The following is a 57671-nucleotide window of genomic DNA, read 5'->3' on the forward strand; positions in this document are numbered from 1 at the left end:
AGAGGATGGACTTCAGTTCTTGTGGATTCATTATTCGAACACCCTGGCAGCAAAAACGTATGTGTGTGTATGAAAACGTCAGCCGTCGCTGAAGTTGTAGGTCATCGTACAACTTAAAATACAACCGTCAACTGCATTTCATCGTGGGTTGGGTGACTTTGGTCGTAGAGGGTCGGTGTGAGGTAGATGGATTAAGGGTTTGCGCGGGTTTTCCGGAGGGATGAAAGGGGGGGATTTTTTGCTTGCGGGGGATTTTTTGGCGGGGCTTGACGAGCATTGAGCGAATGGAGTCGTCGTAAGACTTGGGGGAATTTAGTGGGGCCACTGGCCTCTTCGCGGGCAAGCCCGCTCCCACAGGGACCGGGTTGGTTCGGCAGAATGCGATCCGCTGTGCGGCCAACTTGCGTCCTCGCAGGTGACAGGATTTTCCAGCCGACTGCGATACCTGTGGGAGCGAGCCTGCTCGCGAAGGCGGCCTGACGGTCAACGCAGGCTAGGTGCCAAACGCTTAACCGCGCTGCGCCTCAGCCTCTTCATGCGCCTGACGCAACCGCTCGCGGCTGTTGGTCAGGTGCAGGCGCATGGCCGCGCGGGCGGCATCGGCATCCTGGCGGGCGATGGCGTCGTAGATTTCTTCGTGCTCGCGGCTCAGGCGGCTCATGTAGTGCTGCTGATCATCGTGGGCCAGGCGCGCCGAGTTAAGCCGGGTGCGGGGAATGATGCTGGTGCCCAGGTGCGTCATGATGTCGGTGAAATAGCGGTTGCCGGTGGACAGGGCAATCTGCAGGTGAAACTGGAAATCCGACGCCACCGCATCCGTGGCATGCGCCGCACTTTCGTTCAGCGCATCCAGCGCCGCGCGCATCAACGCCAGTTCTTCCGCGCTGCGGCGTTGCGCGGCGAGGCCGGCTGATTCCACCTCCAGGCTGATGCGCAATTCCAGAACCGCCAGCACATCGCGCAAGGTGACCACGGTGGCCGGGTCGATGCGAAAACCGCTGGGGCTCGGCGTGTCCAGCACGAAGGTGCCGATGCCGTGCCGGGTTTCCACCTGCCCCGCCGCCTGCAACCGCGAGATCGCCTCGCGCACCACGGTGCGGCTCACGCCATGGGCATCCATAATCGCCGACTCGGTGGGCAACTTGTCGCCACGCTTGAGCAACCCGTCGCGGATCTGCTCGGACAGCACCGTCACCAACTCCTGGGCGAGGCTGCGGCGCTTGCGAGGCAGACGAGGTACGGCGATCGGGTTTTCCATGATGAGCATCGGTCTCGATAGGTAAGGCTGAATCCGCATCATAGCTCAAGCGGGTTGTACGATCACCGTGGCAGATTAACGCCCCTCAGGATTGCCCTGTGGTGACGAGCGTTTGTGGCGAGGGGCTTGCCCCGAAGGTCTGCGTAGCAGTCCCAGCTTTTGGGGCCGCTTCGCGACCCAACGGGGGCAAGCCCCCTCACCACAACAGCCAAAGCGACAGCCACAGCCACAGCACCAACACCAACACCAACACCAACACCAACACCAACACCAACACCAGCGACAACCAAATCTCCACCGCCACAAAAGCTGTTACAAAACTTATCGACCTCTACGCCAATACCGTCTGATCCACCAGATGCCCGCCCTCGATGCGCACATGCCTTGGATGGAAACGCTTAAGGCTGCTGCGATGGCCGACGCTGACGATGCTCAACCCTGGCAGCTCATCGATCAACGCCTGATACAAGGTCGCCTCGTCTTCTTCATCCATCGCCGAAGTAGCTTCGTCCATGTACAGCCATTGCGGCGCGAACAGCAGCGCGCGGGCGAAGGCCAGTCGTTGCTGTTCACCGGGCGAAAGCATGCGCTGCCAGTGATCGGCTTCATCAAGACGCGCCACCAGGTGCGGCAGGCGACAAGTTTCCAGCACTTGCGCATAGCGCTCGTCCGGGTAGGTGTCGCCGGTCTGTGGATAACTCAAGGCATCACGCAGGGTGCCAATCGGCAGATAAGGTTTTTGCGGCAGGAACAGATAACGCGCCGCCGGCAACCGGATATTGCCATGCCCCCTCGGCCACAAATGCCCCATCGCCCGCAGCAGTGTCGACTTGCCGCTGCCGGAACGGCCGCTGAGCATCACCCGCTCACCTGGCTCGACCGTCATGTTGGCGTTGGCCAGCAAATGCCGACCACCCGCCAGGTCGAGGCCGAGGTTGTGTACGTTCAATTCATTGCCCTGGTTCTGCACGTCGATCGCCGCCGGCCGTTGCTCGTTGTCGTCCATGGCCTGGCGGAAACTCAGCAGACGATCACAGGTGGCGCGCCACGCCGCGAGGTCGGAATACGCCGTGATAAACCAGCTGAAATTCTCCTGCACGTTGCCGAACGCCGAGTTGATTTGCATCAGCTCGCCCAGTTCGATCTTGCCGGTGAAGTAGCGCGGCGCGGCGACGATGAACGGGAAGATGATCGCGATCTGGCCGTAGCCGGAGGTGAAGAACGTCAGGCGCTTGGACACCCGCATGATGTCCCAGAAGTTGTGCCACACCAGTCCGAAGCGGTTGCTCAAGCGGCGGTTTTCGTTGGGTTCGCCGTTGTACAGCGCGATGCTCTCGGCGTTTTCCCGCACCCGCACCATGGAAAAACGCAGGTCCGCTTCGAAGCGTTGCTGGTTGTTGTTAAGGCCGATCAAGCGGCGACCGATCAAGTGCGTCAGCCAACTGCCGACCGCCGCGTACACCAGTGCACACCAGAACATATAGCCAGGGATGGTGAAGCCGAACACTTCGATACTGCCGGACACGCCCCACAGAATGATCGAGAACGACACCAGGCTGACCACGTTGCGGATCAGCCCAAGGCCCAGACCCAAGGTATTGCTGGTGAAAGTGTTGAGGTCTTCGGAAATCCGTTGGTCCGGGTTATCGGTGTAGCCGCCCTGCTCCAACTGGTAGTAATTTTTGTTGCCCAGCCAACGGGCGAAATGCTGCTCGGTCAGCCAGGCTCGCCAGCGGATGGTCAGCATCTGTGTCAGGTACAAGCGGTACACCGCGCCGAGAATCGCCACCGTGGCGATGCCGCCGAAATACAGGATCAACTGCCAGAACGCCGCCTCGTCTTTCTTCTGCAAGGCGTTGTAAAAATCCTTGTACCAACTGTTGATCCACACCGAAATCGCCACGCTGAACAGCGACAGCGCAATCACGGCGATCAGCAACGTCCAGGCCTTGCCCTTTTCTTCGCTGCGCCAGTAAGGCGTGGTCATCGCCCAGACCTTGCGGAAAAACTGCCCGTGCACGGTATCGTTGACCGCGGAATATTCAGCGTTCTGATTCATGGATAAGGCTCATTGGAGAAGGAACACACGGGCCGATCATAGAGGATCGGCCTGGGTTGTCGCGAGGGCTACGGCCATCCGTTCAGCGCAGGTTCAGCGACGGACGGGACGCTTCTGCAGTTTGCGCTGCAGTGTGCGGCGGTGCATGCCCAGGGCGCGGGCCGTGGCGGAGATATTGCCTTCGTGCTCGGTGAGCACGCGCTGAATGTGCTCCCATTGCAGGCGATCGACCGACATCGGGTTTTCCGGCACCAGCGTATCGAGGTCGGCGTGCTCTGAAAGCAGCGCGGCCAAGACGTCGTCGGCATCCGCCGGCTTGCACAGGTAATTGCAGGCACCGCGCTTGATCGCCTCGACGGCAGTGGCAATGCTCGAGTAACCGGTGAGGATCACCACGCGCATTTCCGGGTCCAGCTCCAGCAACTTGGGCAGCAGCACCAAGCCGGAGTCACCGTCCATTTTCAGGTCGAGAGCCGCGTAGTCAGGAATATCCGCCTGGGCGATGCTCAAGCCTTCTTCGGCAGAGCCAGCGGTGCTGACGCGAAAGCCACGGCGCGACATGGCGCGGGCCATCACGCGGGTGAAGGTGGCGTCGTCGTCCACCAGCAACAGGTGCGGCAGGTCTTCGCCTTCAACTGGGGTTTCGTCACTCATGCTCGTCTCCTCGGGCGACACGGGGCAGGCGCAGCTCGGTGAGCGTGCCGCCTTCCTCATGACTGTAGAGTTTCACTGAGCCGCCGGCGCGTGTCACGCTGGCCTTGCTCAAAAACAGGCCCAGGCCGAAGCCTTTGCCCTTGGTGGTAAAGAATGGCTTGCCGATTTGCTCGGCAATCGCCAGCGGCACGCCGGCGCCGTGGTCGCGAATGCTGATGGTCAGGTACTCGAAGTCCCAGTCCAGCGTCACTTGCAAGCCTTCGGGGCAGGCATCGGCGGCATTGTTCAGCAAATTCAGCAACGCTTGCGTCAGGTCCGGCGGCGGCGCCATGCGCGGCACCGTGCCCTGGCCGAGGCGCTGGAAGCGGTAACTGGCCTCCGGGCGCATCAGGTGCCAACGGTTCAGCGCTTCGTCCAGCCAGTCGGTCACGTCCTGCATTTCCACCGCCAGACGCCGATTGGCCTCCGCGGCGCGCACCAGTTGTTGCAAAGTTTCTTTGCAGAGTTTGACCTGATCCTGCAGCACCTTCAGGTCGTCCTGGAGCATCGGGTCCGGGTGGTCTTGCTGCATCTCTTTGAGCAGCACGCTCATGGTCGCCAATGGCGTGCCCAGCTCATGCGCCGCGCCAGCGGCTTGGGTGGCCACGGCCAGCAATTGCTGATCGCGCAGGCCTTCTTCGCGGCGAATGGCGCGCAACTCTTCCTGACGCCGCAACTCCTCGGCCATGCGCGCGGCGAAGAACGTAATCACCGCCGCAGCCAGGGCAAAACTCAGCCACATGCCGTACACCTGCAAGCTCTCCCGGGCGATCGGGTAGGTCTGCAGCGGATAGAATCGCGCCAGCAGCAGGGTATACATGGCCAGGGCGATGCCCGACAAAATCACCGAAAAACGCCACGGCAAGGTCACCGCGGCAATGGTCAGCGGCACCAGGTAATACGAAACGAACGGGTTGGTGGAGCCCCCGGAGAAAAACAGCAAGGCACTGTGGATAAACAGGTCGCAAGCCAATTGCACAGCGTATTCGAGCTCGGTCACCGGCCACGACGTGCGCAAGCGAATCGCCGTAAACGCGCACAGCAGCATCGAACAGGCAAGGGTCGCCGCCAGTTGAAACCACGGCAGCGGCAGCAGATCGAGCCAGTAGGCCAACCCCACCGAACCGGCCTGGGCGGCCAGCACCAAAGTGCGGATGAACGTCAGCCGCCAGAGGTTCTGGCGCGTGGCGGAAGTGATTTGAACGGCGGCGAGCATGAGCTCTCCTGATGAGCGCTCCAGGCGGATCGCACGGAGTATAACCAAGCGTGGGGCCTGGCAGGCAAACGTGCGGCAAACAGCCACAGCTCGGCGGCGAGTGATTTTTTGGGTTGTGCTCTTGGTGACTTTGCTCTTGCGACTTTGCTCTTGTGGCTTTTCGCTCTTGTGGCGAGGGAGCTTGCTCCCGCTGGGCTGCGCAGCGGCCCCAAGACTTTGTGAGCGCTACGCACTCAAGCGGGAGCAAGCTCCCTCGCCACAAAAAGCTGCGCCGCATCACATCATTCGTATTGAAGTTGTAACTGGGCGAACCGGATCATAAAAGCTAGAGTCTGATGGTTTCACGCAGGCACGGACCACCACCCTGCGCATCGTCCAAGGAGCTTTCATGCACACATTCCGCCGTAGCGCCGCCCTCCTCGCCCTCAGCGTTGGCACTGTCGCCAGCCTGCCGGCCCTGGCCGCCGACGAGCTGCACTACAACCAGATCTCTCTGCGCGCCGAAGTCAGCCAGGAAGTGCCGCGCGACCTAATGATCGTCACGCTGTACACCGAATCGCAAAACACCGACCCGGCCAAACTCGCCGCCGACGTCAGCACCACCATGAACAAGGCGCTGGCCGACGCAAAGAAAGTCGACGCGGTGAAACTGCGCCAGGGCAGCCGCAACAGCTACCCGATCTACGACGTCAAGGGCCAGAAAATCACTGGCTGGCGTGAACGCGCCGAACTGCGACTGGAAAGCGCCGACTTCGCCGTCCTGTCGAAACTCACCGGCGAACTGCTGACCGACCTGAAAATGGGCGGCATGGACTTCGCCATCGCCGAGCCGACCCGCAAGGCCAGCGAAGACGCAATGCTCAAAGACGCCGTCGCCGCCTTCAAGGCCCGCGCCCAGTTGGCCACCGACGCCCTCGGCGGCAAGGGCTATAAAATCGTCAACCTGAACTTCAACACCAACGGCTACCCGCAACCGTTCATGCGTGCACCGATGATGATGAAAACCGCCAGCGCCGACGGCGCCCCGGTCAGCCCGGACGTCGAAGCCGGCACCAGCCAGGTCAGCCTGACGGCAGATGGCTCGATTGAAGTGTTGATGCCTTGATGTAAATGTTCGTTCCCACGCCCTCGCGTGGGAACGATCAGTGACAGGTCTTTCACCGCTCTACGCCGGATCGATGTTATCCAGCGCGCGATTCACCGCCAGCTCCACCAGCGACACCATCTGCTGAATCGCCAGCGCCGAACTGCGCTGTGCACTCTCCAGCTCAAACGCCAGATTACTCGCCATCACATTCAACGACGCCAGCGTTTCACAGGCATGCACCAATAACGACTCGTTATCCACGTCCGGCGCGATGACAAACATCGTGCTGGATTTTTTCGGCTTGGATTCGGCGGGTGGAGCCAGGTAATAGTCGAGGGCACGCTGCGCGGCGGCCTGGTCCGTGAGGAGGTCTTCGACTATGGAAGATTCGGAGAACGGGTTGATGGTGTTGAAGGGTGGGTCGGGGATTAACTTATCCAATTTACTTTCCTTTTGAGTTGGAGCCATCCATTTCTCCGATCTCACTCGGCGAAGAGGTGGCAGCTATGTACGGTGTGAGATTACCGGCAAAAGGAACCCGGCCAAGCCGAAGCCTGCCCGCACACAGCCGCCATAAAAACTTGCAGGCAGCGGATAAGCTGGCGGCAATTATGGGGGGACTGGCGCTGTATTCCAATTGCTGAAGCCGGGGATCTCACTCCCGATCGCTGATGTGCAGCGACAACCCAAAGGTTATTGACCGGGCGTCTGACCGGCAACCTGAAAGAGGTGTGGGAAAGTTCGGCTGGCTTGGCATGGCTTTAAACATCACTGTTTGTGGTGACGCCTTCGCGAGCAAGCCCGCTCCCACATTTGGATTAGTGTGCATCAGGCAGTGATTGGTCGTCTGTCAGGACGCCTTCGCGAGCAAGCCCGCTCCCACAGGTTTGATGTGGGCACATCCGCCGGTGATGGATCGGCTGTCAGGCCGCCATCGCTGGCAAGTCGAATCGTCGCACCGCAGCTCCCACAGTTACCCGGTGCGTTCATAGAGACCGGGTACATCCATCAGGTCGAGTGTCAGCTCGCCGCGCTTGTGATTTTGATCCACCCGCCCCGTTGGGAGGCTGAGTGGAGGCGTTTATCCGGGGATTAGCGCGCAGCGCCGCATGACGCAGTCATGCCCATCGCATGTAGGTGCCAGCGAAGCCAACCGGAGGGCGATGCCCCCGGATGAATGCCGGAGCGAAGGGACCGCGAGCCTCAGCGAGTGGCCGTACATTGGGGCGAGCCTTTTGGGTTACCTTTTTGGCGTTTGAAAAAGGTGACTCGCCGTAAGGGCGAAACCTTAAGTAGCCGTTACCGCAAGAATGGATATGTACACCTGCAAAATCTCCAGCGCCAGCCAAATAGCCTTCGCGAGCAAGCCCGCTCCCACAGGTTTAAATCGTGTACATCCGCCCGTGATTGGTCGGCTATAAGGCCGCCATCGCTGGCAAGCCAGCTCCCACAGGAACCGAGTTCATCCGCCACGCCACCAAACCTACAAAATATAAACAGACCCAAGGCGCCACCCAACAAAACCGAGCGGTTGCACCCAGTACCACCTCTCCTCGAAAAAACGCCCCGCCAAAGCACTCATCCACCCTTGGACTACAGCCCCCAACGCAGGAAAAATCCGCCAGCCCATTCCCGCTGAAACCCACCGCCCGCAAGGGTATAAATAAGTAACACCCCCGCGCCAACCAAGTGCGACCCCCACTTTGAACGCACCAAAATAGTGCGATGCGTGCACCTAAATAAACACGCGCAAACGGTCAAATGCGTCAGAATTTATACATATGCGACATTAAGGTACGTGCGTGCCACCGTTTAACGCCTGCACGTCGAGTTCATCTTGCAATGGGTATGGGCCCTGCATAAGTATCCGCAGGAACGGCTCACGAGGTCGTCCTCAAATTCCAAAAATGACAACAAATCATGAGGCCAACATGCTTAAACACGCGGTCATTCCGTTTTTAGTCGGCGCAAGCTTGTTAGCTAGCGCACCTTTCGCCCAAGCGGCGACTAACCTGGTGTTTTGCTCCGAAGGGAGCCCGGCCGGTTTCGATCCTGGTCAGTACACCACCGGAACCGACTTCGACGCCTCTGCAGAAACCATGTTCAACCGTCTGACCCAGTTCGAGCGCGGCGGCACCGCCGTGATTCCTGGTCTGGCGACCAAGTGGGACATCTCCGATGATGGCCTGACTTACACCTTCCACCTGCGTGAAGGCGTCAAGTTCCACACCACGCCTTACTTCAAGCCGACCCGCGAATTCAACGCCGACGACGTGCTCTTCACTTTTAATCGCATGATTAACAAGGATGACCCGTTCCGCAAAGCGTACCCGACCGAGTTCCCGTACTTCACCGACATGGGGATGGACACCAACATCACCAAGATCGATAAAGTCGACGACCACACCGTCAAGTTCACCCTTAAAGAAGTCGACGCCGCGTTCATCCAGAACATGGCCATGAGCTTCGCTTCGGTGCAGTCCGCTGAGTATGCCGCGCAGCTGTTGAAGGAAGGCAAAGCCGCCGACATCAACCAGAAGCCGGTCGGTACGGGTCCATTCGTGTTCAAGAGCTACCAGAAAGACTCGAACATTCGTTACACCGGCAACAAGGACTACTGGAACGATGACGTCAAGATCGACAACCTGATCTTCGCCATCACCACCGACCCGTCGGTACGTATCCAGAAGCTGAAGAAAGGCGAGTGCCAGATCACCCTGTTCCCACGTCCGGCCGACCTGAAAGCGCTGAAAGAAGACAAAGCGCTGAAGATGCCTGACCAGGCGGGTTTCAACCTGGGCTACATCGCCTATAACGTGATGGACAAGGTCAAGGGCAGCGACAAGCCGAACCCGTTGGCCAACCTGAAAGTGCGCCAGGCACTGGACATGGCGGTCAACAAGCCGCAGATCATCGACTCGGTTTACCAGGGTGCCGGTCAACTGGCGGTCAACGCCATGCCACCGACCCAGTGGTCCTACGACACCACCATCAAGGACACCCCGTACAACCCTGAGAAAGCCAAAGAGCTGCTCAAGGAAGCCGGCGTCAAGGAAGGTACCGAGATCGTGCTGTGGGCGATGCCGGTACAGCGTCCGTACAACCCGAACGCCAAGCTGATGGCTGAAATGTTGCAGTCCGACTGGAAGAAGATCGGCCTCGACGTGAAGATCCAGAGCTACGAATGGGGCGAGTACATCAAGCGTTCCAAAGGCGGCGAGAACCAGGCCATGATCATTGGCTGGAGCGGCGACAATGGTGATCCGGACAACTGGCTCAACGTGCTGTTCGGTTGCGATTCGCTGAGCGGTAACAACTTCTCGAAATGGTGCGACAAGAAGTTCGACGGCATCGTGAAAGAAGCCAAGCGCACCACTGACCAGGGCAAGCGCACCGAGCTGTACAAACAGGCGCAACACGTCCTCAAGGATGCTGTGCCGATGACACCTATCGCTCACTCGACGGTGTATCAACCTATGCGCAACGAAGTACAAGACTTCAAGATCAGCCCGTTTGGCTTGAATTCCTTCTACGGCGTCAGCGTCAGCAAATAAGGTCCTGCAACGGCGACGTTTTATAACGTCGCCGTTGCTTTACCGGCCGAGATCACAGGAAGTCGCTCCTCCCCTGCAACCCCTGCACACCGTTGCATCGGCTACAGATCGCGTCGCTTTTTCCTACGTATCTTCAGGGCTTTTCGTATGGACTGCCGGACCTACGGTTTCTTACCGTCGGGCTTCGACCAGCTTCAGCGTGGGCCATCGGCACGTTTGCTGTATGAAAGGTCAGGGCTCAGTGCAGTTGGATAACACGACTCGCTGTTTACACCACGAATGAGAGTAAGGAAGCGTCATGCGCCATACCTTGGTTTTTTCCGCATTGCTGGGCGCCGGCCTGCTGGCCGCCACCTCCATGAGCCACGCCGCCAACAACAGCCTGGTGTTTTGCTCTGAAGGCAGCCCCGCTGGTTTTGACACCGCGCAATACACCACGTCGACCGATAACGACGCCGCCGAGCCGTTGTACAACCGCCTGGCCGAATTCGAAAAAGGCGCGACCAATGTCGTACCGGGCCTGGCGACGAGCTGGGATGTGTCCGCCGACGGCCTGACCTACACCTTCCACTTGCGTGAAGGGGTGAAGTTCCACAGCACGCCGTACTTCAAGCCGACCCGTGACTTCAACGCCGATGACGTGCTGTTTACCTTCAACCGCATGCTCAACACCGATCATCCGTTCCGCAAGGCGTATCCCACCGAGTTCCCGTACTTCAACGGGATGAGCCTGAACAAGAACATCGCCAAGGTCGAGAAGACCGGGCCGCTGACCGTGGTCATGACGCTCAACAGCGTCGACGCCGCGTTCATCCAGAACATCGCCATGAGCTTCGCCGCCATTCTGTCCGCCGAATACGCCGACAAGCTGCTGGCCGAAGGCAAACCGAGCGACATCAACCAGAAGCCGATCGGCACTGGCCCGTTCGTGTTCAAGAGCTACCAGAAAGACTCCAACATCCGTTTCAGCGGCAACAAGCACTACTGGGACCCGAGCCGGGTCAAGCTCGACAACCTGATTTTCGCGATCAACACCGACGCCTCGGTGCGTGTGCAAAAGCTCAAGGCTGACGAGTGCCAAGTCACTGTGAGCCCGCGCCCGGCCGACGTTGAAGCGCTGAAAAAAGACGACAAGCTGCAACTGATCTCCAAGCCTGGGTTCAACCTCGGCTACATCGCCTACAACGTGCGCCACAAGCCGTTCGATCAGCTTGAAGTGCGCCAGGCGCTGGACATGGCGGTGAATAAGCCGAGCATTTTGAAGGCCGTTTACCAGGGTTCCGGGCAACTGGCGGTGAACTCCATGCCACCGACCCAGTGGTCCTACGACGACACCGTCAAGGACGCCGAATACAACCCGGAAAAAGCCAAGGAAATGCTCAAGGCGGCCGGCGTCAAGGAAGGCACCGAAATTACCCTGTGGGCCATGCCCGTGCAGCGTCCGTACAACCCGAACGCCAAACTGATGGCCGAAATGCTCCAGTCCGACTGGGCGAAAATCGGCCTGAAGGTGAAGATCGTCAGCTACGAATGGGGCGAGTACATCAAGCGCACCAAGGCCGGTGAGCATGATGTCAGCCTGATCGGCTGGACCGGCGACAATGGTGACCCGGACAACTGGCTGGGCACGCTGTACAGCTGCGACGCGATCGGCGGCAACAACTACTCGCAGTGGTGTGATCCGCAATACGACAAGCTGATCAAGCAAGCCAAGGTCGTTACCGACCGCGAGCAGCGCACCGTGCTGTACAAACAGGCGCAGCAATTGCTCAAGCAGCAAGTGCCGATCACGCCAGTCGCCCACTCGACGGTCAACCAACCGTTGAGCGCCAAAGTCGAGGGGTTCAAGGTCAGCCCGTTCGGCCGTAACGTCTTCTCGGGCGTCAGCATCGATTAAACAAACCGTGTAGCCAAAACGCTGGGGGCGAATAACCGCCCCTACGCAGGTGCTTTGCCTGGATTCGGCCCCAAGGCCCTCGGCAAACGTTTGCGATGACGTGAATGAGTTCTAAACCAATAGCCGGCTCCTCCCAAAAAGGCCGGCATAAAAAAAAGAAAGTAAGGAGCTTCACCCATGAAACTGAGCAGCACCGCATTACTGGCGTTGGCCATCAGCAGCGTCACTGCAACCGCTTACGCGGAAACCCAGAGCCAGGCGTTCACGCCGGTTACCGTTAAAGAAAAAAGCGCTCAGAGCGAAGCCACTGGCTTCCTCGAAGGTCAATCGCTGACCGGCACTACCCGTAACTGGTATGCCAACGAGCAGTTCCAGCGCGGCGCCAAGCTGAACTATCGCAAGGATGGCGAAACCCGCCAGACCGACCGCCGTATCAACTGGCTGCAAGGCACCATCCTTAAGTACAACTCGGGCTTCACTGAAGGCACTGTTGGCTTCAGCACCGAAGTGGCGCTGTACAACGCCATCGCTCTGGACCGCGACCGCAAGGACCTGGCGTCCAACAACGGCGGCGCGCCGACCACCCGTCCTGGCGCCGGTAACAACCGTACCCTGACCAGAGAAGGCGGCGACGCCGTTGGCCAGTGGAGCAAACTGGGCCTGGCCAACGTCAAGGCCCGTGTCTCCAACACCACCCTGACCGCCGGCCGCCAGAACTTCAGCAGCCCGATGGTCGACGTGATCGGTAACCGTGCCCTGCCTTCGAGCTTCGAAGGTGTGAGCCTGCACAGCGAAGAACTGGAAAACCTGGCCTTCGACATCGGCACCTTCGACCGCAACTCGCCGCGTACCGAGCAAAGCCAGCGCAAGTTCCGCTCCGAATACGGCGACACCAGCGCCGAATCGGATCACGTCAACACCGCGGGTATCACTTACCAGCCGTTCGCCAGCCTGACCACCAGCCTCTGGGGCACGCAAGCCGAAGACCTGTGGAACCAATACTACTTCGGCGCCAGCCATGTATTGGGTGACAGCTCGGTCCTGAGCCTGACCACCGGCCTGAACTACTACAAAACCGTAGACGAAGGCAAAAAACTGCTGGGCGACATCGACAACGACACCTACTCCCTGTCGTTCGGCCTGACCCACCAGGCCCACAGCCTGACCTTCTCGTACCAGGAAGTGAACGGTAACGAGTACTTCGACTACCTGCACGAAACCAACGGTATCTACCTGGCCAACTCCCTGTTGTCCGACTTCAACGGCCCGAACGAAAAATCGTTCCAGGTCGCTTACGGCATCAACATGGCCGAATACGGCGTGCCAGGCCTGAAGTTCAACATCTACAGCGCCCGTGGCTGGGGTATCGACGGTACTCACTACAACGGCAACGGCGGCGTGGCTGGCAAAGGCTACGACGGCGTCCAGGCCATGGACGGCGAGAAGCATCAGGAATACGGGATCGGCGCGGCCTACGCAGTACAGAGCGGCCCGCTCAAGGCCACCACTGTTCGCGCGACCTACACCACCCACCGCGCCAGTGAAAACCAGGCTGACGGCAGCTTGAACGAGTTCCGTCTGGTCACCACCATTCCGTTCAAAATCTTGTAATGCAACCGCCAAACGGCTGGCTCAGCGATGAGCCGGCCGTTTGGCTTTTGTCTTTCAAACGATTGCAGAGGGTTCTTGATGAAAATGCTTCCCCTACGTGCGGCCATCGCTGCCGCATTGCTGAGTGTCGCCATGGGCGCCGCGGCCAAACCGCTGGTGGTCTGCACCGAGGCCAGCCCCGAAGGCTTCGACATGGTTCAGTACACGACTGCAGTCACAGCCGACGCGGTGGCTGAAACCATTTTCAATCGCCTGGCCGATTTCAAACCGGGCACCACGGAAGTGATTCCGGCCCTGGCCGACTCCTGGGACATCAGCGACGATGGCCTGAGCTACACCTTTCACCTGCGCAAAGGCGTCAAGTTCCACACCACCGAATACTTCAAGCCAACGCGCGACATGAACGCCGACGATGTGGTCTGGAGCTTCCAGCGCCAACTGGACCCGAATCACCCGTGGCACAAATTGTCGAGCGTGGGTTTCCCCTACTTTGAAAGCATGGGCTTCAAAGAGCTGCTCAAGAGCGTAGAGAAAGTCGACGACAATACGGTCAAGTTCACCCTGACCCGCCGCGAAGCGCCGTTCCTGGCCGACATCGCCATGGCGTTCTCGTCGATCTACTCCGCCGAGTACGCCGACCAGTTGCTCAAGTCCGGTAAGACCGCCGAGCTGAACAACAAACCGGTCGGTACTGGCCCGTTCATTTTCCAGCGCTACAACAAGGACGCCCAGGTTCGCTTCAAGGCCAACCCGGAATACTTCCGTGGCAAGCCGCCGGCTGAAGCGCTGATCCTGGCGATCGCCACGGACAACAACGTGCGCCTGCAAAAACTCAAGGCCAACGAATGCCAGATCGCGCTGTATCCGAAACCGGATGACGTGCCGAGCATCAAGAAAGACTCGAACCTGAAAATAGATGAACTGAACGCGATGACCGTGGCCTACATCGCCATGAATACTTCGCACAAATACCTGAGCGACGTGCGCGTGCGCAAAGCCATCGACATTGCCTTCGACAAGGAAGCGGCGGTTAACGCGCTGTTCGGCAAAGGCAACGCCACCGCCGCGGTCAACCCGTACCCGGAAACCCTGCTGGGCTACAACAAAGAGTTGAAGAACCCGGCCCGCGACCTCGACAAGGCGCGCGCCCTGCTCAAGGAAGCCGGCGTACCAGAAGGCACCACCTTCACCCTGTTCACCCGCAACGGCGGCGGTCCGACCAACCCCAACCCGATGCTCGGCGCGCAGATGATGCAGTCCGACCTGGCCAAGGTCGGGATCAAGATCGACATCCGCGTGATGGAATGGGGCGAGATGCTCAAGCGCGCGAAAAACGGCGAGCACGACCTGGTTTCCGCCGGTTGGGCCGGCGACAACGGTGACCCGGACAACTTCCTAACACCAATGCTTAGTTGCGAAGCGGCGAAGAACGGCGAAAACTACGCGCGCTGGTGCAATGAGAAGTTCCAGGCACTGATCGACCAGGCCCGCGAAAAGGTCGACCCGGCCGAGCGTGCCGCGCTCTACGAGCAAGCCCAGGTGATTTTTAACCAGGATCAACCATGGATTGCCATCGCACACACTAGAATGTTCACCGCTATGCGCAACAACGTAGAGGGCTATCACATTAGTCCTCTCACCACTAATAACTTCGCCACCACCCAGGTGAAGTAGATAAGAAAGCGCTTGGTGTCCCTGACCCCAGGGACACCCGGCACGCCTAACCGGCTGATGAGGTACACCACAAGATGTTTAGTTTTATTGCCCGCCGACTGGGGTTACTGATCCCCACGTTCTTCGGCATCACCTTGCTGACTTTCGCGTTGATTCGCATGATTCCTGGCGACCCCGTGGAAGTGATGATGGGCGAACGACGGGTCGACCCCGAAATGCACGCCCAGGCCATGGAGCGCCTGGGTCTGAATAAACCCCTTTATGCGCAATACATCGATTACATCGGCAAACTGGCCCATGGCGATCTCGGCGAGTCCCTGCGGACCCGTGAAAGCGTGTGGAGCGAGTTCAGCTCTCTATTCCCCGCGACCCTGGAATTGTCCCTGGCCGCGCTGTTGTTCGCCGGCATCCTGGGCCTGCTGGCCGGGGTGATCGCGGCACTCAAGCGAGGATCGCTGTTCGACCACGGGGTGATGGGCGTCTCCCTGGCGGGATACTCGATGCCGATCTTCTGGTGGGGCCTGATCCTGATCATGTTCTTCTCCGTGAGCCTGGGCTGGACCCCGGTGTCCGGGCGGATCGACCTGCTCTACGACATCGAGCCGCGCACTGGCTTCATGTTGATCGACACGCTGCTGGCCGACGACGTTGGCGCTTTCCTCGATGCATTGCACCACTTGATCCTGCCGGCCATCGTGCTGGGCACCATCCCGCTGGCGGTGATCGCGCGGATGACCCGTTCGTCGATGCTCGAAGTGCTGCGTGAGGACTACATCCGTACCGCTCGCGCCAAAGGCCTGTCGCCGTCGCGCGTCGTGTTTGTCCACGGCTTGCGCAACGCGCTGATCCCGGTGCTGACCGTGGTCGGCCTGCAAGTCGGCACCCTGTTGGCCGGTGCGGTCCTGACCGAAACCATCTTCTCGTGGCCGGGCATCGGCAAATGGCTGATCGAAGCCATTGGCGCGCGGGACTATCCCGTGGTGCAAAACGGCATCCTGCTAATCGCCTGCCTGGTGATTCTGGTCAACTTCGTAGTGGATATCCTCTACGGCTTTGCCAACCCACGCATCCGTCACCAGCGCTGAGATCATGACCATGACCACTCCAACTCCAGCGGTAGCAGTCGATCAAAGCCTGCTGTACCCGTCGCCGTACAAAGAATTCTGGCAAGCCTTCTCCAAGAACAAAGGCGCCGTCGCCGGCCTGATGTTCATGACCCTGATCGTGTTCTGCGCGATCTTCGCCCCGTGGGTCGCGCCGCATAACCCGAGCGAGCAATACCGGGACTTCCTGCTGACCCCGCCGTCGTGGCTGGAAGGCGGGCAGATCCAGTTCCTGCTGGGCACCGATGAACTGGGCCGCGATTTGCTCTCGCGCCTGATCCAGGGCTCGCGCCTGTCGCTGCTGATCGGCTTGTCCTCGGTCGTCATGTCGCTGATCCCGGGCATCCTGCTGGGCCTGTTCGCCGGGTTCTTCCCACGTATCCTCGGGCCATCGATCATGCGCCTGATGGACATCATGCTGGCCCTGCCGTCGCTGCTGCTGGCCGTGGCGATCGTCGCCATCCTCGGCCCTGGCCTGATCAACACCGTGATCGCCATTGCCGTGGTCTCCCTGCCGTCCTACGTGCGTCTGACCCGCGCCGCGGTGATGGGCGAACTGAACCGCGACTACGTGACCGCCGCGCGCCTGGCCGGTGCCGGCCTGCCTCGCCTGATGTTCATCACCGTGCTGCCGAACTGCATGGCACCGTTGATCGTGCAAGCGACCCTGAGTTTCTCCTCGGCGATTCTCGATGCCGCGGCCCTGGGCTTCCTTGGCCTTGGCGTGCAACCGCCAACCCCTGAGTGGGGCACCATGCTGGCTTCGGCCCGTGACTACATCGAACGCGCCTGGTGGGTGGTGAGCCTGCCGGGTCTGACAATTTTGCTCAGCGTGCTGGCAATCAACTTGATGGGTGACGGCCTGCGCGACGCGCTGGACCCGAAACTCAAGAACGCCGCCTGAGGAGATTCCAATGTCCCTGCTAGAAATCAAGAATCTCAATGTTCGCTTTGGCGACAAAACCGCCGTGCCCGTGGTCGACGGCCTCGACCTGAAAGTGGACAAGGGCGAAGTCCTGGCCATCGTGGGCGAATCGGGGTCCGGCAAGTCCGTGACCATGATGGCGCTGATGGGCCTGATCGAGCACCCCGGCATTGTCACCGCCGACTCGCTGACCTTCGACGGCAAAGACATGCTCAAGCTGAGCAGCCGTCAGCGTCGGCAGATCGTCGGTAAAGACCTGGCCATGGTGTTCCAGGACCCGATGACCGCGCTGAACCCCAGCTACACCGTCGGTTTCCAGATCGAAGAAGTGCTGCGCCTGCACCTGAAAATGTCCGGCAAGCAAGCCCGCAAGCGCGCCATCGAACTGCTGCAAAAAGTCGAGATCCCAGGCGCCGCCAGCCGTATGGACGCCTACCCGCACCAACTGTCCGGCGGCATGAGCCAGCGTGTGGCAATTGCCATGGCGATTGCCGGCGAGCCGAAACTGCTGATCGCCGACGAACCGACCACCGCGCTGGACGTGACCATCCAGGCGCAAATCATGGATCTGCTGCTGGCGTTGCAGAAAGAGCAGAACATGGGCCTGGTGTTGATTACTCACGACCTCGCAGTCGTGGCCGAAACCGCCCAGCGCGTGTGCGTGATGTACGCCGGCCAAGCGGTGGAAGTCGGGCAAGTGCCGCAACTGTTCGACATCCCGGCGCACCCGTACAGCGAAGCGCTGCTCAAGGCGATTCCGGAGCACAGCCTCGGCGCCTCTCGCCTGTCGACTCTGCCGGGCATCGTGCCCGGTCGCTATGACCGTCCGCAGGGCTGCCTGCTGTCCCCGCGTTGCCCGTACGTGCAGGACAACTGCCGCACCCAGCGCCCGGCGCTCGATCCGAAAAGCAACAGCCTCGCCCGCTGCTTCTACCCGCTGAACCAGGAGGTGGCGTAATGGCCGTCGTACTTACCGCCCGCGACCTGACCCGTCACTACGAAGTGTCCCGTGGCCTGTTCAAGGGTCATGCGACCGTGCGCGCCCTCAACGGGGTGTCGTTCGAACTCGAAGCCGGCAAGACCCTCGCCGTCGTCGGTGAATCGGGTTGCGGCAAATCCACCCTGGCCCGCGCCCTCACGTTGATCGAAGAACCGTCGTCGGGCTCGCTGAAAATCGCCGGCCAGGAAGTCGCCGGCGCTGACAAGACCCAGCGCAAGCAATTGCGCAAAGACGTGCAGATGGTGTTCCAGAGCCCGTACGCGTCGTTGAACCCACGGCAGAAAGTCGGTGACCAGCTCGGCGAGCCGCTGCTGATCAACACCAACCTGTCGGCGGCCGAACGTCGCGAGAAGGTCCAGGCGATGATGAAGCAGGTGGGCTTGCGTCCCGAACATTACCAGCGTTATCCGCACATGTTCTCCGGCGGCCAGCGCCAGCGGATCGCCCTCGCCCGGGCGATGATGCTGCAACCGAAAGTACTGGTGGCGGACGAACCGACCTCGGCACTCGACGTATCGATCCAGGCCCAGGTGCTGAACCTGTTCATGGATCTGCAGCAAGAGTTCAACACCGCTTATGTGTTCATCTCGCACAACCTCGCGGTCGTGCAGCACGTGGCCGATGATGTGATGGTGATGTACCTCGGCCGCCCGGTGGAAATGGGCCCGAAGAACGACATCTACGAGCGTCCGCTGCACCCGTACACCCAGGCGCTGCTGTCGGCGACCCCGACCATTCACCCGGACCCGAACAAGCCGAAGATCAAAATCGTCGGCGAGTTGCCCAACCCGCTGAACCCGCCTTCGGGCTGCGCCTTCCACAAGCGCTGCCCGTACGCTACCGAGCGTTGCAGCACCGAAGAGCCGGCCCTGCGCCCGCTCGACAATCGCCAGGTCGCTTGCCACTACGCCGAGCAGTTCCTGCACGGCGCGGCGTAAAAATGTGCGAGCGAGCCTGCTCGCGAATAGGGCGTGTCAGTCAGTGATGTTGTCGACTGATCCGGCGCTTTCGCGAGCAGGCTCGCTCCCACAGATGGTTTGACTGCTTAAACCAAACCCCTCCCTCAGGATTGCGCATCAGTCCGGGGGGAGGGGTTTTCTCATAACTGTTATCATCATCGGCTTTTCTTAGAGCGACGCTGACGCATCAAACCCGCCGACTCGATTTTGACCGCGCCCTTCCGGCTTCTAGTTTTTTGATAATCTCATTTTCATTTTCATTTGCGCCTTTGCTCCCGTCCACGTAAATATTTGTAGCCCTCGCATGAAATCGAAAACTTCTATGGTCGCCCGCTATTGGAACAGTGCAATAAGCTACCATTTCAAGAATTTTATTAACCTTGTCGAGTTCTATGACGTTCACACATCCGCTGTCAGCCTCTCTATAGTCTCCGTCCAGAAAAATATCCATGTACAATTCGGGGCCTAAAACAAACGCATCACCGCTCTTTACATCCCCACGATAGATTTGGATGTATATGGGTAGTTCAGGTTCTGTGTCGAGGACCACCGTAGCATGAACGGGCCTACCTACTATAGCTCCCCTGACAATTGTCGACGACTCTGACAACATCTCGGAATTTAGCTCGTACACTTTGGCACTACTAGCATCTCTCACTGAACTTGGCTTGCTCATCATCTTCTCCTTTGATCACTATCCCAATGAATAGAGACATCATTGTTAACCTTCTAAACAAGCCGTCGCTACTGTCGAACTTGACAGTTAATCGTTTCAGCTATTTATTATTTTTTGGAATAACATTTATCAATAAAAGGCCTGACCTGGTATTAAATACCGAAACGACTGCAGCCGTTAATGCTTCGATGCTGAAAATAAACGAAGGCCCCGAACTCGAATGAAAATGCAACAGCATGAGCGGCTCACAGCTCTAATAAAACTCCTCCCCAAGACTGCCCATCAGTCTTGGAGAGGAGTTTCTTTTGCCCAGGATTCAGGTCGATGACGAATCGTCGTCATCATCGGGGTCAGGGTCGTTAACGACAGGCAGGAAATGCCATCGCCGGGGAGACTGGTTTGGAATAAAGCCTATTACCAAGATCTAAGACGCCCCATAACCGTGGGAGCGAGCCCGCTCGCGAAAGCTGTACGTCAGTCGACATCGCTGCCGAATGAAAAAACCGCATTCGCGAGCAAGCCCGCTCCCACACTGGATTTTCCGAGCATCTGAGGTCCATGACCAAACATAGATTTTTGTGAAAGCAGGCTCGGTCGTCATCAAACCAAACAGTTCATAACATTGAATGGTTCGTTTTTAAGACGGCGAGACGTTAGGACGAGTTATTCCTTTAAAGTGACCACCGCCGACGGCTTGAAAGTCTTCGATACTGCCATTAGGCTGATGCCCAGAAAACTTGAATGAAAACACAGCAACACCTTCGACAACACTCAGACTGTAAAAAGTAATTGACCCGTTCGCGGGCTCCCAAAATCCATTCTCATCGATGTAATAACAGCGCACACCACCCTCGCCACTGTAGGACAAGGGCAACTCGCGATTAAGTTCTAACTCGTCATTAGGCAATGAAAATCTGAGCTCTGAACGTTCATCCCCCAAACCTATCAAATCGATGACACCAGAATCACGCACGGTAAAAAACAGAAACCGCGCATCAAACCCCCGGTATTTATCCGCTTTAAAATAGAGTTGCTGACTGGCCAGCAGCTTTTTATCTGCGATCGAGCTCATGACAAGACCCTCTTTTCATGTTGATAAAAGACCCCTACGCGAATTATCTTCAGCTCGAAAAATTACACTGTCTACTGTCAGACCTGACAGTAGACAGCTACACGATAATATGGCAATTGAGCTCAGCGACGGTTTTACTTGAACCACCTTCACATTCAACGAAATTCCAGAGCGCACCTCTTCTGTCACTTAAGCTGAATCGTTTCACTGTAAACATTGACAGTAGATCATTCGCCTCTAATGGGGTACACCGACTTCGTGCAGTACCGATCAACGCTCTTCGAATCAACTCAGGGACTAATATCATGACTAGCAATGCTTTATAAGAAGGCAATTTTTTTCCAGCAAGAATTCAGGCACAGCGCATAAGGCCTTTTATGCCAGTGTCGAAAAGTACGACGAACATAACCTCATCAACGGAAATAAGCAGCCAGTACATCACTGTGTGGCCTTTGCCTGACAGTTGCACAATGCAGTGACAAGTACATGAACACACTAAAAACCCCGCAGCTCTCGCAACGGGGTTTTCAGTATTCAGCTCAACTCAACTCAGCCCTTAGTGATGCTCACGCGTCGCGCGGAAGTTGATGTCGGGCCAGCGCTCTTCCATCAGGGCCAGGTTCACCCTTGTCGGCGCCAGGTACGTCAGGTGGCCGCCGCCGTCGACAGCGAGGTTTTCCACGGCTTTGTTGCGCAGTTCTTCGAGTTTCTTTTTGTCGTCGCTGTCGATCCAGCGCGCGGAGTACACGGTGATTGGCTCGTAGGAGCACTCGACCTTGTATTCCTCTTTCAAGCGGCTGGCGACGACGTCGAACTGCAGCACGCCGACGGCGCCGAGGATGATGTCGTTGCTGCGTTCCGGGAAGAACACCTGGGTGGCGCCCTCTTCGGCCAGTTGCTGCAAGCCCTGGCGCAGTTGCTTGGACTTGAGTGGGTCTTTCAGGCGCACGCGGCGGAACAGTTCCGGGGCGAAGTGCGGGATGCCGGTGAAGCCCAGGGCCTCACCTTCGGTGAAGGTGTCGCCGATCTGGATGGTGCCGTGGTTGTGCAGGCCGATGATGTCGCCGGCGAAGGCTTCTTCCAGTTGCTCACGCTCGGAGGAGAAGAAGGTCAGGGCGTCGCCGATGCGCACGTCCTTACCGGTGCGCACGTGGCGCATCTTCATGCCTTTTTCGTACTTGCCGGAACAGATGCGCATGAAGGCGATGCGGTCGCGGTGTTTCGGGTCCATGTTCGCCTGGATCTTGAACACGAAACCGGCGAATTTCTCTTCCACCGGTTCCACGGTGCGCTCGTTGGCCACGCGGGCCAGGGGTTTCGGGGCCCAGTCGACCACGGCGTCGAGCACGTGATCGACGCCGAAGTTGCCCAGCGCGGTGCCGAAGAACACCGGGGTCAGTTGGCCGTCGAGGAATTCCTGCTGGTTGAATTCGTGGCAGGCGCCCTGCACCAGCTCAAGCTGTTCGACGAAACGGTCGTACTCATCGCCCAAGTGCGCGCGGGCTTCGTCGGAGTCGAGCTTCTCGATGATTTTTACGTCGGTGCGCTCGTGGCCGTGGCCGGCGGTGTAGACGATGATGTAGTCGTCGGCGAGGTGGTAGACGCCTTTGAAGTCGCGGTAGCAACCGATCGGCCAGGTGATCGGCGCGGCCTTGATCTTGAGCACGGCTTCGATCTCGTCGAGCAGTTCGATCGGGTCGCGGATGTCGCGGTCGAGCTTGTTGATGAAGCTGACGATCGGCGTGTCGCGCAAGCGGCAAACGTCCATCAGGGCGATGGTCCGTGGCTCGACGCCCTTACCGCCGTCGAGCACCATCAGCGCCGAGTCGACTGCCGTCAGGGTGCGGTAGGTGTCTTCGGAGAAGTCTTCGTGGCCGGGGGTGTCGAGCAGGTTGATCATGTGTTCGCGATACGGGAACTGCATGACCGACGTGGTAATGGAAATACCCCGCTGCTTTTCCATCTCCATCCAGTCGGAGGTGGCATGGCGGTCGGATTTTCGGGATTTCACCGTGCCGGCCACTGCGATCGCCTTGCCCATCAGCAAGAGCTTTTCGGTGATGGTGGTTTTACCGGCATCGGGGTGGGAAATAATGGCGAAAGTGCGGCGTTTCGCGACTTCGGCGGCCTGTTTGGTCATGGGAAATCGCCTGGCAGGTGATTCAAAAAAGGGCGGCGATTATAGCCCAAACTGAAGGGCAAACCGTACCGTTGAGTACATCAAGGGTGGCCAAATGCTGCCGCCGATGGGAACCTTTTGAAGCGTGGAGACGTCCACTCCCCCGTTACGACTTGTTACGACCTGTCGTCAGGGGCTGAAAAATCAGCAAGTTAGCCTGACGTGGCTGCGCTTATGGCTCGTTCTCATGCGGCAACAACGGCATGAACAGCTGCTTCTCGCGAACACTTGTCCCGGCAGCCAGGAATGGCCTGCCACACGGGACGGTGTGCGCCGACTGAAAAAAAGGAGTCTGCCTGTGGCTATTCGCTATGGCAAAGGGCTGATAGGAGGTGCGGTGGTAGTCGCGCTCCTGGCCCTGCTGGTCCACTGGATCGGCATCAACACGATCGACCACTACCGCGATGATTTACTGTTTTACCTGCAAGCCCATTTGATTCTCGTCCTCGCGTCCATGCTGGCCGCCCTTGTCGTGGGCATCCCCGCCGGCATCTTCCTCAGCCGCCCCAGCATGGTCGGCCGCGCCGAACGCTTCATGCAGGTCTTCAACATCGGCAACACCGTGCCGCCCCTCGCCGTGCTGGCGATTGCCCTGGGCATCCTCGGCATCGGCAGTGGCCCGGCGATCTTCGCCCTGTTCCTCGCCTCCCTGCTGCCCATCGTGCGCAACACCTATGAAGGCCTGAAAAACGTCCAGGGCTCGCTCAAAGAGGCTGCCGTCGGCATCGGCATGACCCCGAGCCAAGTGCTGTGGCGGGTCGAGTTGCCCAACGCCGTGCCAATTATCATCGGTGGCGTGCGGGTGGCCCTGGCGATCAACGTCGGCACCGCGCCGCTGGCCTTCCTGATCGGCGCCAACAGCCTGGGCAGCCTGATTTTTCCCGGCATCGCCCTGAACAACCAGCCGCAACTGATCCTCGGCGCCGCGTGCACCGCACTGCTGGCGTTGTTGCTCGATGGCCTGGTGACCCTGGCCAGTCGTATCTGGCTGGAACGTGGCCTGAGCCGTTGATTGAAGGAATTCGCATGAAAATCTCGTCCTTGATCCTGGGTTGCGTGCTGCTGTGTGCAGGCGTCGCCCAGGCTGCTGAAAAACCCGTGCTGCGCATTGGCGCCCGGGTGTTTACCGAGCAAACCCTGCTGGCGGAAATCACCGCGCAATACCTGCGCACTCAAGGCTATGAAGTGCAGGTCACCGGTGGCCTGGGCAGCAACCTGGCCCGTAGCGCCCACGAAAGCGGGCAACTGGACATGCTTTGGGAATACACCGGCGTGTCGCTGGTGGCCTACAACCATGTCACCGAAAAACTCGACAGCGCGCAGTCCTACGCCCGGGTGAAAGAACTCGACGCGAAGAAAGGCCTGGTCTGGCTGACGCCGTCGAAATTCAGCAACACCTACGCCCTGGCGTTGCCGAAAAACGTGGCTGACGAATACCCGCAGATCACCAACATCAGTGAGTTGAACAGCGTGTTGCAGGCCGAAGCCAAGACCAACCACCTGGTGGCGCTCGACACCGAGTTCGCCAACCGTTCCGACGGTCTGGAAGGCATGGTCAAGCTGTACGGCATGAACCTGACGCGCAACAACATCCGGCAGATGGACGCCGGCCTGGTCTACACCGCGCTGCGCAATGGACAAGTGTTCGCCGGCCTGGTCTACACCACCGACGGCCGCTTGAACGCCTTCAAGTTGAAGCTGCTGGAAGATGACTTGCACTACTTCCCGGACTACACCGCCGCGCCGGTGGTGCGTCAGGCATTTCTCGAGGCCAATCCGAAACTGGCCGAGCAGTTGAAGCCATTGGCCGAGCTGTTCGACGACGAAACCATGCGCCAGCTCAACGCGCGGGTCGATGTCGATCACGAGAGCCCGTCCAGCGTTGCCGCCGATTTCCTGCGTCAGCATCCACTGCAATCTGTTCATTAAGGCAGAAGGAGAAAAAACCATGGAATTTCTCAACGCCTTTTCCCATCTCGACTGGCCGCAGGTGATGCACCTGACGTGGCAGCACATCACCCTGGTCGGCATCGCCGTGACCCTGGCGATTGTCGTCGGCGTGCCGCTCGGCGTGTTGATGACCCGTTTCCCGGCGCTGGCCGGCCCGCTGCAAGCCAGCGCCACGGTGCTGCTGACCGTGCCGTCAATTGCGCTGTTCGGCTTGCTGCTGCCGTTCTACTCCAAATTCGGCCAGGGCCTGGGCCCGATGCCGGCGATCACTGCGGTGTTCCTCTATTCGCTGCTGCCGATCATGCGCAACACCTACCTGGCGCTGACCGGCGTCGAACCGGGCATTCGTGAAGCCGCGCGCGGCATCGGCATGACCTTCGGCCAGCGCTTGCGCATGGTCGAGTTGCCGATTGCGGTGCCGGTGATCCTCGCCGGCGTGCGCACCGCGGTGGTGATGAACATCGGCGTGATGACCATCGCCGCCACCATCGGTGCCGGTGGCCTCGGTGTGCTTATTCTTGCTTCCATCAGCCGCAGCGACATGTCGATGCTGATTGTCGGCGCCGTGCTGGTCAGTGTCCTGGCCATCTTCGCCGACCTGCTTCTGCAATGGCTGCAACGCTCGCTGACTCCAAAAGGATTACTCAAATGATCGAACTTCAAAACCTCAGCAAGACCTTCCAAAGCAACGGCAAAGATGTGAAAGCCGTGGACTCGGTGAGCCTGACCGTCAATGAAGGCGAGATCTGCGTGTTCCTCGGGCCATCGGGTTGCGGCAAGAGCACCACGCTGAAGATGATCAACCGCCTGATCAAGCCGACCTCGGGCAAGATCCTGATCAACGGCGAAGACACCACCGACCTCGACGAAGTGACGCTGCGCCGCAATATCGGTTATGTGATCCAGCAGATCGGTCTGTTCCCGAACATGACCATCGAAGAAAACATCGTGGTGGTACCGAAGCTGCTGGGTTGGGACAAACAGAAATGCCACGACCGCGCCCGCGAGTTGATGAGCATGATCAAGCTGGAGCCCAAGCAGTATTTGCATCGCTATCCGCGTGAGTTGTCCGGTGGTCAACAACAGCGCATCGGCGTGATCCGTGCGCTGGCGGCGGATGCGCCGTTGTTGCTGATGGACGAACCGTTCGGCGCGGTCGACCCGATCAACCGCGAGATGATCCAGAACGAATTCTTCGAGATGCAGCGTGCGCTGAACAAGACCGTGATCATGGTCAGCCACGACATTGATGAAGCGATCAAGCTCGGCGACAAGATCGCGATTTTCCGCGCCGGCAAGCTATTGCAGATCGACCACCCCGACACCCTGCTCGCGCACCCGGCGGACGAGTTCGTCAGCAGCTTCGTCGGCCAGGACAGCACCTTGAAACGCCTGTTGCTGGTGAAGGCCGAAGACGCGGCGGACAACGCGCCGTCGGTCAGCCCGGAAACTCCGGTGGCCGAGGCGCTGGAATTGATGGACGAGCACGACCGCCGTTATGTGGTCGTGACCGACGCTGAGAACAAGGCACTGGGTTACGTGCGCCGTCGCGACCTGCACCGTCAGACCGGGACCTGCGCGCAATACCTGCGTGAGTTCAACGCCACGGCGGCCTACGACGAGCACTTGCGCATCCTGTTGTCGCGGATGTACGAGTTCAACCGTTCGTGGCTGCCGGTGATGGATGCCGAACGGGTGTTCCTCGGTGAAGTGACGCAGGAATCGATTGCCGAGTATCTAAGCTCGGGTAAATCCCGGGGTGGCAAGACCAGCATTGTTTCGCCCGCCGAAATCGCCGTTGCTTGACCTAACTCTGTGGCGAGGGAGCAAACTCCCTCGTCACGAAGGCGGCATGTATCCCTTCCATATCCCTGTTCCGGGGAACATCACACTGTCATGCCGGTCGGTTACATAAGTAGTGGCCAGGACCGCACGACGGAAGCGTGCAAAAACGCGACATTTTTAGTTGATCTCAAGCCCCTCACGCCCTAAAGTTCGCGCCGAACGTCCATGCTGGAAACGATCCATCCGGCTCAAGTACTGACGACGAGACAGCAAGGTCCCCCGAGGCGCAGCGCCAGGGAAACCTTTTTGCTTTCGGCGGCAATGCCTTGGGAAGTAGGCGAACCAAAGTGGGGATACGGAGGACGTTCATTTGCACCCATTGTATTTACCCGTTTGCCATTAGGAGTTCCAGCATGTCGATCAACGTCGAAGACTATTTCGCGCGCGATACCTTTCAGAAAATGAAGGCGTTCGCCGACCAGCAAGAAACCCCGTTCGTGGTGATCGACACCGCGATGATCAGCAAGGCCTATGACGACCTGCGCGCCGGTTTCGAATTCGCCAAGGTCTACTACGCGGTCAAGGCCAACCCGGCCGTCGAGATCATCGACCTGCTCAAGGAAAAAGGCTCGAACTTCGACATCGCCTCGATCTACGAGCTGGACAAGGTGATGAACCAGGGCGTCAGCCCGGATCGCATCAGCTACGGCAACACCATCAAGAAATCCAAGGACATCCGGTACTTCTACGATAAGGGCGTGCGTCTGTACGCAACCGACTCCGAAGCGGACCTGCGCAACATCGCCAAAGCCGCACCGGGCTCGAAAGTCTACGTGCGCATCCTCACCGAAGGCTCGACCACCGCTGACTGGCCGTTGTCGCGCAAATTCGGTTGCCAGACCGACATGGCCATGGACCTGCTGATCCTCGCCCGCGACCTCGGCCTGGTGCCTTACGGCCTGTCGTTCCACGTGGGTTCGCAACAGCGCGACATCAGCGTCTGGGACGCCGCGATTGCCAAGGTCAAAGTGATCTTCGAGCGCTTGAAGGAAGAAGACGGCATTGAGCTGAAGCTGATCAACATGGGTGGTGGCTTCCCGGCCAACTACATCACCCGCACCAACAGCCTTGAAACCTACGCCGAAGAAATCATCCGCTTCCTCAAGGAAGACTTCGGTGACGACTTGCCGGAAATCATCCTGGAGCCGGGCCGTTCGTTGATCGCCAACGCCGGCATCCTGGTCAGCGAAGTGGTGCTGGTGGCGCGTAAATCCCGTACTGCCGTCGAGCGGTGGGTGTACACGGATGTGGGCAAGTTCTCCGGCCTGATCGAAACCATGGACGAAGCCATCAAGTTCCCGATCTGGACCGAGAAAAAAGGTGAAGTGGAAGAAGTGGTGATCGCCGGCCCAACCTGCGACAGCGCCGACATCATGTACGAGAACTACAAATATGGCCTGCCACTGAACCTGGCCATCGGCGACCGTTTGTACTGGCTCTCGACCGGCGCCTACACCACCAGCTACAGCGCGGTGGAATTCAATGGCTTCCCGCCGCTGAAATCGTTCTACCTGTAAACGCTCACGCTGCACGCGAAAAGCCCATGACGTCTCATGGGCTTTTTTTATGTGTTGAGTGTGCGCGCCATGCTCGTCAGTTGCGTGGACATGTCGCGGACCTCGGTCAACGAATAATCCATCAGGCGCATCGACAACTTGGCGCGCGGCAGCGTCTGCGAATGATGGTGCGATAACAGTTCGCGGCGGGCATCGTTGATGAAGCGCAGGAGCCTGTAACAGAAATCCCCCAGGTTGTTGGTGGCGCCCGTGCAGTGCCAGTGCAGCGCTTCAAGACGCGCGATGTGTTGCCTGGCCAGTTCGCGGCGCTGCTGTTCCGAGTAACGGTCGTTCGGGTTGTACTGCATGCCCGGCAAGCCCAACCGCCCGAGGGTGTAATACGCCTCGATCTTGGAAACCGGGCCATCGCAACTGCACAGGCGCAGTTTCAGCGACTCGATGAATCGCACGACGATACTGTGGGTGTCTTCGGTCAGGGTGCGCACATTGGCTTTGAGAAGCTCGACCGTCCGCTCGCACATGCCCAGCCGGAACACGAACATGTGCATGATATCCAGCACATCGATCGGCGGCTGATCGGTCCAGCTCTCCGACCTGACGACACTGAACCGCTGCGGATCGATTCGGCTAATGGCGGTGCGCCGATCCCAGCCTTCATCGTTGATGGCTTCGAACTCGCGTAAAAAACCGTTGAGGTCGCGCAACACCCATGCAATCCCATGACCCAGCGCGTCGATCGAGGCCTTGATGCCCTGCCATGAAGCCATGGAAGCCATCGCGGCGAAACCCAGTGCGCGCGCATCGGGCGGGACCAGCAATTGATGTCCCTGTCGCGCGATCGAATCGGAGAACGATTGTATGTGCGCCAGGGTGGGGCCGAGGTCGTTGAGAAAGTCCTTGTACGTCCTGATCGAGACGAAGTTATTTTCCGCCAGTAAATAATCAAACATCGCGTTTCCTCCGGCGACGCCTGGCCGTCTCGCCAGGCGTCGTCCTTGCAACCTTAAGGCCGCGCTACCGGCCCGAGGAACTCGAGGAATTGCCGGGCTTGCTGGGTGAAGCCCAGACTGCGCGCGGCGCTGTCGGCGAATTGCTCCGCGTCCATGGCCCTGACGAAATGCTCGAAAGCGGTCGCAGCCTTGGCGTACTCCGACGCATACACGTGGCGCTGCTCTTCGATCGCGTGGATCGCATGGATGTATTTGGCCTTGCCGGTCGAGGTGCTGATGATCGAACTTTCCAGGTCGATCTGCCTGGACAGGGCCTCGATTTTTTCCTGCAACTTGTCGCTCTCGCGAACCATGTCGAGGAAACGGATGCCATTGCCAATGTCTTCCGTGGTTTTTTTCAGTTGTTCGATGGCGAACATCACCAACTGAATTTCCGGCGGCGCCAGGCCCAGCTCCTTGAGTTTTTCGATGGTCAGGACGATGCCTTTACCGAGTTCATCAAGACCGGATTTCTCGATCGCCTTGACCGCATCGATCACCACTTTGCGTTCATCCTGTACGGCCACCAACTTCGCGCGCAGTACGTCGATTTCCGCAGCGGCTTCACGGGCTTCACGTTCGAAATCCACCAGATAGGCACGGGTGAGGCGCTGATCAAAAGCGTCGGAGATGTCTTTGAGGCAATCACGAACCGTGTTGCCAGGCTCGCGTACCGATTGCACGGCGTCGTCCAGCAACTGAGTGCGCTCACGCTCCAGCTCGGTAATGAGCTCCAGGTCGTTATCGCCGTTGAGCTCATCGCGCAGGTCCGCTTCGAGACGCGCCAGTCGACCGATGTTCAGGTCCAGGGTGTACTGGTTGTCTTGCGCCGCTTCCTGCAACTTCATGCCGGCGGTGCCAACGTTCAGCACCAACCGGTTGAAACGGTCGTACAGGTGCGGCAGGTAATTGAGCTTGGTGCACCAGACGCCGGCATCGGTCCGGTCGTCGCGCATCTGTTGATTGCTGCTGGCCAGCAACGCTTTGTCGATGGACGGATATGCCGCACCGGCCTGAACGCCAATGGCCATGTTGCGCATGGTGACGGTGCGAGAGCGGATGTTGATCGGGGTGACATTCATCGGGCGGGTACTCGAGGTGTAATTACGGTCGTATTCTTCGTCGGCGTCCTTGAATACCTGGAGCAACTTGTCCGAGTTCTTTTCGATATCGCCCCACGGCGCAACGATTTCCCGGAACTGACGCATGAAAATCGCCAGGCCCAGGGCGTTGTTGATACGGCTGATGGACTGGAAGGAGGTGCGCACCGACAGGAACAGCGAGTTCCAGACGTGCATCAGGTTCTGCGTGGCGACATCGGCGTCGATGGACACGATCATCAAGCTCTGCAGATCATGTTTGACCCGCGCCAGCGAACCCAGGGTCTGGTTCATCGCGTTGAGGGTTTGAATGTCCTGTTCCTGCTCGGCATACAGACGATTGCGTTGAGCACGAATGTTTTCCGCCTCGACGCCCATGTAGATGGCCATCGCAAGACCAACGATGTTCATGCCCGCCGCCGCCTTCAGCGCTTCTTGCACGGCCGCTTTGTATTCGGTGTTCTTGATATCGATTTCCAGTGCGCGTTGGTCAATGATCTCTTTGATGCGTTTGATATCGGCCGACAACGTACTGCCATCAATCATGCCGACCCGTAGCTTGATGCCGGGTAATACATGTTCGCGCAAGTCATAGCCGAAAGTGTCCAGTTCTTTCTTGATCGCGGTCACGATCTCGAGGTTAGTTTCGATTTTTTCGAAAATACGATCCAGGTAATAACCCAGGTTACTCAGCGTATCTTCTTCCAGCTCAATACCAGGGAACTTGTCACCGAGTTCCAGTTCAAGTTCGCGCAGTTGTTCCATGGTCTTGATGTTGTAGCGCTCGAGCAAACCACTGGCTTTGACTTCGGCGGCTACTTCTTCCATGCCTTCGCCGTAATTGAGCATGCTGCGGGCGAAGGTTTTCAGATCGCTGCCGGTCATCATGATTTTTTCCCGCAGCGGCGACCAGCGGCGGGCGTGGTTGCGGGTGTTCTGGAAGGTTGTCAAAAAGTCTTCCGGGCGCAGGCCTGCGCCGCCATCCTGGCCGGCACCGAAGCGCAGGTAGTCGATCACGTCTTTGAGGGTATACGGCAGTGCCAGGCCGGCGGCTTCGTATTTGCGCAGGTCGATGACCTGCTTTTTGGTCAGCAACAAACCGGTGTCTCGAATGACGTTGTCGTCACCGGCGACAGACACACCTGTCAGCAACTTTGGCACTTGAGCGGCGAAATCATTCAGTTGTTCAGGGGTGGCGCCTCTTAGTGCGTCGTCCCATAAATCATGGCTAGTCATAATTAATCCGTTAATTAAACTTGGTTAAGAATCAAAAGAGACGAGACATTCATTTGCCTCGTATTTATTCCGATATAAAACCGGAACTGCAATCAGACTAAGCAAAAGACAAGGCGGACGTCAAAATCAGAGATGTATTTAAAAACTACAATCTGATGACGCCCCGCAAAACCGAGGAAGTACAACTAACGAAGAAACAACTTCTATAGATTAACGGTTAAAACGCGCACTCAACTGACTGATGCAGCCGTGAGTAGCTGGTGCTTTTCGCCGTACTCGTTCGCCAGTGCCTGTAGACACTCATCGGGGGCCAGCGACAAAGCACGGGCGGCGCCTTTCAGGAAAGTCGAATGGCCGAGGTGCATTGCCTTGCGCAACCAGATCAAGCCTTCTTCGGTCCGGCCTTGGGTGACCAGCACACTGCCATGGCTGAACTGCCCGCGAAAATCCCCGCCCTCGGCCGAGCGGCGATACCACTCGAATGCCGCCTGGGGATTGGCCGGGCAATGCTGCCCCTCCTCCAGATAACGCCCCAGCAAATTCATTGATTTGGCATGGCCAAGTTCGGCAGCACGGCGATAAAGCCGCAGCGCTTCAGCCTGGTTGGCCCTTACGCCACGGCCGGTGGCGAGGAGGTTGGCGTAGTTGTACATCGCCCAATCCAGCCCGGCGTCCGCGGCGATCCGGTAATGCCGCGACGCCAGCCCGGCATCGCCGACACAGCCCCAGCCATGCTCATGACAGCGCCCGAGCATGTTGCGCGCCATGCCGTGGCCACGCCGGGCGGCGATCTCGAACCAGCGCAGCGCCAGCGGCTGATCCTGTTCGATGCCCTGCCCGTCCAGGAGGATCTGCCCGAGCAGGGCCTGGGCCTCGAGCACACCTTCGCGGGCAGCGAGCAAAATCGCCTGGGCGGCACGAGCGGGACTCTCGTTAAGCATGGCTTTGAGGCGATCACCGTCGAGCACTTCCTCGCGGCGCAGGTGAAAGCTCATACCTCGACCCAACGGCGCAGCAGGTTGTGATAGGTGCCAGTGAGGCGAATCAATGACGGGTGATCGGGCACGTCGCGAGTCAGTTGCTGGATCGCGCCGTCCATCTCGAACAGCAACGCACGCTGGCTGTCTTCACGCACCAGGCTCTGGGTCCAGAAGAACGCCGCGTAGCGCGCGCCACGGGTTACGGCATTGACCTTGTGCAGGCTGGTGCCGGGGTACAGCACCATGTCGCCGGCGGGCAGTTTCACCCGTTGGGTGCCGAAGGTGTCCTGGATGTCCAGTTCGCCGCCGTCGTAATCCTCGGGGTCGCTGAAGAACAGAGTCGCCGACAGGTCGGTGCGCACCCGCTCGACGCTGCCCTTGGGCTGGCGCACGGCGTTGTCGATGTGGAAATCGAAACTCCCGCCGGCGGTGTAGCAATTGAGCAGCGGCGGGAAGACTTTGTGCGGTAACGCCGCCGACATGAACAACGGGTTTTTCCACAAACGCTCGAGCATCGCCGCGCCGATTTCCTGGGCCAGTGGATGGCCTTCAGGCAATTGCAGGTTGTGCTTGGCCTTGGCCGACTGGAACCCGGCGGTGATTTTGCCATCGGCCCAATCCGCCTGTTCCAGCGCTTCGCGGATGCGCTGCACTTCCTCGCGGGCGAACAAATCTGGGATGTGCAGCAGCATGGCGCGGTACCTGTGAGCAAAGAGCCGCGATGGTAGTGATTCTTATTGACGCTGTAAAACTCGGGCGACGAGCGAAACTGTAAAAACCGTAAGGACAAAATGTAAAGAATGTAAATTCAATGCAAATGCCAATATTTCGCAATTGATACGAATACCTGTTTACCCTATATTCCGCCGCCTCAAAACCTCGGGGAGGGGAATTCACATGTCGCGTCCACAACCACAATTACCGGTCAGTTCACCACGTTTGCTTGCTTCGGCAATCGGTGTAGCGATTACCGCCGGTTCCGCCGGCCATATGGTATTCGCCGCCGAAAAAACCGACGGCAAAGCGTCAAACAACGCGATTTCCCTGGACGCCACCAGCATCACCGGCGAAGCGCGGGATGCCGGTTCCTATCAGGTCGAGAAAGCCCAGTCGCCGAAGTACACCGCGCCGCTGGTAGATACTCCCCGCTCGATCACCGTGATTCCGCAACAAGTGCTCAAAGACACCGGCGCCCTGACCATGCAGGACGCGCTGCGCACCGTGCCCGGCATCACCTTCGGCGCCGGTGAAGGCGGCAACCCCCAAGGCGACCGGCCGTTCATTCGCGGCTTTGACGCCCAGGGCGACACCTACCTCGACGGCGTGCGCGACACCGGTTCGCAGAGCCGCGAAATCTTCGCCGTGGAATCCATCGAAGTCAGCAAAGGCCCGAACTCGGCCATTGGCGGTCGCGGCGCCGCCGGCGGCAGCATCAACCTGGTGAGCAAGAAAGCGCACTTGGGCGACTCGTTCGACGGCGGCTTCACCTGGGGTTCGGACCAGACCCAGCGCTACACCCTCGACGGCAACTATCAATTCAGCGACAGCGCCGCGGGCCGCTTGAACCTGATGAGCCACGAAAGCAACGTTGCCGGCCGCGACAGCGTCGACTTCGATCGCTGGGGCATCGCGCCGTCACTGGCGTTCGGCCTGGGCACCGACACCCGGGTCAACCTCGATTACTACCACCTCGAAAGCAACGACACCCCGGACTCGGGCATTCCTTATCAACTGTCCAGCCCGCGCACCAAGTCCAACCCGGACAAGCCGTATTCGGGCGGTGACCACAGCAACTTCTATGGCTTGACCGACCGCGACTTCCGCAAGGCGCGTACCGACACCGCGACCTTCGCCATCGAACACGACCTCAACGATTCGCTGACTATCAAGAACACCCTGCGCCACGGCACCAGCATGCAGGACTACATCCTGACCCAGCCAGACGACAGCAAGGGCAACGTCAACAATGGCAGCGTCTGGCGCCGGGCCAACACTCGGGTCAGCAACACCGAGACCACCACCAACCAGACCGATCTGTTCGGTGACGTCTACATCGCCGGCTTCAAGAACAGCTTCGCCACCGGGGTTGAGTACAGCCGCGAGGAAAGCCAGAAATCCTCGTATAACGTCAACACCGACACCACGCCGCGCACCGCTGCCGCCACCACCAACTGCACCCCGGCATTGATCGGTGCCGGCAGCGGTTACAACTGCACCTCGTTGTCCAACCCAAGCCCGAACGACCCGTGGACCGGTGCCATCTCGCGCAACTACGCCGGCACCGACACCCAGGCCGACACTTACGCGCTGTACGTATTCGACACCCTGGAGCTGTCGTCGCAATGGCTGGTGAACATGGGCCTGCGCTACGACCACTTCGACACCGACTACAAAACCTACAACAACGCCGGCACCACTACCGCCAAGGGCAGTGACATCAGCGAGTTCGTCACCGGCCAGTTCGGCATCGTCTACAAGCCGACCGAAAACGGCAGCCTCTACGCGTCCTACGCCACCTCGGCGACGCCACCGGGCGCGACGCTGGGCGAAGGTCAGGAAGGCAACCCGTTGAACGGCAGCACCGACCGCAGCGGTAACTTGCTGAGCAGTGATTTCGAGCCGGAAACCACCAAGAATTACGAGCTGGGCACCAAGTGGGACTTGATGAACGATCGTCTGTCCCTGACCGCCGCACTGTTCCGCACGGAGAAGGAAAACGCGCGGGTGCAGGTCAATACCACGTCCTATGAGAACGCCGGCAAGACTCGCGTGCAGGGTGTCGAGTTGTCCGCCAGCGGCAAGGTCACCGATAGATGGCAAGTGTTCGCCGGTTACGCCTACATGGACAGCGAGCAAGTCGACGGCGGCCCGCTGAACCGCGCCACCGACGGCAACCAGTTGCCCAACACGCCGAAAAACAGCGCCAGCCTGTGGACCACTTATGCGGTCACGCCGAAGCTGACCCTGGGCGGCGGCGCGTTCTACGTCGACGATGTGTTCGGCAACGTGGCCAACACCACCATGGTCGATTCCTACGTTCGCTACGACGCGATGGCCAGCTACAAGCTGACCAAGAACGTCGACCTGCAACTCAACCTGCAGAACCTGACCGACGAAACTTACTACGACAAAGCCTTCTCGACCCACTTCGCCAATCAGGCACCGGGCCGAACTGCGCTGCTGAGCACTAACTTCCACTTCTGATTGCAGTCTGAAGTCAGGCCCCGTTCATTCACGTGAGCGGGGCTTTTATGCGTAATAACGAATGCTTCTCGACAAGCCACGGCATAATGCGCGCCGTGGTGATTATTTATTAGCAAGGCGGTCGACGTGTTGAAGAAAACCCTGTTCCAGTTGCACTGGTTTTTCGGCATCAGCGCCGGGCTGGTGCTGGTCTTGATGGGCATCACCGGTGCGACGGTGTCGTTCGAGGATGAGATCCTGCGGGCGCTCAACCCTTCGGTGTTGCAGGTCGAGCCGCAAGTGGCCGGCGTATTGCCGCCCGCTGAACTGGTGGAACACATCGAAGCCGCGTCGGGCAAGAAAGTCGCGATGCTCTGGGTCGACACCCACAGCGACAACGCCGCGAAGGTAATCTTCACCCCGCCACCCGGTGAGCGTCGCGGCGAGATGCGTTACTTCGACCCCTACACCGGCGAGTTCATGGGCGACGCGGTGGGCGAGGACTTCTTCGGCCTGATGCTGCGACTGCACCGCTTTCTCGCGGTGGGCGACACCGGCCGGCAAATCACCGGCGCCTGCACCTTGATCCTGGTGTTCTTCTGCCTCTCCGGCCTGTACCTGCGCTGGCCGCGGCAGTGGCGCCAATGGCGCGCCTGGCTGACCCTCGACTGGAAGAAAAAGGGCCGCAGCTTCAACTGGGATCTGCACTCGGTGGCCGGCACCTGGTGCATGATCTTTTACCTGCTGTCGGCACTGACCGGGTTGTTCTGGTCGTACGAGTGGTACAGCAAGGGCCTGACGCAATGGCTTTCCGATGCGCCGCAAAACGAGCGTGTGCGCGGCGGTCGCGGCCCGGCCCCGCAAGGCCCGGCGCCGAGCGCCGACTATGCAGCGATCTGGAGCAGTATCTACAGCGCCGCCGGGCCGGACCTCTCGGCCTACAACATCCGCATGCCCCCGGTGGCCGGCCAACCGGCGACCGTTTATTACCTGCTCAACAGCTCGCCCCACGACCGTGCGCTCAACCAGATCAACCTCGACCCAGCCACCGGCATAATCAAAAGCCACGAACGCTACGCCGACAAGAGCCTTAAGGCGCAGTTGCTGACCAGCATCTATGCGCTGCACACCGGCAGTTATTTCGGCCTGGTCGGGCGAGTCATTCTGACCTTGACGGCGCTGACCATGCCGCTGTTTTTCGTCACTGGTTGGCTGCTGTACCTGGATCGCCGACGCAAGAAAACGCACATCAAGGATGCCCGCAAAGGCCTGGTCGAATCGGGCGGCACCGGTCCGGCGTGGCTGATCGGCTTCGCCAGCCAGAGCGGTTTTGCCGAGCAACTGGCCTGGCAAACCGCCGGCCAATTGCAGGCGGCCGGCTACCCGGTCAACGTGCGACCGCTGGCCAGCGTCAGCGAGCAGGACCTGTGCGATTCAAACAACGCCTTGTTTGTCGTCAGTACGTTCGGCGACGGCGAAGCGCCGGACAGCGCGCGTGGCTTCGAACGCAAAGTGCTCGGCCGGGCCCTCAGCCTGGACAGCCTGAACTACGCGGTACTAGGCCTCGGCGACCGGCAATACGCGCATTTCTGCGGCTTCGCCCGCCGCCTGCACACCTGGCTCGGCGAACACGGCGGCAAAACCCTGTTCGCCCCGGTGGAAGTCGACAGCGGCGACCCTTACGCCTTGCGCCACTGGCAGCAGCAACTCGGCCAACTGACCGGGCAAGCACCGGTCGACAGCTGGACAGCGCCTAGCTACGACCAGTGGACGTTGGCCCAACGCACCTTGATCAACGAAGGCAGCCTTGGCTCGCCGGTTTACCTGTTGGGCCTGCGCGCGCCGAACACCAGCAGTTGGCTGGCCGGTGACTTGGTGGAAGTGCTGCCGCGCAACTGCCCGTGGGCGGTGGAGCATTTTCTCGAAGGCCTGGGCATCGACGGCCGCGCTAACGTGCTGCTCGATGGGCTGTCGCAACCCCTGGAAAACGCCCTCACCCGCCGACAGCTGCCGGAGAACCGGACACACTTGGTAGGTCTCCACGCCCAGGCGCTGGTGGATGCGCTGATACCACTGGCGATGCGCGAATACTCCATCGCCTCGATTGCCGCCGACGGCGTGCTCGAACTGATCGTGCGCCAGGAACTGCACAGTGACGGCCATCTGGGCGTCGGTTCGGGTTGGCTGACGGAACACGCGACGGTCGGCTCGACCATCAGTTTGCGGGTGCGCCGTAACAGCGGTTTCCACCTGCCCATCGCGCCTGTCCCGATGATTTTGATCGGCAACGGCACCGGGCTCGCCGGGCTGCGCAGCCTGCTCAAGGCGCGCATTGCCGATGGCCAGACCCGCAACTGGCTGCTGTTCGGCGAACGCAATCGCGAGTTCGACTACCTGTGCCGCGATGAATTGGAGGAGTGGCTGATCTCCGGCGACCTGGAGCGCTTGGATCTGGTGTTCTCCCGCGATCAGCCGCAGAAAGTCTACGTCCAGGATCGCCTGCGCGAGTCCAGCATCGAACTGAAGAAATGGCTGGCCGAAGGCGCGGTGATCTACATCTGCGGCAGCTTGCAGGGCATGGCTTCGGGCGTGGATAAAGTGCTGGCGGAGATGCTCGGTGCCGATGAGGTCGACGCGTTGATCGAACAGGGGCGCTATCGCCGCGACGTCTACTGAGCCCCCTGAAAACCTGTGGGAGCGAGCCTGCTCGCGAAAGCGCCAGGTCAGTCAATAATGTTTGACTGATAAACCGCCTTCGCGAGCAAGCCCCACAGGGATGGGTGTGACTGCCGGAGATCAGACCGGTTGTAATGCCTGCTCGAACACCGCTACCCCGTCCAGGTCCCGCAACACCACACTCATCTCGCCGCTCTGGCCATCGATGTTCACTTCGCCAAAAAACTGGAACCCGGCAAAGGGTGAGGTGTTTTGCGCGGGTGGGGCTTTTTCGAAAACCACTTGCGGGCCGAAGGTGCTGTCCAGCGGATTGGGCCCGAAACTGCCGGCATTCAACGGCCCGGCGACAAACTCCCAGAACGGTTCGAAATCCTGGAATGCCGCACGGTCCGGGTGATAGTGATGCGCCGCGCAGTAGTGCACGTCGGCGGTCAACCACACGGTGTTGCGGACCTGCTGCGCACGCAGGAAACCCAGCAACTCGGCGATTTCCAGTTCGCGGCCCTGGGCCGGCCCCGGTGCGCCGTTGGCCACCGCTTCCCAACGCGACACGCCGGGGCTGACCTCGCCATCGGGCACACCGAGGCCGATCGGCATGTCGGCGGCAATCACTTTCCACTGTGCGCTGGAACCCTTCAATTCACGCTTGAGCCAGTCCAGTTGTTCGCGTCCGAGGAAGGCTTTGCCGGCGCCGAGGTTGTCGTCGTTGGCGCCGCGATAGCTGCGCATGTCGAGCACGAAAATATCCAGCATCGGTCCGTAGCTGAGTTTGCGATAAATCCGCCCGCCAGCGTCGGCACTCTGCAAACGCATCGGCGCATATTCGAGTCAGGCCTGGCGTGCGCGGCCGACCAGGCTGTGGATATCTTTCGTGGTGTAGCGCTCGTCGAGTTGCTTGCTCGGCGACCAGTTGTTGACCACTTCGTGGTCGTCCCACTGCCAGATCTGCGGCACCTCGGCGTTGAAACGGCGGATGTTTTCATCCATCAGGTTGTAGCGGTAATTGCCCCGGTAATCGTCGAGGGTTTGCGCGACTTTGCTCTTGGCTTCGCTGGTGATGTTGCGCCACACCCGGCCGCCCTCCGTCACCAGTTGCGCCGGCACCGGGCCATCGGCGTAGATGGTGTCGCCGCTGTGGATAAAAAAGTCCGGCAGGCGCCGGCGCATGGCTTCGTAGATGCGCATCCCGCCGATGTCCGGGTTGATGCCGAAGCCCTGGCCGACGGTATCGCCGCTCCAGACGAAACGGATATCGCGGCGCGCCGTGGGCACGCTGCGCAGGTGGCCGAACCAGGGTTCGCTGGCGACGCCGGTCTGGGCGTCTTCGAAATGCACACGGTAGAAAATCGCCTGGTCGGCGGGCAACCCGGTGAGCTCGACGCGGGCGGTAAAATCGCTGCGCGCATCGGCCAGCGGCGAGACGAATCGGCGGGGGTTGGTGAACAGGCTGCGGGTGTCCCATTCCACCACCATCCGCGCCGGACGGTCGCTGCGGCTCCAGACCATCGCGCGGTCGCCGAGCAAGTCGCCGGACTGCACGCCGTCAGTCAGTTGCGGACGGTCCTTGACCGAGGCGATCACCGCCGGCGCCAGCCCCGGCAACAACAACCCGGCGCCCACTGCTTGCATGACCCGCCGGCGACCGAGATTGAATGTGCTCATGCTGTTCTCCCTGAATCAAAGGGGAAAACTTAAGCATGGGTGTGTGAACCCGGTGTGACATCCGCCCGATCAAACTGTGGGGTCAGGCGTTCGCGGGGGCGACGGCCAGCTCCACCGCTTCCGGCCGTTTGATCACCGCATACACCACCGCCGTCAGCAAACTCCCGGCGACGATTGCCAGCAAGTACAACAGCGCATGGTTGATCGCATTCGGGATCAGCATGACGAACAGCCCACCGTGCGGCGCCATCAGTTTGCAGCCGAAGTACATCGACATCGCCCCGGTCAGCGCGCCGCCGGCAATGCTTGCCGGGATCACCCGCAACGGGTCTTTGGCGGCAAATGGGATCGCTCCTTCGGAGATAAAGCACAGCCCCAGCACGAACGCGGCCTTACCGGCCTCGCGCTCGGTCTGGGCGAACTTGCGCCGGGCGATGAAGGTGGCGATGCCCAGGCCAATCGGCGGCACCATGCCGGCGGCCATGGTCGCGGCCATCGGCGCATAACTCTGCGACGCCAGCAGCCCCACGGAAAACGCGTAGGCGGCTTTGTTGATCGGCCCGCCGAGGTCGACGCACATCATGCCGCCCAGCAACACGCCCAGCAGGATCGCGTTGGTGGTGCCCATGCTGTCGAGGAAGTGCGTCAGCGCGTCGAGCATTCCCGCCACCGGTTTACCGACCACGTAGATCATCACCAGCCCGGTGAACAGGCTGGCGAACAACGGGATGATCAGGATCGGCTTCAAAGCTTCCAAGCTTTGCGGCAATCGGGCGTAGCGGTTGATGGCCTTGGCTGCGTAACCGGCAATGAAACCGGCAATGATTCCGCCGATAAATCCGGCGCCCAGGGTGCTCGCCAACAACCCGCCGATCATCCCCGGCGCCAGGCCCGGACGGTCGGCGATGGAGTAAGCGATATAGCCCGCGAGCAACGGCACCATCAGTTTGAACGCGGTCTCGCCGCCGATCTGCATCAATGCCGCCGCCAGGGTGCCGGGCTCCTTGAACGCGGTAATACCGAAGACGAACGACAAGGCAATCATCAAGCCGCCCGCCACCACCATCGGCAGCATGAACGACACGCCGGTGAGCAAGTGTTTGTAGGCACCGGTTTTCTCCTGCTTGGCCGCAGGTTTGGCGCCGGCAGCGGCGGATTCCACCGTCGCTTCGGCCAGGGCTTTGTTCAGCGTGGCCTCGGCTTGCTTGAGCGCGATGCCGGTGCCGCAACGGTAGATTTTCTTGCCGGCGAACCGCTCGGTGGCGACTTCGATATCCGCCGCCAGCAGCACCACGTCGGCCTCGGCGATGGCCGCCGCACTCAGCGGATTGCGCGCTCCCACCGAGCCCTGGGTTTCCACTTGCAGGTCGTAGCCCAGACGTTTGGCCGCGTGTTGCAGGGCTTCGGCAGCCATGAAGGTGTGGGCGACGCCGGTCGGGCACGCGGTGACCGCCACCAGTTTCGCCGCTGCACTTGCGGCGATCGGCGGTGGCTCGGCCGCAGCGACATACACCTCGGCCTCAATCGCGCCACGGCGCAACACCGCATCGACGTCTTGCAGAGCCTGGGCCGGGGTGCTGCGGAACACCCGTTTGCCGATAAACCGCGACATGTCGACCGGGGCGCTGGTGACCAGCAGCACCCACTCCGCCGCCGCGAGAGTGGCCGCCGAGAGTTGCCGTTCCGGGTGCGTCGCATCATTGACTTCAACACTGGTGCTCCAGCCCTGACGCTGCGCCGCCGCATCCAGCAAGCGGGCGCACAGCACACTGGTGACCATGCCGTTCGGGCAGGCCGTAACAATGGCTAACTTCATCACAAACCCTCTTATTGTTCTGTCAGGGGGCGAATCCGCACACCCTGTTCGAGCGACGCCAGGCGCGTCACATCGTCAATACCAAAACCGATTTGCGTCACGGCCATGGCCGCAATGGCGGTGGCAGTGCGCAGTGTTTGTTCCGGGGTGTCGGCGCTGAGCAAACCGTGAAGCATGCCGGCCAGCAATGAATCCCCGGCGCCCACGGTGCTGGCGACACACACCTTGGGCGGCGTGGCGTGCAGCGCGCTGCCGACACTGAACCAGTTCACGCCCTCGGCGCCGTGGGAAATCACCACGTGTTCGATGCCTTGGGCGTGCAAGCGGCTGGCCGCTTCGGCCTGCGCCTTGACCGAGACCACCTCGCAGCCGAGCGCATCGGCCAGTTCTTCGGTGTTGGGTTTGATCAGCCACGGCCCGGCCTTGAGTGCCGCGCGCAAGGCGTCGCCACTGCTGTCCAGTGCCACCGGCAAGCCCAGGCTTTTCAGGCGGGTGATCAAACCGGCCAGCCACTCCGGGGTGACCCCGCGCGGCAAACTGCCGGCGACGACCACGGCGTCATGCCCCGGTGCAATCTGCTCCAGGCGATCCAGCAAGGCTTGTTGCGCGAGCGCATCCACCACCGGCCCCGGACCGTTGACATCAGTGATGCGCCCGTCGCTTTCCGCCAGTTTGATGTTGCTGCGGGTCTCTCCCGGCACCCGGATGAACGCGTCGACGAACCCGCGTTTGGCGAACAGGGTTTCGAAGGCTTGCAGATTGTCTTCGCCGAGAAAACCGCTGACCGTCAGTTGATGCCCCAGGTCGGCCAGCACTTGCGCAACGTTCACACCCTTGCCGGCGGCGTGGCTGTGCATCTCGTGGCTGCGGTTGACCTGGCCCGGTTCGAGGCGCGCCAACTCGACCGTCAGGTCCAGCGCCGGGTTCAGGGTCAGGGTCAGAATCTTCGCCATTACACAGCCTCCACGAGGGCGCGCACTTCATTCGCGCTGCCCACCGCCAACGCCAGTTGCGCGAGGCTTTGCGCCTGGCTCAGGCTCAGTTCGCGGACCCGCGCCTTGACCTCGCCAATGCTGCGCGCCGAGACGCTCAACTCGTCCACGCCGAGGCCGACCAGCACCGGTACCGCCAGTGGATCGGCCGCCAGTTCGCCGCACACGCCCACCCATTTGCCATGGGCATGCGCCGCGCGCACGGTGATGTCGATCAGTTGCAGCACCGCCGGGTGCAAGCCATCGGCCTGGGCCGACAGCGTCGGGTGGCCGCGGTCGATGGCCAGGGTGTATTGGGTCAGGTCGTTGGTGCCGACGCTGAAAAAGTCGACTTCCTTGGCCAGCACCGGCGCCAGCAACGCGGCGGACGGCACTTCGATCATGATCCCCAGTTGCAGATCGGCGACCGGGATGTCCAGGCGCAGACGCTCGGTCATGTCACGCGCCTGGCGCCACTCATCGACGCTGCCAACCATGGGAAACATGATGCGCAACGGCCGGTTGTCCGCCGCCCGCAGCAGCGCGCGCAGTTGCGCTTCCATGATCTGCGGACGCTGCAGGGTCAGGCGAATGCCGCGCACACCGAGGAAGGGATTTTCTTCCTTGGCGATCGGCCAATACGGCAGCGGTTTGTCGCCGCCGACATCGAGGGTGCGCACCACCAAAGGACGCCCGGCGAGACCGTCGAGCACGCGGCGGTATTCGGCTTCCTGGGTGGCCTCGTCCGGCGCTTGCGAATGGGCCATGAAAATCAGTTCGGTGCGCAGCAGGCCAATGCCTTCGGCGCCCTGCTCCACCGCGCTCAGCACACCGGCGCTTTCGCCGATGTTGGCGAACACTTCCACGGCGTGGCCATCGGTGGTCAGCGCCGGTTGATGGCGTTGTTCGGCGGCGGCTTTGAGGCGCTGCTCGCGGCTGTCGCGCTCTTGCGTGGCACGGGCCAGGGTGGCAGCGTCGGGGTCGACGTGCAGGCGCCCGCGCTGACCGTCGAGCAGCAACGGCGTACCCGGCGCCAGCAGCAACACCGCCGCGCCCGCGCCGACCAGCGCCGGAATGCCCAGGGCACGGGCGACGATGGCGCTGTGCGCGGTGGCGCCACCACGGGCGGTGAGAATCCCGGCGACCCGGGTCGGGTCGAGCCGTGCGACGTCGGAGGGGCCGACTTCATCCATCACCAGAATGTACGGCTGCTCCGGCTCGCTCGGGGTTTCGATACCGCACAGTTGCGCCAGCACTCGACGACCGATGTCGCGCAAATCCGCTGCACGCTCGGCGAGCAAGGCATCCTGCAGCGACTCCTGTTGTTTGGCCGCCGCTTCAATCACCGCCATCCACGCCGCCTCAGCGCTTTCGCCTTGCTTGAGACGGGTGTCGACTTCATCGGTCAGTTCCGGGTCGTCGAGCATTTCCTGGTGGGTGATGAAAATCTCGCGAATGGCCTTGGCGCTGCTGCGCTCGATCAAGCCTTGAATGTCGCCGCGCACTTCGCTCAGCGCGTGCCGCAGGCGTTCGCGCTCAATGGCGGCGGACTCACCGCGCAACGGGTAATCGATGGCTTGCAGCACTTGAATATGCGCCGGGCCGATGGCGATGCCAGGCGCGGCGGCGATGGCCTGAACTTGACTGCCGGCAGTCGGGGCGAGCAGCACTTCGGCGACGTCAGCGAAGGTGTCCCGTTGCTGACTGACCGCCGGCAGCGGCGCGACTTCTTCGCCGAGACCTTCTTCGATCGCCGCGAGCAACGCCGGCAAGGCGTCGGCGGCGATGCCCGGCTCGGCGATCAATTCCAGCACCTGGCCGCGACGGGCACCGAGGCTCAGCAACTTACTCAGGCTCTTCGCCGACACGGCGCTGTCCTGGCCGTCGACGATGCGCACGCGGATGTCGCCGTCGAAGCTTTTCGCCAATTGCGCGAGGATCTTCGCCGGCCGCGCGTGCAGGCCATGGGCATTGGCCAGGGCGATCCGCGCGCTCGGCCAGTCCGCCGGCACTTCGCCGCCCAACACTTCGAGGACTGTGCGGCTGCTGGTAGCACGGCCCAGTTCGTGGCCGCGACCTTCGATCAATAACGCGCAGAGACGTTCGAGCAAGGCTTGGTGTGCTTCGCCGAGGCTGGCCAGGCAAAACAGGCCGCTCAACGGCTGGCCGAGGTAACGCATGGGTTTGTCCGGGGTGACGAACGCCAGGCCCGGGCGCTTCACGGTTTGCTCGCTGTGCAACCACCACAGGCCGTCGCCCAGCGGCAGTGCTTCAACCTGCTGCAGCACGGCGGCAAAACCGTTGCTCACGCAATCGGCCTGGCGCAACAGACGCGCGCCGCGCCATACCAGCTCTTCGAAATCGTCGGCCGACACACCGAGGCCGATCATTTGCGCATCCAGCGCCAGTTCCTGCGGCGCGCCTTGCAGCAGTTTGAGCAACGCCTCGGCGGAGCTGGCGCGACGCAGGGCCTGGCCGAGGTCGGTTTCACCGAGTGCCCGGGTCAGCAGTTGCAGCAGGCGCAAATGTTCGTCGGATTTGGCGGCGATGCCGATCGCCAAGTACACGATTTGCCCATCGCCCCAGTCCACGCCATCGGGAAATTGCAGCAGGCGCACGCCAGTGGAGAACACTTGGTCGCGGGTTTCCGGCGTGCCGTGGGGGATCGCAATGCCTTGGCCGAGGAAGGTCGAGCCCTGGACTTCACGGGCCTGCAAACCGGCGAGGTAGCCCTCGGCGACCAGGCCATCGGCCACCAGATGCTGCGCCAGCAGATGCAGGGCAGCAGATTTGTCCACGGCCGATTGGCCCATGGATATCTGCTCCGGGGTGAGCTCAAGCATGCGTTCTCCTTTTTGGCACGATGAGGCGCCAGGTATTGTTTTGAATGAATCAGCTTAGCGGTTTGTCCGTCGGCTCAGGCGGTTTCATGGCAGAACCGTCCTGAGTACACGTAAGCCCCGAAAAATCGCATGCTGAAACGTTTAATCTAGAAAGATTGGCACATTACTCGATAATCCCGCTTCCTTGAAGTGCAACCTGTCGTATACAACGTGACCATGGTCTTGTGCCGGAATCAGGTAGGATTGGCCAAAATGTCGGGGCAAGCTCGAAAAAACAAGGAAATCCCGAGTTGAAACTCAGTGATATCGCACGACTGGCCGGTGTGTCCGTTACCACCGCCAGCTACGTCATCAACGGCAAGGCCGAACAGCAACGCATCAGCAGCGCCACCGTCGAACGCGTGCGCGCGGTGGTCGAGCAACACGGCTTTACCCCCAACCCGCAAGCCGCCGGGCTGCGCAGTCGACACACGCGCACCTTGGGCTTCATCCTGCCGGACCTGGAAAACCCCAGTTACGCGCGGATCGCCAAACTCCTCGAACAAGGCGCCCGGGCGCGCGGCTATCAGTTGTTGATCGCCAGCTCCGACGACGCCCCGGACAGCGAACGCCAGTTGCTCAAGCTGTTCCGCGCGCGCCGTTGCGACGCTTTGATCGTCGCCAGTTGCTTGCCGGTGGGCGACGACAGCTACCGCGAATTGCAAGCCAAAGGCACGCCGATCATCGCCATCGACCGGGTGATGGAACCGGAGCATTTCTGCTCGGTGATCAGCGACGATCGCGAAGCCAGCCTGCACCTGACCGAAAGCCTGCTGGAGCCGCAGCTCAAGCAAATCGCGCTGATCGGCGCACGCCCGGAGCTGAGCATTAGCCAGGAGCGGGCCGCCGGGTTCAAAGAGGCGCTGGCGGGGTTCAACGGGGAAATCATCGTCGAGCATGGCGAATCGTTCAGCCGCGACTGTGGCCGGCAATTGATGGAAGCCCTGCTGCAACGCCTCGGGCATTTGCCGGACGCGCTGGTCACCACTTCTTATGTATTGCTGCAAGGGGTGTTTGACGCCCTGCACGACTTCCCGCTCAAGTCGCGACCGCTGCGCCTGGGCACTTTCGGCGACACGCAGTTGCTGGACTTCCTGCCGCTGCCAGTCAATGCCATGTCGCAGCAACATCAACTGATCGCCGACAAAGCCCTGCAACTGGCCTTGGCCGCCATCGAGCAATCCGATTATCAGCCCGGCGTGCAGGCGATTGCCCGCACGTTCAAGCAGCGCATCCCGCAGGACTGACCCGTGGAGCTGATCGACACCCACACCCACCTCGACTTCCCGGACTTCGATCCGGATCGCAGCGAGCTTCTCGCCCAGAGCCGCACCCTCGGTGTGCGGCGGATGGTGGTGCTGGGGGTGTTCGAGGGTAATTGGCAGCGGGTCTGGGACTTGGTGCAGAGCGACCCCGACCTGCACGCCGCCATCGGGTTGCACCCGGTGTACCTGGAGCAGCATCGGCCCGAAGATTTGACCGCACTCGGTGACTGGCTGACGCGCCTGGCCGGCCATCGGCAGTTGTGCGCGGTGGGCGAAATCGGTCTGGATTACTTTATTGAAAGCCTCGATCGGCAGCGCCAGCAAACGCTGTTCGAGGCGCAATTGCGGCTGGCAGTGGACTTCAACTTGCCGGCGCTGATCCACGTGCGTCGCAGCCATGCCGACGTGATCGCCGCCCTCAAGCGCATCAAGTTGCCACGGGCCGGAATCATCCACGCCTTCGCCGGCAGCCGAGAGGAAGCGCGGGAGTACATCAAGCTCGGCTACAAACTGGGCCTGGGAGGCGCGCCGACCTGGCCGCAGGCGTTGCGCATGCACCGGGTGCTGGCGGATTTGCCGCTGGAGACGGTGGTGCTGGAAACCGACGCGCCAGACATGGCGCCGTCGATGTTCCCCGGCGTGCGCAATACACCGGCGCATTTGCCAGCGATTTGTGAGGCCATTGCAGAATTGATGAACGTCACGCCGCAGCAGTTGGCGCAGGCCAGTACGGCGAATGCCTGTGAAGTCTTCAACTGGTAACACGATCAAAAACGGTGGGAGCGAGCCCGCTCGCGAAGAGGTACTCACAGCCACCAAGCAGGTGACTGTCAGGCCGCTTTCGCGAGCAGGCTCGCTCCCACAGGATTATGTGGTGGGGTTTTAGACGCGGAACGCGCCAATCAGGGTTTTGAGCTGCACCACCTGCATCGACAGCGCACGGCTGGCGTGTTCGGTCTGGTGCGCGCCTTCGGCGGTGCGCTCGCCGGCGCGGTTGATTTCGACGATGTTCTGGTCGATGTCGTGGGCAACAGCCGTCTGCTGCTCCACGGCGGCGGCGATCTGCTGGTTCTGATCGACGATCATGCCCACCGCACCGAGGATGTTTTCCAGCGCCTGCTGAACCTTCTCCGATTGCCCGACCGTGCCGTTGGCCATTTCATGGCTGATGCCCATGGCTTTGACTGCCGCGCCGACGCCGCTGTGCAGCTTGGCGATCATCTGCTCGATCTCTTCGGTGGACTGCTGCGTGCGCTTGGCCAGGGTTCGCACTTCATCGGCCACCACCGCAAAGCCCCGGCCCTGCTCCCCCGCCCGCGCCGCTTCGATCGCGGCGTTGAGCGCCAGCAAGTTGGTCTGCTCAGCGATGCTCTTGATCACTTCCAGCACGCGACTGATGGCCTGGCTGTCGCTGGCCAATTGGTTGATCACCAGCACCGACTGGTCAATCTCGCTGGCCAGTTGCGCAATGCTGCCCTGCTGCGACGCCACCAGGCCTCGTCCGCTGACGGTTTCGTCATTGACGCTGTGGGCGCTGCTGACGGCGGCCGCCGCACTGCGCGCCACTTCCTGCGAGGTCGCCGACATCTGGTTCATCGCCGTGGCTACTTGCTCGATCTGGCCGCGCTGACCGGCCACGGCTTGGTTGCTCTGGGCCGAGACCTGCTCCACCTGTTCCGCCTGGCGCTCGACTTCGCTGACGGTGTGCCCGACCCGTTCGATCAAATCGTGGATCTTGGCCACGGTGCCGTTGAAGACTTCGCCCAATTCGCCCAGCTCATCGCGGCTCTCGGCGACGAAAGTCACGGTCATGTCGCCGGCCGCCACTTTGTCCATCATCGCGCCGAGGCGTTTCAGGGTGGCGCGGGTCGACGCGTAGAAGCCGCTGTAGAGATAGCCAATCAGCAAGAAAACCGCTGCCATGGCCAGGGCTTGCAGGACCATGTGCGAGCGGTTCTGCTCCAGTCGTTGTTGGAGTTGAGTGCCGAGGAAACCCAGGGTCGCGTCGTTGAGCTGATAGGTCTGCTCCATCAGCGCGCTGACCTGATCGTAGAAAGCCTGCCACGGCGCATCGAGGGTATCGGCCATCACCACCTGTTCTTCGAACAACTCGCTGGCCTGTTTCAGGCTGGCCTTGCTGGCATCGGCCTGGCTGCTCAAAGCGTCACGGGCCGCGTTGCTGGTGCCGAGGCTGTCTTGCAGCTTCAAGCCATATTCGGCGGACAGCCGTTCAATCTGCGCCAGCAATTCGTCGAAGCGGGTGCTGGACGACGAATTGAGAAAGCCTTGGCCCAACGACGAAGCGCCCATGGCGCGGCCTTCGCCGAGCATCTGGGTGATGTGCGGGGTGATGGCCGTCACCAATTCGCTCAACTGGCGGATGTCGCTTTGGCTGTCGCGGCTCAGGCCGGCCTGGCTGGCGATGATCTGGCCGAACAATTGAGCGTTGTTGAGCAATTTTCCGATCAAGGCACTTTTGCTTTGCAGGGAGTCTTCCGCTTGCTGGGCCTTGAATGCGGCGATCATTTCATCGCGCTTGCCGTTGAACAGCTCGACTTGCTGCGCGTCTTCCGTCATCGCATTCAGCCCCTGCAGGCGCTCCAGCACCTGCCCCTCAAGGGCGGAGATTTTGCTTTCGACGTCGGCGGCTTTACCGGACTGGCCGAGGCTGGCATTGATTTGCACCAGGTTGTTGAGGGTTTCCAGGTCCCGGCGCAACGCCAGGCCATTGCCGAGCAAATCGAGGCTTTGCAGTTCGACCTGAGTGCCCTGGAATTCGCGGTAGGAATCGCGCACCAGATAGAAATTGGTCACCAGCATCGGCAGGAAAAACATCACGCTGATCAGGCTGAATTTCATGCCGAAACTCAGGCGATTCATCAATGCGACGGCGGGATAGAGCAAGCTCTTCACTGGAAGTCCCCCTCGGATATTTCTTATTTTTATTGGCAGGCAGGCGAAAGCAGCAGATAGCCACTATTCGGCGCTCCATCTGTATAGCTCAAATTGCAGGGAGTTTTTGTAACTTAAGGTTAACAGCCTGAGGCGAGCGCCAGGGTGCGCTCGCCTCAGCAGATCATGGCAGCACGGTCCAGAGGGCGAAACCGGCGTACCAGAGCACCGCTGCGCGTAGCAGCAGTTCCCACAAGCGGTCGAGGCTGTTAACGCCGTCTGGGCCGGCGATCGGCGCGGGGATTTCCCCTGCCGCCAGAGCGGCCTTGTCGATGAGTTGTGCGGCGCTGATGTTCCAGTTCAGCAATTCGTGCAACATCACCCGGCTGACCGCGACAAAATTGCCGACCAAGGCAAAACTGGCCGCCAGTAAACGCACCGGCACCCAGTCGAAGGCATGCCGCAATTGCGCGGCGCGCTCCACCAGCGCCGGGCTACTCCCCTGTTCTTCGGCCAGGGCGAGCAAGCGATAACTCAATGCGGCCACAGGGCCGAGCAGGAAGTACCAGAAAATCACCGCAAAGAAACTTTGATAGGCCTGCCACACCAGGTGCCGCTGCACCTGTTCGAGCAGCTGTTCGCCGCTGTCGGCGCAGATGCGCAAGTCGCGCTGCGCGACATGCGCCGCCGCTTGCAGGTCTTCCCGCCGCCAGGCATCGCGGAACGGGCCGAGGCCACCGAGCAGATCACCGCGACCGAGGCTGTAAATCACCACCAACAGATGCACCGGCAGGGCCAACAACCCGTAGGCCACCGGCTCCAGCACCACCAGCAACAAGCCGAGCAGTGCCACCGGCAACAACACCAGCAGCACCAGAATCAGCCAGGGCTTCGTCGCCATGCGCGGATTGCCTTCGAGCTTGTGCAGCTCGCGCACCCAGCCGCCATCACGCTGAACCCGATGGCGCAGGGCCGAGAATTTCTCGATCCAGATCGCCAGCACCAACACCAGAAAACTCATTGTCCTTCCTCTTTGGCCAGGGCCGCTCGGTAACGCGCCCAGTCGAACGCGGGCCCTGGATCAGTCTTGCGGCCCGGCGCAATATCGCTGTGGCCGCAAATCCGTTGCGGGGTAATCGCTGGAAACGCCGCCAGCAATTGCCGGGTCAAGTCACTCAAGGCCCGATATTGGGCATTGGTGAACGGCAGATCATCCGTGCCCTCCAGTTCGATGCCCACGGAAAAATCGTTACAGGTTTCGCGCCCCTCGAAGCTTGACACCCCGGCGTGCCAGGCACGTTCCAGGCAGGACACGAACTGGGTCACGGCGCCATCACGCTCGATCAGGAAATGCGCGGACACCTTGAGGTCGGCAATCCCTTCAAAGTAGGGGTGTTCGGTGACATCCAGGCGATTCTGGAAAAATTCCTGCACTTTGCCCGTGGCGAATTGCGCCGGCGGCAAGCTGATGTTGTGGATGACCAACAGGGAAATTTCGCCCGACGGGCGCTCATTGAAGTTGGGCGATGGGCATTGATTGACGCCCTGACACCACCCGCTCGCGGGGTCCAACTGCATACCGGTTCCTTCAACAACGATGATCCAGCCCGCAGTATGCCGCGATCCGCCCCCATGGCGCGATCACTTGCCGCGCTTGAGTCGGCGCAGATGACCCAGCACCGACTCCAGGGCTCGGTCGAACAGCAGCGTGTCATCCAGCCGGCGCACCGCGCCCCGCTGGAATTCCAAGGCCAATGCAATGCGCCCGCGCTCCTGAACTTTCATCCCGGTGCGATCGACAAAAATGTACAAGCCGGTGCTTTGAATGATCGCCGCCAGTTTGCAGCGCAGACGGTGCTCATCGTCCTCCTGGAACTCGACCCAACTGCCCAGACGTAACTGATCGACCTGTTGCAGCCCAACATCATCCGCCGGCAAGCGCAACGAGGACGTGTCAACGGGCCCTTCGTCAGCGGTCCTCAGCACGATGGGCGCAGACACTTCGACCAGCGCTGGCAAGTCGCTTACGTCACTCACCGCGAGGGTCAGCGAAGCCTGATCACAGATGTGCAGATGAAGGGCTTCCAGCTCACTGAAAAATTCACTGGTCGCAAACGGGTCGAAGGCCGAACGGCTCAAGCCATCGCGCAGCGCTTTGAGCAACCCCGGCACCAACTCCAGCAAATGCGCGCGCTCGTCCGCCACCCGATGCGGCTGCACGCTCCAGATCAATTGCTCAACGGTCAGCACATCGGCCTGCCATTGCGCGGAAGGGTCACCGTGCTTCAGGCAGGTGAGCAACAACACCTGGCTCCAGGCGTTCTGCACAAAATCCACGACCCGCTGCGGCAATACCTTGCCCAGCAACGCCTCGTTGAGCGTTCGCTCGACTCGCCGCCGCGCCAGTTCGGCCTTGGCCCGGCCTTCTTCGGCATCACGGGTGCGCTGCTCCAGCAACTCGCTACGGCGCCGCTCGTCGGCGGTGAAGGCCAGGAAATCGGCCAGCAATTCGGCAAAAATGGCCGGGTCATCGACAAAATCGTTCAATAGACGCTGCACCACTTGCTCGATGCGCAAGTACAGGCTGTCCCGCTGATGATCAGCGCGCTCGCCCCAACCCAGCGCTTCGGTGGCGATCTCATTGAGCAGCCGGCGGGCCGGGTGACTGCCGCGGCTGAAAAAACTCTTGTCCTGCACCGCGACCTTGAGCATGGGGATTTGCAGACGTGCGATCAGCGCTTTCAACGAGTCCGGCAGGTTGCGGTCATCGAGGATGCACTCGAACAACATGGCGATCAGGTTGATCACGTCTTCGTCGGTCCCGTCCACCACCCGCGACTTGCCGGTCTTGACGCTGACTCGGGTCAGTAACTGTTCCAACTGGTTGCGCAGGTCAAAATCATCCTGGGAGGTGGGCGCGGGCACGTACTGCTGCAAGTGCGACAGCAGGCGCAGCAGGTCGCGGGTGGAGATCGGCTGTGCCGTGGCGCTGGCTTCCAGGGTCGGTGCCACACTGCCGCGCACGGGGTAGAGCAACTCTTGCAGGGCGGCGAACACTTCCTGCACGGCGTCATCGGGTTGCGGATGGCCAGCAGGCCGGAGCACATCCGCATGATCCGTGCTGGCCGGCGCACGCTCACTCGCACGCCGCGCCGGAGGTGCCTTGAGTTCGGGCAACACGCCGGTGGCGATCAGTAACTGATTGGCCTCGGCGTACATCCGATCACTGTCGCTGAGCACATAACGCTCGAACAGCTTGAGAATGATCAGCTTGACCTTGATCCCGACGCCCAGATTGCGGCCAGCCTGCAAAAAATACTCGCACAGCTTGCCGGGGCTCATCGGGTTCTGATGTTCGGCCAGCGCCTTGCCCAGCAATGCACTGAGGCGAGCCGTGAGCTGACCGAGGGCAAAGCCTTCGCGGTTGAGCACCCGCCCGACCATCGCTTGCACCGCGAGGTTGCGCTCCAGTTCATCCCGGGGCAGTGCGCTGGAAGTGACGTAGGGCGAGGTGCCGGGCATGGCGTTGTGGGACGAGTCGTATTGAGTGAGGCCAACGAAGGCCTCGAAGAATTGCTCGAGGAACCCGCGCTCGATGTTTTTTCGCTTGAGGCGCAGGTCGCGCATGGCTTCGAAGAAGAGGTTCTGCTCGACGTCGTCGCGCGCGCGATCGGCCATTTCAAAGAGCGTGTCGTCGGCGTTATCGAACAAATCCTGCAAGCCGTGGCGCAACTGCTGGGCAGCCTTGTCGCGGACTTGCAGCAGAATCACAGGCAGGCGGGCGAGCGGCGAATGATTCGCCTGGTCGGTAGCGGCCTTGTGCAAAGGCACTACATTCCCGTCGTTGTGCATCCGAGCCTCCTGAACCGGTGATTGCGCGATTGCATTAACGCCAAATGCCACCCCGGCGCTCGTCAAAGCTATGACGTCAAATGCAAGGCGGATTATCTGGCAAAAATGGGATCCGAAGCCAGCAGACTCTTTGCATCACCGATAAATAGACGTTTATTTGTGATGACGATTCAGGGAAGTTTCCGACACGAACCGACCAGTTGCAGGTCTGGGCGTCGCTGCGAGCAGCCTGCGCCTTGGGTTCGCTCGCGGCATGGCCCTATAATCGGGCCACTTTGTTTGTGGAGCCCGTTATGCCGAATCTACGTCTCGCCGATTTGACCGCCGAAATCGAAGCCAATGTGCGCCGCGCGTTGCTCGAAGACATCGGCAGCGGCGACATCACCGCGCAACTGATCCCCGCCGAACGCCTGGCCAAGGCCACCATCATTACCCGCGATGCCGCCGTGATCAGCGGAACGGCGTGGGTCGATGCGGTGTTCCGCCAGCTCGATCCGCGCGTCGCGGTGCACTGGCAGGTGCGCGACGGTGATCGGGTCAGCCCGAACCAGGTGCTGTTTCACCTTGAGGGGCCCGCCCGTTCGCTGCTGACCGGCGAACGTTGCGCGCTGAATTTCTTGCAGTTGCTGTCCGGCGTGGCCACTCGTGCGCAGTACCTGGCGGACTTTGTTGCCGATACTCAGGTGAAGCTGCTCGACACCCGCAAGACCCTGCCGGGCCTGCGCCTGGCGCAAAAATATGCGGTGACTTGCGGCGGCTGCCACAACCATCGCATCGGCCTGTACGACGCTTTCCTGATCAAGGAAAACCATATCGCAGCCTGCGGCGGCATTGCCCAGGCGATCAGCGCCGCACACAAGATCGCCCCCGGTAAGCCGGTGGAGATCGAAGTGGAAAGTCTATCGGAGCTTAAAGAAGCACTGGCGGCGGGTGCCGACATCATCATGCTCGACGAATTGAGCCTGGATGACATGCGCGAAGCGGTGCGCCTGAATGGCGGCAAAGCCAAACTGGAAGCCAGCGGCGGTGTCAACGAAAGCACCTTGCGCCCGATCGCCGAGACCGGGGTGGATTACATCTCGATCGGTGCCATGACCAAAGATGTGAAAGCCGTCGACCTGTCGATGCGCCTGAGCCTTTAAACGCAACGGCAAGCTACAAGTCGTAACGGTTCGACTTGTAGCTTGCCGCTTTTAAAGCTCTCTGCTGCTGTTAAACCACCAGATTATTCATCTCGCAGTACTCATCCCAGTCAACGCCCAACACTTCAGCGGCTTCCTTGTGCAGAATCAAGCGAGCGGCTTCGTATTCTTCCGGCGTCGATGTGTACTTGAGGGTCAACTCCCAGGGCTGCAAGCCCTGCGCCTCGGCTTCGTCCTCGAACGCCCACTGGATCTGGTCTTTCTGATCGTCGGCCGGCAGGTCCTTGATCTCTTCCAGCAGCTGCGGATTATCGAGCTTGTACTTGCCCAGCGCGTCTTCGTGCCTGGCTTCTTGGGTCAATGCTTTAACAGTCATGGCGTTCTCGCTGATCGGGGAATGGGAAGATGGATCTGGATCATCAAGGATCTCTCTGACGCAAATAACCGGTGAAACCGGTCTTTCTGGCCTTCAGAACCATTCGTGGATCATGTGAAAACCGCAGGCAGGTGCCGATGCGAGGACTGAATATAGGACCTTTGCCGGACGATTTACAGGCGTGGTTACAACACCTGCGCAAAAACTGCCGACCGGTTTGCAGAATACTCTTGGGCATGACCACTATTCGACTTGATGAACCGGAACAAGATCGACAATGCACAGTCGTAGCGATGTGCCACATCCCACTTCACAAGGACACTCAGTGATGCCCTCTGCTTCCAAACTCGCTGCTGTTGTTGCTGCCACCGGTCTGGCTACGCTGCTCACCGTCATGGCTGCCTCCGCCCGCGCCGATAGCCCGATCGAATACATCACCAATAACGCGACGTCCACGGACAGTCTGACCGCCATCCAGTGGTCGTTCGGCAAGGACAAACTGGTCAAAACCCGCCTCAGCGTGGCGGATGTGGAAAAAATGCAGGAAACCCTCAAGGAGCAAACCCGGCAGATCGAAGAGCTGAAACGCAGCAACGGCTCCAGCAGCAGTTCCAGCAGCAATGAACTGGCGCAACTCAAGCGCACGGTCAGCGATCAGGAAGGCGACCTGAAGAACCTCAGCAAGCAAGTGGATGAGCTCAAGCGCAGCAGCGGCTCGAGCTCCAGTTCAAGCTCCAGCGAATTGTCGAACCTCAAGCGCGAAGTCAGCGAGCAGGACCGCACCATCGACCAGCTCAAACGCACGGTCGAGGAGTTGAGCAGGAAGGTGAAATAAGCGAGGGATGGTGCCCGAGACAGGAATCGAACCTGCGACCTTCGCGTTACGAGTGCGCTGCTCTACCGACTGAGCTACACGGGCGGTGCGCTAAACCTAGCATTGGGTTTGCGCTCCGGCAACTCGTGGCTGCCGTGGCGATTGAAGGGCCGCTGCGCGACTCAGCGGGAGCAAGCTCCCTCGCCACAGCTTTCCACAGACAAAAAAAATCCCCCGCAGCTTTCACTGCGGGGGATTTTTATAACGCTGAAACGGTGAAGCCGGGGTAATTAAACGCCCGAAGCCTTGGCCGCCGCGACGTCTTTGATGGAGAGCTTGATACGGCCGCGGTTGTCCACGTCCAGTACCAGCACTTCCACTTCCTGGCCTTCTTTCAGGATGTCGGTCACTTTCTCTACGCGAGCGTCGCTCAGCATCGAGATGTGAACCAGGCCGTCCTTGCCAGGCAGGATGTTGACAAAGGCGCCGAAGTCGACGATGCGCTCAACCTTGCCGACGTAGATCTTGCCGATCTCGGCTTCCGCAGTGATGCCCAGAACGCGCTGACGCGCGGCTTCTGCAGCTTCCTTGGTTTCGCCGAAGATCTTGATCGAACCGTCGTCTTCGATATCGATCGAAGCCTTGGTTTCTTCACAGATCGCACGGATGGTCGCGCCGCCTTTACCGATGACATCACGGATTTTGTCGGTGTCGATTTTCATCGCGATCATGGTCGGAGCGTTTTCCGACAGTTCGGTACGCGACTGACCAATGATCTGGTTCATCTGGCCGAGGATGTTCAGGCGCGCTTCCAGGGCCTGGCCCAGGGCGATCTCCATGATTTCTTCGGTGATGCCTTTGATCTTGATGTCCATCTGCAGCGCGGTCACGCCTTTGGCGGTACCGGCTACTTTGAAGTCCATGTCGCCAAGGTGATCTTCGTCACCCAGGATGTCGGTCAGGACGGCGAACTTCTCGCCTTCTTTAACCAGACCCATGGCGATACCGGCAACCGGTGCTTTCATCGGCACGCCAGCGTCCATCAAGGCCAGGGAAGCGCCGCAAACGGAAGCCATGGAGCTCGAACCGTTGGATTCGGTGATTTCCGACACCACGCGAATGGTGTACGGGAACACGTCGGCAGCCGGCAGCATGGCCGAAATCGAACGACGGGCCAGACGGCCGTGACCGATTTCGCGACGACCAGCGCCACCCATGCGACCACACTCGCCCACCGAGAACGGCGGGAAGTTGTAGTGCAGCATGAACGGGTCTTTTTTCTCGCCTTCCAGGGTGTCCAGCAGTTGCGCGTCACGGGCGGTGCCCAGTGTGGCAACGACCAGGGCCTGGGTTTCGCCACGGGTGAACAGCGCCGAACCGTGGGTCTTCGGCAGAACACCAACTTCGATGTTCAGCGGACGTACAGTCTTGGTGTCGCGACCGTCGATACGTGGCTTGCCGTTGACGATGTTTTCGCGAACGGTGCGGTATTCGATTTCGCCGAAAGCAGCTTTGACTTCAGCGGAAGTCGGTTGGCCTTCTTCACCGGACAGCTTGGCA

The 57671-nt window shown here is 60.4% G+C and carries 42 protein-coding genes, 1 tRNA gene and 2 pseudogenes (2 of these 45 only partly in view); 20 read left to right on the plus strand and 25 right to left on the minus strand.

Annotated elements, in window-relative coordinates; all coding sequences use genetic code 11:
- From kdgD to RG836_RS01695, 5 genes are all read right to left on the minus strand, one after another.
- Nucleotides 1-31 carry the 5' end (the start) of a 5-dehydro-4-deoxyglucarate dehydratase gene (gene kdgD / locus RG836_RS01675; protein ID WP_310842694.1) on the minus strand. Its footprint begins 881 nt before the window's first position, so the window shows 31 of its 912 coding nt (coding positions 1-31); it begins with the start codon at nucleotides 29-31; the stop codon falls past the left edge of the window.
- A gap of 477 nt (nucleotides 32-508) precedes the next feature.
- Nucleotides 509-1258: a FadR/GntR family transcriptional regulator gene (locus RG836_RS01680; RefSeq protein WP_310842754.1), complete on the minus strand. Its 750-nt coding sequence runs from the start codon at nucleotides 1256-1258 to the stop codon at nucleotides 509-511.
- Between the two features lie 331 nt (nucleotides 1259-1589).
- On the minus strand, nucleotides 1590-3317 hold the full coding sequence (locus tag RG836_RS01685) for an ABC transporter ATP-binding protein/permease (RefSeq protein ID WP_310842696.1): 1728 nt from the start codon (nucleotides 3315-3317) through the stop codon (nucleotides 1590-1592).
- Between the two features lie 93 nt (nucleotides 3318-3410).
- Nucleotides 3411-3971 (minus strand): response regulator transcription factor, encoded by a 561-nt coding sequence (locus tag RG836_RS01690; protein ID WP_310842697.1) that lies wholly within the window; start codon nucleotides 3969-3971, stop codon nucleotides 3411-3413.
- Nucleotides 3964-5226: an ATP-binding protein gene (locus RG836_RS01695; RefSeq protein ID WP_310842698.1), complete on the minus strand. Its 1263-nt coding sequence runs from the start codon at nucleotides 5224-5226 to the stop codon at nucleotides 3964-3966. Before RG836_RS01695 ends, RG836_RS01690 begins: the two co-directional genes overlap by 8 nt.
- 388 nt (nucleotides 5227-5614) lie before the next feature.
- Here RG836_RS01695 and RG836_RS01700 point away from each other — a divergent pair, with 388 nt between their 5' ends.
- Complete coding sequence (locus RG836_RS01700) at nucleotides 5615-6331, plus strand: SIMPL domain-containing protein (protein WP_310842699.1); 717 nt, start codon at nucleotides 5615-5617, stop codon at nucleotides 6329-6331.
- Between the two features lie 60 nt (nucleotides 6332-6391).
- On the opposite strand, the gene RG836_RS01705 is transcribed toward RG836_RS01700, so the two are convergent.
- Nucleotides 6392-6754, minus strand: coding sequence for a DUF6124 family protein (locus RG836_RS01705; protein ID WP_310842701.1), 363 nt, complete (start codon nucleotides 6752-6754; stop codon nucleotides 6392-6394).
- A gap of 1490 nt (nucleotides 6755-8244) precedes the next feature.
- Between RG836_RS01705 and RG836_RS01710 the strand changes: the two genes are divergently transcribed.
- From RG836_RS01710 to RG836_RS01745, 8 genes are all read left to right on the plus strand, one after another.
- A complete protein-coding gene (locus RG836_RS01710) occupies nucleotides 8245-9867 on the plus strand; it encodes an ABC transporter substrate-binding protein (protein ID WP_310842702.1) in 1623 nt (540 codons plus the stop codon).
- A 298-nt stretch (nucleotides 9868-10165) separates the two neighbouring features.
- Nucleotides 10166-11764, plus strand: coding sequence for an ABC transporter substrate-binding protein (locus tag RG836_RS01715; protein WP_310842703.1), 1599 nt, complete (start codon nucleotides 10166-10168; stop codon nucleotides 11762-11764).
- A gap of 177 nt (nucleotides 11765-11941) precedes the next feature.
- On the plus strand, nucleotides 11942-13375 hold the full coding sequence (locus RG836_RS01720) for an OprD family porin (RefSeq protein WP_310842705.1): 1434 nt from the start codon (nucleotides 11942-11944) through the stop codon (nucleotides 13373-13375).
- A gap of 78 nt (nucleotides 13376-13453) precedes the next feature.
- Complete coding sequence (locus RG836_RS01725; protein WP_310842706.1) at nucleotides 13454-15049, plus strand: ABC transporter substrate-binding protein; 1596 nt, start codon at nucleotides 13454-13456, stop codon at nucleotides 15047-15049.
- Between the two features lie 74 nt (nucleotides 15050-15123).
- Entirely contained in the window at nucleotides 15124-16134 is a 1011-nt protein-coding gene (locus RG836_RS01730; RefSeq protein WP_310842708.1) for an ABC transporter permease subunit, read from the plus strand.
- 10 nt (nucleotides 16135-16144) lie between these two features.
- Nucleotides 16145-17056 (plus strand): ABC transporter permease subunit, encoded by a 912-nt coding sequence (locus tag RG836_RS01735; protein WP_310842709.1) that lies wholly within the window; start codon nucleotides 16145-16147, stop codon nucleotides 17054-17056.
- Nucleotides 17057-17066: 10 nt separating this feature from the next.
- Nucleotides 17067-18035, plus strand: coding sequence for an ABC transporter ATP-binding protein (locus tag RG836_RS01740; protein WP_310842710.1), 969 nt, complete (start codon nucleotides 17067-17069; stop codon nucleotides 18033-18035).
- Nucleotides 18035-19015 (plus strand): peptide ABC transporter ATP-binding protein, encoded by a 981-nt coding sequence (locus RG836_RS01745; RefSeq protein WP_310842711.1) that lies wholly within the window; start codon nucleotides 18035-18037, stop codon nucleotides 19013-19015. Before RG836_RS01740 ends, RG836_RS01745 begins: the two co-directional genes overlap by 1 nt.
- A 208-nt stretch (nucleotides 19016-19223) precedes the next feature.
- Here RG836_RS01745 and RG836_RS01750 read toward each other — a convergent pair whose 3' ends face one another.
- From RG836_RS01750 to RG836_RS01760, 3 genes are all read right to left on the minus strand, one after another.
- Entirely contained in the window at nucleotides 19224-19712 is a 489-nt protein-coding gene (locus RG836_RS01750; RefSeq protein WP_310842713.1) for a hypothetical protein, read from the minus strand.
- 637 nt (nucleotides 19713-20349) lie between these two features.
- On the minus strand, nucleotides 20350-20784 hold the full coding sequence (locus tag RG836_RS01755; RefSeq protein WP_310842715.1) for a hypothetical protein: 435 nt from the start codon (nucleotides 20782-20784) through the stop codon (nucleotides 20350-20352).
- A gap of 556 nt (nucleotides 20785-21340) precedes the next feature.
- Nucleotides 21341-22924 (minus strand): peptide chain release factor 3, encoded by a 1584-nt coding sequence (locus RG836_RS01760; RefSeq protein ID WP_310842717.1) that lies wholly within the window; start codon nucleotides 22922-22924, stop codon nucleotides 21341-21343.
- Between the two features lie 337 nt (nucleotides 22925-23261).
- Between RG836_RS01760 and RG836_RS01765 the strand changes: the two genes are divergently transcribed.
- From RG836_RS01765 to RG836_RS01785, 5 genes are all read left to right on the plus strand, one after another.
- The gene (locus RG836_RS01765) at nucleotides 23262-23975 is read left to right on the plus strand and encodes an ABC transporter permease (protein WP_310842718.1); all 714 of its coding nucleotides are present in this window, start codon (nucleotides 23262-23264) and stop codon (nucleotides 23973-23975) included.
- Between the two features lie 14 nt (nucleotides 23976-23989).
- Nucleotides 23990-24892 carry a glycine betaine ABC transporter substrate-binding protein gene (locus RG836_RS01770; protein ID WP_310842719.1) on the plus strand — a complete coding sequence of 301 codons (903 nt, stop codon included), beginning with the start codon at nucleotides 23990-23992 and terminating at the stop codon, nucleotides 24890-24892.
- A gap of 19 nt (nucleotides 24893-24911) precedes the next feature.
- Nucleotides 24912-25565 carry an ABC transporter permease gene (locus RG836_RS01775; protein ID WP_310842720.1) on the plus strand — a complete coding sequence of 218 codons (654 nt, stop codon included), beginning with the start codon at nucleotides 24912-24914 and terminating at the stop codon, nucleotides 25563-25565.
- Nucleotides 25562-26719, plus strand: a complete 1158-nt coding sequence (locus RG836_RS01780; RefSeq protein WP_310842721.1) for an osmoprotectant ABC transporter ATP-binding protein OsmV — start codon at nucleotides 25562-25564, stop codon at nucleotides 26717-26719. The genes RG836_RS01775 and RG836_RS01780 overlap by 4 nt, the downstream gene beginning before the upstream one ends.
- Nucleotides 26720-27111: 392 nt before the next feature.
- Nucleotides 27112-28275, plus strand: a complete 1164-nt coding sequence (locus RG836_RS01785; protein WP_310842722.1) for a type III PLP-dependent enzyme — start codon at nucleotides 27112-27114, stop codon at nucleotides 28273-28275.
- A gap of 47 nt (nucleotides 28276-28322) precedes the next feature.
- Here RG836_RS01785 and RG836_RS01790 read toward each other — a convergent pair whose 3' ends face one another.
- The 4 genes from RG836_RS01790 to RG836_RS01805 form a co-directional block, all read right to left on the minus strand.
- A complete protein-coding gene (locus RG836_RS01790; protein WP_310842724.1) occupies nucleotides 28323-29276 on the minus strand; it encodes a hypothetical protein in 954 nt (317 codons plus the stop codon).
- A 2-nt stretch (nucleotides 29277-29278) separates the two neighbouring features.
- Nucleotides 29279-31600, minus strand: coding sequence for an alpha-xenorhabdolysin family binary toxin subunit A (locus RG836_RS01795; protein WP_310842726.1), 2322 nt, complete (start codon nucleotides 31598-31600; stop codon nucleotides 29279-29281).
- Between the two features lie 230 nt (nucleotides 31601-31830).
- Nucleotides 31831-32595, minus strand: coding sequence for a tetratricopeptide repeat protein (locus RG836_RS01800; protein ID WP_310842728.1), 765 nt, complete (start codon nucleotides 32593-32595; stop codon nucleotides 31831-31833).
- Complete coding sequence (locus RG836_RS01805) at nucleotides 32592-33272, minus strand: Fe2+-dependent dioxygenase (protein ID WP_310842729.1); 681 nt, start codon at nucleotides 33270-33272, stop codon at nucleotides 32592-32594. Before RG836_RS01805 ends, RG836_RS01800 begins: the two co-directional genes overlap by 4 nt.
- Nucleotides 33273-33477: 205 nt before the next feature.
- Here RG836_RS01805 and RG836_RS01810 point away from each other — a divergent pair, with 205 nt between their 5' ends.
- On the plus strand, nucleotides 33478-35784 hold the full coding sequence (locus RG836_RS01810) for a TonB-dependent receptor (protein ID WP_310842731.1): 2307 nt from the start codon (nucleotides 33478-33480) through the stop codon (nucleotides 35782-35784).
- Nucleotides 35785-35910: 126 nt separating this feature from the next.
- Complete coding sequence (locus tag RG836_RS01815; protein WP_310842732.1) at nucleotides 35911-38439, plus strand: sulfite reductase flavoprotein subunit alpha; 2529 nt, start codon at nucleotides 35911-35913, stop codon at nucleotides 38437-38439.
- A gap of 120 nt (nucleotides 38440-38559) precedes the next feature.
- Here RG836_RS01815 and RG836_RS01820 read toward each other — a convergent pair.
- The 4 genes and pseudogenes from RG836_RS01820 to ptsP all read right to left on the minus strand — a co-directional run bounded on the left by RG836_RS01820 (nucleotide 38560) and on the right by ptsP (nucleotide 45731).
- Nucleotides 38560-40101 (minus strand): annotated as a pseudogene (locus RG836_RS01820) (alkaline phosphatase D family protein).
- 82 nt (nucleotides 40102-40183) lie between these two features.
- Complete coding sequence (locus tag RG836_RS01825; RefSeq protein WP_310842734.1) at nucleotides 40184-41917, minus strand: PTS fructose-like transporter subunit IIB; 1734 nt, start codon at nucleotides 41915-41917, stop codon at nucleotides 40184-40186.
- Nucleotides 41918-41928: 11 nt separating this feature from the next.
- Entirely contained in the window at nucleotides 41929-42870 is a 942-nt protein-coding gene (gene pfkB / locus RG836_RS01830; protein WP_310842735.1) for a 1-phosphofructokinase, read from the minus strand.
- Nucleotides 42870-45731, minus strand: a complete 2862-nt coding sequence (ptsP, locus tag RG836_RS01835) for a phosphoenolpyruvate--protein phosphotransferase (RefSeq protein ID WP_310842737.1) — start codon at nucleotides 45729-45731, stop codon at nucleotides 42870-42872. The genes pfkB and ptsP overlap by 1 nt, the downstream gene beginning before the upstream one ends.
- 290 nt (nucleotides 45732-46021) lie before the next feature.
- On the opposite strand from ptsP, the gene cra reads away from it, so the two are divergent.
- Nucleotides 46022-47017 (plus strand): catabolite repressor/activator, encoded by a 996-nt coding sequence (gene cra / locus RG836_RS01840; protein ID WP_310842739.1) that lies wholly within the window; start codon nucleotides 46022-46024, stop codon nucleotides 47015-47017.
- Nucleotides 47018-47020: 3 nt separating this feature from the next.
- Nucleotides 47021-47797 (plus strand): TatD family hydrolase, encoded by a 777-nt coding sequence (locus RG836_RS01845; protein ID WP_310842740.1) that lies wholly within the window; start codon nucleotides 47021-47023, stop codon nucleotides 47795-47797.
- 120 nt (nucleotides 47798-47917) lie between these two features.
- On the opposite strand, the gene RG836_RS27250 is transcribed toward RG836_RS01845, so the two are convergent.
- The 5 genes and pseudogenes from RG836_RS27250 to RG836_RS01865 all read right to left on the minus strand — a co-directional run bounded on the left by RG836_RS27250 (nucleotide 47918) and on the right by RG836_RS01865 (nucleotide 53779).
- A complete protein-coding gene (locus RG836_RS27250) occupies nucleotides 47918-48631 on the minus strand; it encodes a methyl-accepting chemotaxis protein (protein ID WP_409078049.1) in 714 nt (237 codons plus the stop codon).
- 144 nt (nucleotides 48632-48775) lie between these two features.
- Nucleotides 48776-49915 (minus strand): annotated as a pseudogene (locus RG836_RS27255) (HAMP domain-containing protein); the annotation flags it as partial.
- Between the two features lie 196 nt (nucleotides 49916-50111).
- On the minus strand, nucleotides 50112-50948 hold the full coding sequence (gene ampE, locus RG836_RS01855; RefSeq protein ID WP_310842742.1) for a regulatory signaling modulator protein AmpE: 837 nt from the start codon (nucleotides 50946-50948) through the stop codon (nucleotides 50112-50114).
- The gene (ampD, locus tag RG836_RS01860) at nucleotides 50945-51505 is read right to left on the minus strand and encodes a 1,6-anhydro-N-acetylmuramyl-L-alanine amidase AmpD (protein ID WP_310842743.1); all 561 of its coding nucleotides are present in this window, start codon (nucleotides 51503-51505) and stop codon (nucleotides 50945-50947) included. Before ampD ends, ampE begins: the two co-directional genes overlap by 4 nt.
- 63 nt (nucleotides 51506-51568) lie before the next feature.
- Complete coding sequence (locus RG836_RS01865; protein ID WP_310842744.1) at nucleotides 51569-53779, minus strand: DUF1631 domain-containing protein; 2211 nt, start codon at nucleotides 53777-53779, stop codon at nucleotides 51569-51571.
- Between the two features lie 293 nt (nucleotides 53780-54072).
- Here RG836_RS01865 and nadC point away from each other — a divergent pair, with 293 nt between their 5' ends.
- Nucleotides 54073-54921, plus strand: a complete 849-nt coding sequence (gene nadC, locus RG836_RS01870) for a carboxylating nicotinate-nucleotide diphosphorylase (protein WP_310842745.1) — start codon at nucleotides 54073-54075, stop codon at nucleotides 54919-54921.
- A gap of 70 nt (nucleotides 54922-54991) precedes the next feature.
- On the opposite strand, the gene RG836_RS01875 is transcribed toward nadC, so the two are convergent.
- Nucleotides 54992-55297, minus strand: coding sequence for a DUF6388 family protein (locus RG836_RS01875; RefSeq protein WP_310842747.1), 306 nt, complete (start codon nucleotides 55295-55297; stop codon nucleotides 54992-54994).
- 328 nt (nucleotides 55298-55625) lie between these two features.
- On the opposite strand from RG836_RS01875, the gene RG836_RS01880 reads away from it, so the two are divergent.
- Entirely contained in the window at nucleotides 55626-56132 is a 507-nt protein-coding gene (locus RG836_RS01880) for a hypothetical protein (protein WP_310842749.1), read from the plus strand.
- 8 nt (nucleotides 56133-56140) lie between these two features.
- On the opposite strand, the gene RG836_RS01885 is transcribed toward RG836_RS01880, so the two are convergent.
- Both RG836_RS01885 and pnp read right to left on the minus strand, forming a co-directional pair.
- Nucleotides 56141-56216 (minus strand) — tRNA-Thr (locus RG836_RS01885).
- 185 nt (nucleotides 56217-56401) lie between these two features.
- A protein-coding gene (gene pnp / locus RG836_RS01890) for a polyribonucleotide nucleotidyltransferase (protein ID WP_310842750.1) crosses the window boundary here: on the minus strand, nucleotides 56402-57671 show its 3' portion. It continues 836 nt past the right edge of the window; the window shows 1270 of its 2106 coding nt (coding positions 837-2106); its start codon lies beyond the right edge, outside the window; it ends in the stop codon at nucleotides 56402-56404.

The sequence above is a fragment of the Pseudomonas rhizozeae genome (assembly GCF_031583775.1).
In the GTDB taxonomy this organism is placed as follows: Bacteria; Pseudomonadota; Gammaproteobacteria; order Pseudomonadales; family Pseudomonadaceae; genus Aquipseudomonas.

Coding starts and splice junctions, on each gene's coding strand:
- ampE (WP_310842742.1), bottom strand. CDS start 50,948: ATGAGTTTTCTGGTGTTGGTGCTGGCGATCTGGATCGAGAAATTCTCG.
- RG836_RS01780 (WP_310842721.1), top strand. CDS start 25,562: ATGATCGAACTTCAAAACCTCAGCAAGACCTTCCAAAGCAACGGCAAA.
- RG836_RS01750 (WP_310842713.1), bottom strand. CDS start 19,712: ATGAGCAAGCCAAGTTCAGTGAGAGATGCTAGTAGTGCCAAAGTGTAC.
- RG836_RS01735 (WP_310842709.1), top strand. CDS start 16,145: ATGACCACTCCAACTCCAGCGGTAGCAGTCGATCAAAGCCTGCTGTAC.
- RG836_RS01685 (WP_310842696.1), bottom strand. CDS start 3,317: ATGAATCAGAACGCTGAATATTCCGCGGTCAACGATACCGTGCACGGG.
- RG836_RS01730 (WP_310842708.1), top strand. CDS start 15,124: ATGTTTAGTTTTATTGCCCGCCGACTGGGGTTACTGATCCCCACGTTC.
- RG836_RS01875 (WP_310842747.1), bottom strand. CDS start 55,297: ATGACTGTTAAAGCATTGACCCAAGAAGCCAGGCACGAAGACGCGCTG.
- RG836_RS01880 (WP_310842749.1), top strand. CDS start 55,626: ATGCCCTCTGCTTCCAAACTCGCTGCTGTTGTTGCTGCCACCGGTCTG.
- ptsP (WP_310842737.1), bottom strand. CDS start 45,731: ATGCTTGAGCTCACCCCGGAGCAGATATCCATGGGCCAATCGGCCGTG.
- RG836_RS01800 (WP_310842728.1), bottom strand. CDS start 32,595: ATGAGCTTTCACCTGCGCCGCGAGGAAGTGCTCGACGGTGATCGCCTC.
- RG836_RS01785 (WP_310842722.1), top strand. CDS start 27,112: ATGTCGATCAACGTCGAAGACTATTTCGCGCGCGATACCTTTCAGAAA.
- RG836_RS01825 (WP_310842734.1), bottom strand. CDS start 41,917: ATGAAGTTAGCCATTGTTACGGCCTGCCCGAACGGCATGGTCACCAGT.
- pfkB (WP_310842735.1), bottom strand. CDS start 42,870: ATGGCGAAGATTCTGACCCTGACCCTGAACCCGGCGCTGGACCTGACG.
- RG836_RS01760 (WP_310842717.1), bottom strand. CDS start 22,924: ATGACCAAACAGGCCGCCGAAGTCGCGAAACGCCGCACTTTCGCCATT.
- RG836_RS01805 (WP_310842729.1), bottom strand. CDS start 33,272: ATGCTGCTGCACATCCCAGATTTGTTCGCCCGCGAGGAAGTGCAGCGC.
- RG836_RS01700 (WP_310842699.1), top strand. CDS start 5,615: ATGCACACATTCCGCCGTAGCGCCGCCCTCCTCGCCCTCAGCGTTGGC.
- RG836_RS01775 (WP_310842720.1), top strand. CDS start 24,912: ATGGAATTTCTCAACGCCTTTTCCCATCTCGACTGGCCGCAGGTGATG.
- RG836_RS01710 (WP_310842702.1), top strand. CDS start 8,245: ATGCTTAAACACGCGGTCATTCCGTTTTTAGTCGGCGCAAGCTTGTTA.
- RG836_RS01745 (WP_310842711.1), top strand. CDS start 18,035: ATGGCCGTCGTACTTACCGCCCGCGACCTGACCCGTCACTACGAAGTG.
- ampD (WP_310842743.1), bottom strand. CDS start 51,505: ATGCAGTTGGACCCCGCGAGCGGGTGGTGTCAGGGCGTCAATCAATGC.
- RG836_RS01795 (WP_310842726.1), bottom strand. CDS start 31,600: ATGACTAGCCATGATTTATGGGACGACGCACTAAGAGGCGCCACCCCT.
- RG836_RS01755 (WP_310842715.1), bottom strand. CDS start 20,784: ATGAGCTCGATCGCAGATAAAAAGCTGCTGGCCAGTCAGCAACTCTAT.
- RG836_RS27250 (WP_409078049.1), bottom strand. CDS start 48,631: ATGAACCAGATGTCGGCGACCTCGCAGGAAGTGGCGCGCAGTGCGGCG.
- RG836_RS01810 (WP_310842731.1), top strand. CDS start 33,478: ATGTCGCGTCCACAACCACAATTACCGGTCAGTTCACCACGTTTGCTT.
- RG836_RS01690 (WP_310842697.1), bottom strand. CDS start 3,971: ATGAGTGACGAAACCCCAGTTGAAGGCGAAGACCTGCCGCACCTGTTG.
- RG836_RS01770 (WP_310842719.1), top strand. CDS start 23,990: ATGAAAATCTCGTCCTTGATCCTGGGTTGCGTGCTGCTGTGTGCAGGC.
- nadC (WP_310842745.1), top strand. CDS start 54,073: ATGCCGAATCTACGTCTCGCCGATTTGACCGCCGAAATCGAAGCCAAT.
- RG836_RS01740 (WP_310842710.1), top strand. CDS start 17,067: ATGTCCCTGCTAGAAATCAAGAATCTCAATGTTCGCTTTGGCGACAAA.
- RG836_RS01725 (WP_310842706.1), top strand. CDS start 13,454: ATGAAAATGCTTCCCCTACGTGCGGCCATCGCTGCCGCATTGCTGAGT.
- RG836_RS01695 (WP_310842698.1), bottom strand. CDS start 5,226: ATGCTCGCCGCCGTTCAAATCACTTCCGCCACGCGCCAGAACCTCTGG.
- RG836_RS01715 (WP_310842703.1), top strand. CDS start 10,166: ATGCGCCATACCTTGGTTTTTTCCGCATTGCTGGGCGCCGGCCTGCTG.
- RG836_RS01865 (WP_310842744.1), bottom strand. CDS start 53,779: ATGCACAACGACGGGAATGTAGTGCCTTTGCACAAGGCCGCTACCGAC.
- RG836_RS01680 (WP_310842754.1), bottom strand. CDS start 1,258: ATGGAAAACCCGATCGCCGTACCTCGTCTGCCTCGCAAGCGCCGCAGC.
- RG836_RS01720 (WP_310842705.1), top strand. CDS start 11,942: ATGAAACTGAGCAGCACCGCATTACTGGCGTTGGCCATCAGCAGCGTC.